This is a genomic window from Zavarzinia sp., assembly GCF_041650655.1.
Lineage (GTDB): Bacteria > Pseudomonadota > Alphaproteobacteria > Zavarziniales > Zavarziniaceae > Zavarzinia.
Window position 1 is genome coordinate 1 of sequence record NZ_JBAZKR010000011.1, and the last position, 56,728, is coordinate 56,728.

Annotated in this window: 52 protein-coding genes (1 of these 52 cut by a window edge); 35 read left to right on the forward strand and 17 right to left on the reverse strand. The window is 67.9% G+C overall.

The window, feature by feature from the left end; genetic code table 11:
* The 11 genes from WC493_RS03860 to WC493_RS03910 all read left to right on the forward strand — a co-directional run.
* Positions 1-274, forward strand: a 274-nt coding sequence (locus tag WC493_RS03860; RefSeq protein WP_373062703.1) for a malic enzyme-like NAD(P)-binding protein, incomplete at its 5' end; no start/stop codon positions are given.
* 41 nt (positions 275-315) lie between these two features.
* On the forward strand, positions 316-561 hold the full coding sequence (locus WC493_RS03865; RefSeq protein ID WP_373062705.1) for a type II toxin-antitoxin system ParD family antitoxin: 246 nt from the start codon (positions 316-318) through the stop codon (positions 559-561).
* A gap of 106 nt (positions 562-667) precedes the next feature.
* Positions 668-859, forward strand: coding sequence for a type II toxin-antitoxin system HicA family toxin (locus WC493_RS03870; protein WP_373062707.1), 192 nt, complete (start codon positions 668-670; stop codon positions 857-859).
* A gap of 4 nt (positions 860-863) precedes the next feature.
* On the forward strand, positions 864-1,262 hold the full coding sequence (locus WC493_RS03875; RefSeq protein WP_373062709.1) for a type II toxin-antitoxin system HicB family antitoxin: 399 nt from the start codon (positions 864-866) through the stop codon (positions 1,260-1,262).
* Positions 1,263-1,396: 134 nt separating this feature from the next.
* Positions 1,397-3,358, forward strand: a complete 1,962-nt coding sequence (locus tag WC493_RS03880; protein WP_373062711.1) for an APC family permease — start codon at positions 1,397-1,399, stop codon at positions 3,356-3,358.
* A 157-nt stretch (positions 3,359-3,515) separates the two neighbouring features.
* Positions 3,516-6,836 carry a DUF2126 domain-containing protein gene (locus WC493_RS03885; protein WP_373062713.1) on the forward strand — a complete coding sequence of 1,107 codons (3,321 nt, stop codon included), beginning with the start codon at positions 3,516-3,518 and terminating at the stop codon, positions 6,834-6,836.
* Between the two features lie 102 nt (positions 6,837-6,938).
* Positions 6,939-9,560: a circularly permuted type 2 ATP-grasp protein gene (locus tag WC493_RS03890; protein WP_373062715.1), complete on the forward strand. Its 2,622-nt coding sequence runs from the start codon at positions 6,939-6,941 to the stop codon at positions 9,558-9,560.
* On the forward strand, positions 9,557-10,453 hold the full coding sequence (locus WC493_RS03895) for a transglutaminase N-terminal domain-containing protein (RefSeq protein WP_373062717.1): 897 nt from the start codon (positions 9,557-9,559) through the stop codon (positions 10,451-10,453). The genes WC493_RS03890 and WC493_RS03895 overlap by 4 nt, the downstream gene beginning before the upstream one ends.
* A 77-nt stretch (positions 10,454-10,530) precedes the next feature.
* Entirely contained in the window at positions 10,531-11,970 is a 1,440-nt protein-coding gene (locus tag WC493_RS03900; RefSeq protein ID WP_373062719.1) for a circularly permuted type 2 ATP-grasp protein, read from the forward strand.
* The gene (locus WC493_RS03905) at positions 11,963-12,940 is read left to right on the forward strand and encodes an alpha-E domain-containing protein (protein ID WP_373062721.1); all 978 of its coding nucleotides are present in this window, start codon (positions 11,963-11,965) and stop codon (positions 12,938-12,940) included. Before WC493_RS03900 ends, WC493_RS03905 begins: the two co-directional genes overlap by 8 nt.
* Positions 12,941-13,005: 65 nt before the next feature.
* Positions 13,006-13,515 (forward strand): hypothetical protein, encoded by a 510-nt coding sequence (locus WC493_RS03910; protein WP_373062723.1) that lies wholly within the window; start codon positions 13,006-13,008, stop codon positions 13,513-13,515.
* 16 nt (positions 13,516-13,531) lie between these two features.
* On the opposite strand, the gene WC493_RS03915 is transcribed toward WC493_RS03910, so the two are convergent.
* Both WC493_RS03915 and WC493_RS03920 read right to left on the reverse strand, forming a co-directional pair.
* Complete coding sequence (locus tag WC493_RS03915; RefSeq protein ID WP_373062725.1) at positions 13,532-17,674, reverse strand: translocation/assembly module TamB domain-containing protein; 4,143 nt, start codon at positions 17,672-17,674, stop codon at positions 13,532-13,534.
* Complete coding sequence (locus WC493_RS03920) at positions 17,674-19,464, reverse strand: autotransporter assembly complex family protein (RefSeq protein WP_373062727.1); 1,791 nt, start codon at positions 19,462-19,464, stop codon at positions 17,674-17,676. The genes WC493_RS03915 and WC493_RS03920 overlap by 1 nt, the downstream gene beginning before the upstream one ends.
* A gap of 20 nt (positions 19,465-19,484) precedes the next feature.
* Here WC493_RS03920 and WC493_RS03925 point away from each other — a divergent pair, with 20 nt between their 5' ends.
* A complete protein-coding gene (locus WC493_RS03925; RefSeq protein WP_373062729.1) occupies positions 19,485-20,567 on the forward strand; it encodes a quinone-dependent dihydroorotate dehydrogenase in 1,083 nt (360 codons plus the stop codon).
* Here WC493_RS03925 and WC493_RS03930 read toward each other — a convergent pair.
* From WC493_RS03930 to WC493_RS03960, 7 genes are all read right to left on the reverse strand, one after another.
* Complete coding sequence (locus WC493_RS03930) at positions 20,554-21,753, reverse strand: branched-chain amino acid ABC transporter substrate-binding protein (RefSeq protein WP_373062731.1); 1,200 nt, start codon at positions 21,751-21,753, stop codon at positions 20,554-20,556. The genes WC493_RS03925 and WC493_RS03930 overlap by 14 nt on opposite strands.
* Before the next feature lie 181 nt (positions 21,754-21,934).
* Positions 21,935-23,077, reverse strand: a complete 1,143-nt coding sequence (locus tag WC493_RS03935) for a branched-chain amino acid ABC transporter substrate-binding protein (protein WP_373062733.1) — start codon at positions 23,075-23,077, stop codon at positions 21,935-21,937.
* 90 nt (positions 23,078-23,167) lie between these two features.
* On the reverse strand, positions 23,168-23,515 hold the full coding sequence (locus WC493_RS03940) for a DUF6867 family protein (RefSeq protein WP_373062735.1): 348 nt from the start codon (positions 23,513-23,515) through the stop codon (positions 23,168-23,170).
* Position 23,516: 1 nt separating this feature from the next.
* Positions 23,517-24,227, reverse strand: coding sequence for an ABC transporter ATP-binding protein (locus WC493_RS03945; protein ID WP_373062813.1), 711 nt, complete (start codon positions 24,225-24,227; stop codon positions 23,517-23,519).
* 8 nt (positions 24,228-24,235) lie between these two features.
* Positions 24,236-25,051, reverse strand: a complete 816-nt coding sequence (locus WC493_RS03950) for an ABC transporter ATP-binding protein (protein ID WP_373062737.1) — start codon at positions 25,049-25,051, stop codon at positions 24,236-24,238.
* Positions 25,048-26,523, reverse strand: coding sequence for a high-affinity branched-chain amino acid ABC transporter permease LivM (livM, locus tag WC493_RS03955; RefSeq protein ID WP_373062739.1), 1,476 nt, complete (start codon positions 26,521-26,523; stop codon positions 25,048-25,050). The genes WC493_RS03950 and livM overlap by 4 nt, the downstream gene beginning before the upstream one ends.
* A 2-nt stretch (positions 26,524-26,525) precedes the next feature.
* Complete coding sequence (locus WC493_RS03960) at positions 26,526-27,443, reverse strand: branched-chain amino acid ABC transporter permease LivH (protein ID WP_373062741.1); 918 nt, start codon at positions 27,441-27,443, stop codon at positions 26,526-26,528.
* Between the two features lie 389 nt (positions 27,444-27,832).
* On the opposite strand from WC493_RS03960, the gene WC493_RS03965 reads away from it, so the two are divergent.
* Positions 27,833-29,602 (forward strand): methyl-accepting chemotaxis protein, encoded by a 1,770-nt coding sequence (locus WC493_RS03965; protein ID WP_373062743.1) that lies wholly within the window; start codon positions 27,833-27,835, stop codon positions 29,600-29,602.
* Positions 29,603-29,649: 47 nt separating this feature from the next.
* On the opposite strand, the gene WC493_RS03970 is transcribed toward WC493_RS03965, so the two are convergent.
* The 4 genes from WC493_RS03970 to pdxH form a co-directional block, all read right to left on the reverse strand.
* Complete coding sequence (locus WC493_RS03970; protein WP_373062815.1) at positions 29,650-29,787, reverse strand: SEC-C metal-binding domain-containing protein; 138 nt, start codon at positions 29,785-29,787, stop codon at positions 29,650-29,652.
* A 252-nt stretch (positions 29,788-30,039) separates the two neighbouring features.
* Positions 30,040-30,786: an SDR family NAD(P)-dependent oxidoreductase gene (locus tag WC493_RS03975; protein WP_373062745.1), complete on the reverse strand. Its 747-nt coding sequence runs from the start codon at positions 30,784-30,786 to the stop codon at positions 30,040-30,042.
* 52 nt (positions 30,787-30,838) lie between these two features.
* On the reverse strand, positions 30,839-31,786 hold the full coding sequence (locus WC493_RS03980) for a cation diffusion facilitator family transporter (RefSeq protein WP_373062747.1): 948 nt from the start codon (positions 31,784-31,786) through the stop codon (positions 30,839-30,841).
* Positions 31,787-31,811: 25 nt separating this feature from the next.
* Positions 31,812-32,420 (reverse strand): pyridoxamine 5'-phosphate oxidase, encoded by a 609-nt coding sequence (gene pdxH, locus WC493_RS03985; protein ID WP_373062817.1) that lies wholly within the window; start codon positions 32,418-32,420, stop codon positions 31,812-31,814.
* A gap of 170 nt (positions 32,421-32,590) precedes the next feature.
* Here pdxH and fabI point away from each other — a divergent pair, with 170 nt between their 5' ends.
* The 3 genes from fabI to WC493_RS04000 all read left to right on the forward strand — a co-directional run bounded on the left by fabI (position 32,591) and on the right by WC493_RS04000 (position 36,489).
* A complete protein-coding gene (gene fabI, locus WC493_RS03990) occupies positions 32,591-33,409 on the forward strand; it encodes an enoyl-ACP reductase FabI (RefSeq protein ID WP_373062749.1) in 819 nt (272 codons plus the stop codon).
* Position 33,410: 1 nt separating this feature from the next.
* On the forward strand, positions 33,411-34,481 hold the full coding sequence (gene aroC / locus WC493_RS03995; RefSeq protein ID WP_373062751.1) for a chorismate synthase: 1,071 nt from the start codon (positions 33,411-33,413) through the stop codon (positions 34,479-34,481).
* Between the two features lie 115 nt (positions 34,482-34,596).
* Complete coding sequence (locus WC493_RS04000; RefSeq protein ID WP_373062753.1) at positions 34,597-36,489, forward strand: SIR2 family protein; 1,893 nt, start codon at positions 34,597-34,599, stop codon at positions 36,487-36,489.
* 54 nt (positions 36,490-36,543) lie between these two features.
* On the opposite strand, the gene WC493_RS04005 is transcribed toward WC493_RS04000, so the two are convergent.
* Complete coding sequence (locus WC493_RS04005) at positions 36,544-37,890, reverse strand: NAD(P)/FAD-dependent oxidoreductase (protein WP_373062755.1); 1,347 nt, start codon at positions 37,888-37,890, stop codon at positions 36,544-36,546.
* A 262-nt stretch (positions 37,891-38,152) separates the two neighbouring features.
* Between WC493_RS04005 and WC493_RS04010 the strand changes: the two genes are divergently transcribed.
* Positions 38,153-39,442, forward strand: coding sequence for an NAD(P)/FAD-dependent oxidoreductase (locus WC493_RS04010; protein WP_373062757.1), 1,290 nt, complete (start codon positions 38,153-38,155; stop codon positions 39,440-39,442).
* 4 nt (positions 39,443-39,446) lie between these two features.
* On the opposite strand, the gene WC493_RS04015 is transcribed toward WC493_RS04010, so the two are convergent.
* Positions 39,447-40,400, reverse strand: a complete 954-nt coding sequence (locus tag WC493_RS04015) for a PHB depolymerase family esterase (RefSeq protein WP_373062759.1) — start codon at positions 40,398-40,400, stop codon at positions 39,447-39,449.
* A gap of 179 nt (positions 40,401-40,579) precedes the next feature.
* Between WC493_RS04015 and WC493_RS04020 the strand changes: the two genes are divergently transcribed.
* Positions 40,580-40,936 (forward strand): hypothetical protein, encoded by a 357-nt coding sequence (locus WC493_RS04020; RefSeq protein WP_373062761.1) that lies wholly within the window; start codon positions 40,580-40,582, stop codon positions 40,934-40,936.
* Between the two features lie 4 nt (positions 40,937-40,940).
* Here the strand turns inward: WC493_RS04020 and WC493_RS04025 are convergent, their stop codons facing one another.
* A complete protein-coding gene (locus WC493_RS04025; RefSeq protein ID WP_373062763.1) occupies positions 40,941-41,609 on the reverse strand; it encodes a hypothetical protein in 669 nt (222 codons plus the stop codon).
* A gap of 194 nt (positions 41,610-41,803) precedes the next feature.
* Between WC493_RS04025 and ffh the strand changes: the two genes are divergently transcribed.
* From ffh to leuB, 8 genes are all read left to right on the forward strand, one after another.
* Complete coding sequence (ffh, locus tag WC493_RS04030) at positions 41,804-43,216, forward strand: signal recognition particle protein (protein ID WP_373062765.1); 1,413 nt, start codon at positions 41,804-41,806, stop codon at positions 43,214-43,216.
* A 53-nt stretch (positions 43,217-43,269) separates the two neighbouring features.
* Positions 43,270-43,629, forward strand: coding sequence for a 30S ribosomal protein S16 (rpsP, locus tag WC493_RS04035; RefSeq protein ID WP_373062767.1), 360 nt, complete (start codon positions 43,270-43,272; stop codon positions 43,627-43,629).
* 26 nt (positions 43,630-43,655) lie between these two features.
* Positions 43,656-44,243, forward strand: coding sequence for a ribosome maturation factor RimM (gene rimM, locus WC493_RS04040; protein ID WP_373062769.1), 588 nt, complete (start codon positions 43,656-43,658; stop codon positions 44,241-44,243).
* Entirely contained in the window at positions 44,240-44,995 is a 756-nt protein-coding gene (gene trmD / locus WC493_RS04045) for a tRNA (guanosine(37)-N1)-methyltransferase TrmD (protein WP_373062771.1), read from the forward strand. The genes rimM and trmD overlap by 4 nt, the downstream gene beginning before the upstream one ends.
* A gap of 4 nt (positions 44,996-44,999) precedes the next feature.
* Positions 45,000-45,386 (forward strand): 50S ribosomal protein L19, encoded by a 387-nt coding sequence (rplS, locus tag WC493_RS04050; RefSeq protein WP_373062773.1) that lies wholly within the window; start codon positions 45,000-45,002, stop codon positions 45,384-45,386.
* Positions 45,387-45,529: 143 nt separating this feature from the next.
* Complete coding sequence (gene leuC / locus WC493_RS04055) at positions 45,530-46,933, forward strand: 3-isopropylmalate dehydratase large subunit (RefSeq protein WP_373062775.1); 1,404 nt, start codon at positions 45,530-45,532, stop codon at positions 46,931-46,933.
* A gap of 10 nt (positions 46,934-46,943) precedes the next feature.
* Positions 46,944-47,555 (forward strand): 3-isopropylmalate dehydratase small subunit, encoded by a 612-nt coding sequence (leuD, locus tag WC493_RS04060; RefSeq protein WP_373062777.1) that lies wholly within the window; start codon positions 46,944-46,946, stop codon positions 47,553-47,555.
* 20 nt (positions 47,556-47,575) lie between these two features.
* The gene (gene leuB / locus WC493_RS04065) at positions 47,576-48,688 is read left to right on the forward strand and encodes a 3-isopropylmalate dehydrogenase (protein WP_373062779.1); all 1,113 of its coding nucleotides are present in this window, start codon (positions 47,576-47,578) and stop codon (positions 48,686-48,688) included.
* A gap of 44 nt (positions 48,689-48,732) precedes the next feature.
* Here leuB and cobT read toward each other — a convergent pair whose 3' ends face one another.
* On the reverse strand, positions 48,733-49,755 hold the full coding sequence (gene cobT / locus WC493_RS04070; protein WP_373062781.1) for a nicotinate-nucleotide--dimethylbenzimidazole phosphoribosyltransferase: 1,023 nt from the start codon (positions 49,753-49,755) through the stop codon (positions 48,733-48,735).
* Positions 49,756-49,824: 69 nt separating this feature from the next.
* Here cobT and cobS point away from each other — a divergent pair, with 69 nt between their 5' ends.
* From cobS to WC493_RS04115, 9 genes are all read left to right on the forward strand, one after another.
* On the forward strand, positions 49,825-50,592 hold the full coding sequence (gene cobS, locus WC493_RS04075) for an adenosylcobinamide-GDP ribazoletransferase (RefSeq protein ID WP_373062783.1): 768 nt from the start codon (positions 49,825-49,827) through the stop codon (positions 50,590-50,592).
* 7 nt (positions 50,593-50,599) lie between these two features.
* The gene (locus WC493_RS04080; protein WP_373062785.1) at positions 50,600-51,310 is read left to right on the forward strand and encodes a prepilin peptidase; all 711 of its coding nucleotides are present in this window, start codon (positions 50,600-50,602) and stop codon (positions 51,308-51,310) included.
* 5 nt (positions 51,311-51,315) lie between these two features.
* Positions 51,316-51,555 (forward strand): plasmid stabilization protein, encoded by a 240-nt coding sequence (locus WC493_RS04085; protein ID WP_373062787.1) that lies wholly within the window; start codon positions 51,316-51,318, stop codon positions 51,553-51,555.
* The gene (locus WC493_RS04090) at positions 51,552-51,980 is read left to right on the forward strand and encodes a type II toxin-antitoxin system VapC family toxin (protein WP_373062789.1); all 429 of its coding nucleotides are present in this window, start codon (positions 51,552-51,554) and stop codon (positions 51,978-51,980) included. Before WC493_RS04085 ends, WC493_RS04090 begins: the two co-directional genes overlap by 4 nt.
* A gap of 60 nt (positions 51,981-52,040) precedes the next feature.
* Positions 52,041-52,946: an MBL fold metallo-hydrolase gene (locus tag WC493_RS04095; RefSeq protein ID WP_373062791.1), complete on the forward strand. Its 906-nt coding sequence runs from the start codon at positions 52,041-52,043 to the stop codon at positions 52,944-52,946.
* Positions 52,947-52,949: 3 nt separating this feature from the next.
* Positions 52,950-54,704, forward strand: a complete 1,755-nt coding sequence (locus WC493_RS04100) for a patatin-like phospholipase family protein (protein WP_373062793.1) — start codon at positions 52,950-52,952, stop codon at positions 54,702-54,704.
* Positions 54,705-54,775: 71 nt separating this feature from the next.
* On the forward strand, positions 54,776-55,693 hold the full coding sequence (locus tag WC493_RS04105) for a folate-binding protein YgfZ (protein WP_373062795.1): 918 nt from the start codon (positions 54,776-54,778) through the stop codon (positions 55,691-55,693).
* Positions 55,694-55,695: 2 nt separating this feature from the next.
* Positions 55,696-56,280: a DNA-3-methyladenine glycosylase I gene (locus WC493_RS04110; protein ID WP_373062797.1), complete on the forward strand. Its 585-nt coding sequence runs from the start codon at positions 55,696-55,698 to the stop codon at positions 56,278-56,280.
* Positions 56,281-56,358: 78 nt separating this feature from the next.
* Positions 56,359-56,728: the 5' portion of a GNAT family N-acetyltransferase gene (locus WC493_RS04115; protein WP_373062799.1), read on the forward strand. The gene runs 110 nt beyond the window's last position; only the first 370 of its 480 coding nucleotides appear in the window; its start codon is at positions 56,359-56,361; its stop codon lies beyond the right edge, outside the window.

The following is a 56,728-nucleotide window of genomic DNA, read 5'->3' on the forward strand; positions in this document are numbered from 1 at the left end:
TCTCGCGGTCTATGCCACCGAGGCGAACCGGGTGACCGACGGCATGTTCATCACCGCGGCCCGCGCCGTCGCCGACCAGGTGACCCAGGCCGACCTCGACGCCGGCCTGATCTATCCCCCGCTCTCCGGCATCCTCGAAGCCTCGGTCCAGGTCGCGGTCAAGGTCGCGGCCGAGATCTTCAAGGAAGGCCAGGCCCGGGTGCCCGAACCCGAAGACCTGGAACTCTACATCCGCTCCCGCATGTGGCGGCCCAGCTACAAGAAGCTGCTCTGAGCCTGGGTGGTCCGGCGGACCGCTTAGGAGAGAGTTCCGTCATGGCGACGATCACGGTTTCGCGACCCGACGCCATGAAGGACTGGGGCGAGCGCCGAGCCGAAGCCGGCTTCGGCGGCGATGCGAGCCGCTATATTCGCGATCTGATCCGCAAGGATCAGGAACGGACGGCGGCGATCGCGGTCTTGCAGACCGCCATCACAGATGGCCTGGAGAGCGGTGAAGCACAGCCCTTCGACGCCACCGCCTTCAAGCACCGGATGCGGGAGAAACACGCCGTCCGGTGACGGGTGGCAAGACTGGGCTTTCAGACTGAAGGTGAGCGATCGGTAGTCGTTGGGCGGTGCGCCGGCACGGCTTGCGATCATGTCGCGACGATGTATACTAATACACATGGATAGCCGCGAGGTCATCCGCCGGCTGGAGGCCGCGGGGTGGCGGGAAGTGGCCCGCAAGGGCAGCCACGCCCAATTCAAGCACCCGTCTCGTCCCGGGCGGGTGACAGTGCCCCATCCCAAGCGCGACCTGCCGCGCGGCACCCTCGCCAGTATCGAGCGGCAGGCGGGCATGAAGTTTCAGGAGTGAGCCCATGGGCCCCTATATCGCCCTGATCCACAAGGAGGCGGAGAGTGACTTCGGCGTCTCGTTCCCGGACTTTCCGGGCTGCGTCACTGCCGGCAGCAGCCTGGACGAGGCGCGCGCCGAGGCGCAGGAAGCCCTGGCGCTCCATGTCGAGGGCATGATCGAGGACGGCGAGGCCTTGCCGGAGCCGAGCACGCTGGCCGCCGTCATGGCCGAGCGCGAGAACCGCGATGCGGTCGCCTTCATGGTCCAGCTTCCACAGAAGGCGTCGCGCACGGTGCGGGTGAACATCACCCTGCCCGAAGACCTGCTGGCTGAAATCGACCGCCATGCCGAAGCGCATGGCTATACCCGTTCGGGCTTCTTGGCCGCCGCTGCGCGCAAGGATATCGAGCGGGCGGCCTGACCGGCTTCTTGCCGCGGCTTCCTTCCTGCCGGGTTGAGGGGGCGTGCCCCGTCAGCCGCCCGAGCCCATCGCCCCTTCCACCGACGGCGTGCCCGTGTAAACTGCCGTCAGGGGTTGCTTGGGGTGAGCGCGAATTGATCAGGCGGTTCTATCGGGCCATCGTCGGCGCACCCAAGGACCCGCTGGCCCGCGAAACCCGTCAGCATATGGCGCTGGCGGCCTTTCTCGCCTGGGTCGGGCTCGGGGCGGACGGGTTGTCGTCCGCCAACTACGGGCCTGAAGAAGCCTTCCTGGCACTCGGCCAGCACACCCATCTCGCCCTCTATATCGCCTTGATGACGGCGCTCACCGTCTTCGTCATCTCGCTCGCCTACAACCAGGTGATCCGGCTCTTTCCCTCGGGCGGGGGCGGCTACAAGGTGGCGACCACGCTGCTCGGGCCCCATGCCGGGCTGGTCTCCGGCTCGGCCCTCATGGTCGACTATGTGCTGACCATCGCGATCTCGGTCGCCAGCGGGGTCGACGCCCTGTTCAGCCTGCTGCCGCCGGATTATCAGGCCGCCAAGCTGCCGCTCGAAGTCGTCGTCATCATGGTCTTGATGGCGCTGAACCTCCGCGGCATGAAGGAGCCGCTGGCGATCCTGGTGCCGATCTTCCTCGGCTTCGTGGCGACCCATCTGCTGCTCATCCTGGCCGGCATTGTCGCCCATGCCGAGCGGTTGCCCGACTTGGTGCCCGCGACCCTGCACGAGACCGGGTCGCTGACCGGCGAAATCGGCTGGATCGCCGTCGCCTCCATGATGCTGAAGGCCTATTCGCTGGGCGCCGGCACCTATACCGGGATCGAGGCGGTCTCCAACAACGTCCATATATTGCGCGAGCCCCGCGTCCGCACCGGGCAATGGACCATGGCCCTGATGGCCACCTCGCTGGCCGTCACCGCGGGCGGGCTCATCATGCTCTATCTGCTCTGGGACGTCGGCCATGTCCCGGGCGAGACGTTGAACGCCACCACCTTCGACGCCATCCTGGGCCACCTCTTCGGCGACGGCTCGATGGCGCAGAGCTTGATTCTGCTCGTCGTCATGGTGCTGGCCGCCGGCCTCCTCTTCGTCGCGGCCAATACGGGCTTCCTGGGTGGTCCCGCCGTGCTCGCCAATATGGCGGCCGACCGCTGGGTGCCCCATGCCTTCGCCTATCTCTCGATCCGCCTGGTCACCCAGAACGGCATCGTGCTGATGGGGGCGGCGGCGCTGGCGCTCCTGCTGATCACCAAGGGGCAGGTCTCGCTCCTCGTGGTGCTCTATTCGATCAACGTCTTTCTCACCTTCACCCTCTGCCTCGCCGGGCTGACGCGCCATTGGTGGCGCCAGCGCGGCACCCCGGAGGCGAGCGGCTGGAGCCTGTTCCAGGCCCTGTTCGCGCTCTTCGTCGCGGGCTCGATCCTGATCGTCACCCTGACCGAGAAATTCTTCGAGGGCGGCTGGCTCACCGTGATCATCACCAGCCTGGTGATCGCCCTCGGCCTCGTGATCCGCCGCCACTACGACCAGACGGCCAAGGAAATCGCCAAGATCGACGCTCTCTTCGCCACCACCACCCGCTCGACCGCAGACGAGGCCGAATTGGCGCTCGATCCCAAGCTGCCCACCGCCGTCTTCATGGTCGGGCGCAGCTTCGGCGCCGGCATGCACACGCTGCTCGCGGTGCGGCGCATGTTCCCGGGACACTTCAAGAATTACCTCTTCCTCTCGGTCGGCGAGGTCGATTCGGAATCCTTCCGCGGCAACGAGGAACTGGCCCGCTTGACCGGGGATGTCGAAGCCTCGCTCGGCAATTTCGTGCGCTATTGCCAGCGCCGCGGCCTGCCCGCCGCCAGTTTCGCGACCTATGGCACCGATACCGTCTATCAGCTCGCCAAACTGGCCGAAAAACTGGTGGAGGATTATCCGAACGCGGTCTTCTTCGCCTCGAAGCTGATTTTCGGCAACGACAACCTGCTGAGCCGCATGCTGCACAACCAGACGGCGCTGGCCGTGCAGCGCCGCCTGCACCTCAAGGGGATCCCCATGGTGATCCTGCCGATGAAAGTATGAGCAGCGGCCGGGGCCTCCGGGCGCGGCTGCCCAAAATGCGTTCACCCCTCGACGGCGCCCGCAACATCGGGTTCAATCGGGGCAACCAGAACAACAATCTCCCTTCCCCTTTGTCCTTTTGCGTCGGGGCTTCTGCCACCGCGTTTTCGGAGCGAGCATGACCATCAGGGTGGCCCTCAATCACAAGACGAGTTACCACTACGATCGGCTGGTCAACCTGGGGCCGCAGACCATCCGTCTGCGCCCGGCGCCGCATTGCCGGACGCCGGTGACCGGCTATTCCCTGCGCATCACGCCGGAAGTGCATTTCCTGAACTGGCAGCAGGATCCCCAGTCCAATTACCTCGCCCGCGTGGTCTTCCCCGAGAAGGCCCGGGAATTCGCGGTCGAAGTCGATCTGATCGCCGAAATGGCGATCATCAACCCCTTCGACTTCTTCCTGGAGAGCGTCGCGGAGCGCGCTCCCTTCCTTTATGACCCGAAGCTCGCCCACGAGCTGAAGCCCTATCTCGAAGTCTCGCCGCCGGGGCCGGAACTGGCCGCCCTGCTGGCCAAGGTCGACCGGCGCGAGCGCGGCACGGTCGATTTCCTGGTCGACCTCAACCGCCTGGTCCACAAGCACGTCTCCTATGTGATCCGCATGGAACCGGGCGTGCAGACGCCGGAAGAGACGCTGACGCTCCGCCGCGGTTCGTGCCGGGATTCGGCCTGGCTGCTCGTCCACCTGCTGCGCCACCTGAAGCTCGCGGCGCGCTTCGTCTCGGGCTACCTGATCCAGCTGGCGCCGGACGTCAAATCGCTCGACGGTCCCTCGGGCACGGAAGTCGATTTCACCGATCTCCATGCCTGGACCGAAGTCTATCTGCCGGGCGCCGGCTGGGTCGGCCTCGACCCCACCTCCGGCCTGTTCGCGGGCGAGGGGCACCTGCCGCTCGCCTGTTCGCCGGAACCGGGCAGTGCGGCGCCGATCAGCGGTGTGGTCGACGAGGCCGGGGTCGAATTCGACTTCTCGATGAAGATCACCCGCATCGTCGAGGCCGCCCGCGTCACCAAGCCCTATACCGAGGAACAGTGGGAGACCATCGTCGCCTCCGGCCGCGAGGTCGAGCAGAAGCTGGTTGCGGGCGACGTCCGCCTGACCATGGGCGGCGAGCCGACCTTCGTCTCGATCGACGATTTCGACGGCGGCGAATGGAATACCGAAGCGCTCGGCCCGACCAAGCGTGGTCTCGCCGGCACCCTGGTGCACAGGCTGAAGGACCGTTACGCCCCGGGCGGCGTGCTGCACTACGGCCAGGGCAAGTGGTACCCGGGCGAGAGCCTGCCGCGCTGGGCGCTCGGCTGCTACTGGCGGACCGACGGCGAGCCGCTGTGGCAGAACCCGAAATATCTGGGCGACGAGAATGCGAACTACGGTTTCAGCCTCGAACAGGGCGAGAATTTCCTGATCGCGCTGGCCGAGAACCTCAAGGTCTCGCCGGACAATACGCTCGCCGCCTTCGAGGACCCCTGGTACTGGATGTGGCGCGAACGCCGCCTGCCGGTCAATGTCGATCCGCTGGAGAACAAGATCGAGGACAAGGAAGAGCGCGAGCGCATGAGCCGCGTCTTCGACCAGGGCCTCGAAACGCCGACCGGCTTCGTCCTGCCGCTCGAATGCTGGATGACGGTGGAAGGCCCGCTGTGGCAGGCGAAACCCTGGAAGTTCCGCTCGAAGCGCGTCTTCCTGACCCCGGGCGATTCGCCGGTCGGCTACCGCCTGCCGCTGAACAGCCTGCCCTGGGTGCGCAAGGAGGATTACCCCTACCACTTCGAGGAGGATCCCTTCGCGCCGCGCCCGCCGCTGCCGACCGGGGCCACCGCGCCGATCGCCCAGGTGCCCGGCCGCCTGCCGGTGAGACCCCTGCCGCCGCCCGAGGCGAGCCGCCCGCCGGGCGACCTGCCGGGTAACATGGTCGGTTATTCGATGCCGGGCGTCATCCGGACCGCGGTCTCGGTCGAGGTCAGGAACGGCAAGCTCTATATCTTCCTGCCGCCGCAGTCCTATCTCGAAGCCTGGGTCGACCTGATCGCCAAGATCGAGGAGACCGCGATCCAGCTCGACATGCCGGTGATCCTGGAAGGTTACGGCCCGCCCAAGGACTGGCGCCTGAAGAACATCATGGTGACGCCCGACCCGGGCGTGATCGAGGTCAACATCCAGCCGGCCCGGAACTGGGACGAACTGGTCGAAATCACCACGACGCTTTACGAGGATGCGCGGCTGACCCGCCTCGCCTCCGAGAAATTCATGATCGACGGGCGCCATGTCGGCACCGGCGGCGGCAACCACATCGTGGTCGGCGGCGCCCGGCCGGAGGACAGCCCCTTCCTGCGCCGGCCGCACCTGCTGCGCAGCCTGCTCTGCTATTGGCAGAACCACCCGAGCCTGTCCTATCTGTTCTCGGGCATGTTCATCGGGCCGACCAGCCAGGCGCCCCGCATCGACGAGGCGCGGCACGACTCGCTCTATGAACTCGAGATCGCCTTCCGCCAGGTGCCGGACCATACCAATGTCCCGTCCTGGCTGGTCGACCGCCTGTTCCGTCACCTGCTGGCCGACGTCACGGGTAACACGCACCGTTCCGAATTCTGCATCGACAAGCTCTATTCGCCGGATTCCTCCTCCGGCCGTCTGGGCCTCCTCGAACTCCGCGCCTTCGAGATGCCGCCGCACGCCCGCATGTCCTGCGTGCAGCAGCTCATCCTGCGTGCCCTGATCGCGCATTTCTGGGACAATCCCTATCCGGCCCGCCTGGTCCGCTGGGGCACCGAACTGCACGACCGCTTCCTGCTGCCCCATTTCGTCGCCGAAGACCTCGACGACGTGGTGGCGGATCTCCAGCAATGGGGCATCACCTTCGAGCGCGAATGGCTCGATCCCCATTTCGAGTTCCGCTTCCCGCATTACGGCACGATCCACCAGCGCGGCCTGACGCTCGAATTGCGCCAGGCGATGGAACCCTGGCATGTGCTGGGCGAGGAAGGTTTCGCCGGCGGTACGGTGCGCTTCGTCGACAGTTCGGTCGAGCGTATCCAGGTCAAGGTGAACGGCATGACCGACGGCCGTCACGCGGTCGCCGTGAACGGCATTCGCGTGCCGCTGACCTCGACCGGGCGGGAGGGCGAATATGTCGCCGCCGTGCGCTTCCGCGCCTGGCAGCCCGCCTCCGCCCTGCATCCGACCATCCCGCCCCATGGGCCGCTGGTGTTCGACATCGTCGACGAATGGTCGAACCGCTCGATCGGCGGTTGCACCTATCACGTCTCGCATCCGGGCGGGCGCAACTATGTGACCGCCCCGGTCAACGCCTATGAAGCCGAGGGGCGCCGTCTGGCCCGCTTCTTCAGCTTCGGCCATACCCCGGGGCCGATGATCCTGGGACCGGCCGAAGTGACGAAGGAATTCCCACTCACCCTCGACCTCAGGCGTCAGTGACACCCGCGGGCGGGGCGGCCGATGCCGCTCCGCCCAGCGAATTGACTGCATGGGGGCCGGATTGTATGGACCCTATTCCTGGCAATATGATCGCGAAATTCCATGGCGGCCCCCGACCTGCCTGATACGATGGCCCGCGTGACTCTGGCGATCGACCCCCAAGCCCCCGACGTGGGCGAACAGATCCCCCTGCCTCTGCCCGGCGGTTCCGCGGTGGAGGGGCGGACGACGGCGCACGCCTATACGCCGGTGCCGGGGAATTTCGATGAATGCCTCGACGCCGACGGCAAGCTGCGTCCCCATTGGGCCGATTTCGTGCGCGCCCTGGGCGACCTGCCGCCCGGCGAATTCGCCGAACGCACTGCCCGTGCCCGCCAGCTCCTGCACGACAACGGCGTCACCTACAACGTCTATGGCGACCCGCGCAACGCGGCACGCGCGATCGAACTCGATCTCATCCCGCTCGTCATCTCGGAAGAGGAATGGGCGGGTATCGAGGAAGGGCTGATCCAACGCGGGCGCCTGATGAACGCCCTGCTGACCGATCTCTACGGCGCCCAGCGCTCCCTGAAGGAAGGCTGGATCCACCCCGCGGTGATCCAGACCAGCCCGGATTACCTGCGCCCGCTGGAAGGCTTCCGGGCGCCGGCCGACATGTGGCTGCACGTCTATGCGGTCGATCTGGTGCGTGGTCCCGACGGCCGCTGGCTGGTCGCGGGCGACCGCACCCGGACCCCGGCCGGTGCCGGCTACGCCCTGGAAAACCGCATCGTCACTTCGCGGGCACTGTCCGAAGCCTACCGCGCGATGGAAGTGAAGCGTCTCGCCGCCTGGTTCGACCGCCTGCGCCAGACGCTGCGCAACCTCGCCCCCTGGACGCGCTATCCGCGCATCGTCCTGCTGACCCCGGGGCCCTTCAACGAAACCTATTTCGAGCACGCCTATCTCGCCCGTTACCTCGGCTATACGCTGGTCGAAGGGGCGGACCTGACCGTGCGCGGCGACCGCGTCTTCCTGAAGACGCTGGGCGGGCTCGAACCGGTCGACATCATCCTGCGCCGGGTCGACGACGACTTCTGCGATCCCCTGGAACTCAGGGGCGATTCCTCTCTCGGCGTCGCCGGCCTGGTGCAGGCGGTGCTGGCGGGCAATGTCGTGGTCGCCAATGCGCTCGGCTCCGGCGTCGCCGAGACGCCGGCCCTGGTGCCCTTCCTGCCCGACCTCGCGCGGCGCCTGCTGGGCGAGGACCTCGCCCTGGCCAATCTCGAGACGGTCTGGGCCGGCGAGCCCCAGGGCCGCGCCCGGTTGACCGCGGCGGCGAACCCCTATGCGCTGCGCCCGGCCTTTCCCAGAGTCGGCGTCAATGCGCCCGAAAATGCCGCGGGCTGGGCACGCCACCTGCGCAATCACCCCTATGACGGGGTCGGCCAGGCGCCGATCCGCCTGTCGACCGCACCCTGTTTCACCGACGAGGGGCTGAAGCCCCGCCCCGTCGTGCTGCGCGCCTTCCTGACCGCGACCGAGAAGGGTTTCTCGGTCATGCCGGGCGGCCTCGTCCGCATCGCGCCCAAAGCGGACCGTCCGCTCGTCCGCCTGCAACAGGGCGGCCTCTCCAAGGACGCCTGGGTGCTGTCGTCGAGCCCGGTCGAGCAGTTCAGCCTCCTGCGGCCGCCGGATACCGCGGTCGAAGTGCGTCGCCAGGGCAACAATCTGCCGAGCCGCGTGGCCGACGACCTCTATTGGGTCGGCCGCTATGCCGAGCGGGCCGAATTCGGTATCCGCGCGCTGCGCGCCATGGTCCAGCGCCTGTCGGATGGCGCCGGTCCGGGCGCCCAGGTGGACATCGGTCCGGGTGCCGTCTTCCTCGCCATGATCGGCGAGATCACGCCGGAACTGGCCGAACTCGCGGTCGCCGACCGGGCCAAATTCGACGCCCGCCTGCTCGCCGTGCTGGGCGACGACGGCCGGGCCACCGGCTTCGCCTCGGCGGTGCGCCGGCTCAACATCAACACCGGCATGGTGCGCGACCGCCTGTCGGTCGACATGACCCGCGTGCTGCTGCAGATGCACGGCCAGATCGAACAGGTGCGCAAGGCGGTGCCGGGCGACTATGTCGGCCTGCTCGCCTCGCTCGATGCGATCGTCGCCTCGATGGCGGCGCTCTCGGGTCTCGGCATGGAGAATATGACGCGCGGCCAGGCCTGGCGCTTCATGGACCTCGGCCGCCGCATCGAACGCGCCCTGAACGCCGTCGCCCTGACCCGCGAGCTGGTGATGGGCGGCGAATCGGGCGAGAACCGGGCCCTCGACCTGGCGCTCGAAATCGCCGACAGCTTCATGACCTATCGCGCGCGCTATTTCACCGGGGCGCAATTCGCCCCCGTGCTCGACCTCCTGCTGCTCGACGAAGCCAATCCCCGTTCGCTCGCCCGCCAGATGTTCGCCTTGACCGACCATGTCGACAACCTGCCGCGCGAGCGGGGCCAGGGCGCCCAGGGCTCGGCCCGCCTGCTCGCCCAGACCGCCCTCTCGGAACTCCGCGCGGCCGAGATTCTCCGCCTCGCCGGGACCAGCGCCAGCGGTCGCAACACCGAGCTCGAAGCCCTGCTCGACGCGGTCAGCGTGACCCTGCCCGAGCTCTCCGACATCATCTCGCAAACCTATTTCAGCCACGCCCTGGCGGTCCGCCCGGGTGGCCCGATCCGCATCGTGAGCGCGCCATGATCCGCTATCAGGCCCGCCACAACACGGTCTACGACTATGGCGAGCCGGTCACGCTCGCCCATCACCTGGCCCATCTGCGGCCGCGCGACAGCGATCGCCAGAAGCTCCTGCGCCACGAACTCCGGGTCGATCCGGAGCCGACCACCTGGAACGAGCGGATCGACGGTTTCGACAATCCGATCGTCCAATTCGCCGTGCAGGAGCCGCACCACCGCCTGATCGTCGAATCGCTGATCGAGATCGAACTGGAACCCTTCGAAGTGCCCGAGGCCGCGGCCTATCCCGCCTGGGACGCGTTGCGTGCCAGGCTGGACGAGGGCGGGCCGGACACGGTCGAGGCCTATGCCTTCCGCCAGGATTCGACCCTGATCGAGGTCGACGACGCCTTCGCCGCCTATGCGGCGCCGGATTTCTCGCCCGGCCGCCCGGTGGTCGAGGCGCTGCTCGCCTTCAACGCCCGTATCAACGGCGAATTCGCCTTCGATCCCCAGGCCACCACGGTGACCACGCCGCCGCGCGAGGTGCTTCGGGTCAAACGCGGCGTCTGTCAGGATTTCGCCCATCTGATGATCGCCTGCCTGCGCTCGATCGGCCTGCCGGCACGCTATGTCTCGGGCTATCTGCGCACGACGCCGCCGCCGGGCCGGCCGCGCCTCGTCGGCGCCGACCAGTCGCACGCGTGGGTCGCCGTCTGGATCGGTCCCGATCGCTGGCTCGAACTCGACCCGACCAATGATTGCGTGCCTTCGCTCGATCACATTACAGTCGCCCATGGCCGCGACTACGATGATGTGGCACCCTTGCGGGGCATCATCGTCGGTGGTGGTCCGCACCGGCTACAGGTCGGCGTCGATGTGGTCCCGCTCAAGAATTGGGCAGAGAAGAAGGTCTAATTCCGATCTGCCGATTTTTGATGCGGCGCGTCAGAATAGTTTGCTAGGCTCGAATCCAGGTTGCTGCGAGGGCTCGAATGAGCGGCGTTCTGTCCCGATACGATCACGGCGAATTCTACTGCGAGATCATGGGGCAGTCCGGCACCCCGCCCCTCGAATATACGGCGGCCATCCGCGAGCGACTGGCCACCCTGGACCTCGAAGCCCTGCAACGCCGGGCCGAGGATGCGGAACGCGAACTCTACAATCTGGGCATCACCTTCACCGTCTATTCGGAAAAGGACGCGATCGACCGCATCCTGCCGTTCGATGTGATCCCCCGCGTGCTGACCCGCGACGACTGGGCCCATCTCGAAGCGGGCGTGATCCAGCGGGTTACCGCGATCAACCTGTTCCTGGCCGATGTCTATGGGCCCCAGCACGCGCTCAAGGACGGCATCATCCCGGCCGAATTGGTGCTGGGCAACAGCAACTACCAGCCGGCCATGATCGGCCTCAAGGTCGCCCACGGCGCCTATGCCAATATCTGCGGCATCGACGTGGTGCGCAACGAGGCCGGCAAGTTCATGGTGCTCGAGGACAATGCGCGGACGCCGTCGGGCGTCTCCTATGTGCTCGAGAACCGCAACATGATGCTGCGGGCCTTCCCGGACCTGACGACGGACATCTCGATCCGCCCGGTCGACAATTACGGGCCGAAGCTGCAGGAGGCGATGGTCGAGATCGCCCCCGCCGACGTGGCCGACCCGCAGGTCGTGCTGCTCTCGCCCGGCACCTATAATTCCGCCTATTTCGAGCACATCTTCCTGGCCCGCGAGATGGGCGTGCCCCTGGTCGAGGGCCGCGACCTCGTCGTGGAGAACGACCGCGTCTACATGAAGACGACGGGCGGCCTCGAACGGGTGCACACGATCTATCGCCGGCTCAACGACGATTTCCTGGATCCCGAAGTGTTCCGCCCGGAATCGACCCTGGGCGTGCCCGGGCTGATGCGCGCGGTCAGGGCCGGCAATGTGGCGCTGGCCAATTCGGTCGGCACCGGCGTCGCCGACGACAAGGCGGTCTATGCCTATATGCCGCGGCTGATCAAATACTACATGTCGGAAGAGCCGATCCTGGACAATGTGCTGACCCACATCTGCCGGGAGCCTGATGCGCTCGCCTATACGCTCGACCATCTGGCCGAACTGGTGGTGAAGCCGGTCGCCGAATCCGGCGGCTACGGCATCACGGTCGGTCCCAAGGCCAGCAAGGAAGAGCTGGAAGTCTGCCGGGCCAACCTGCTGAAGGACCCGAACAATTACATCAGCCAGCCGACCATCAAGCTGTCGGTCTGCCCGACCCTGGTCGAAGGCGAGGTCGAGCCGCGCCACGTCGACCTTCGGCCCTTCGCCATCACCGGCAAATCCACCTGGGTTCTGCCCGGCGGTCTCACCCGGGTCGCGCTGCGGCGCGGCTCGCTCGTCGTCAACTCCTCCCAGGGAGGCGGGTCGAAAGACACGTGGGTGCTTGGCTAGACTTCTCGCCCGTTTCGCCGAAGACATGTTCTGGCTCGCCCGCTATATGGAGCGGGCGGAGAACTTGGCGCGTATTCTCGACGTCAACGAGACTTTCAGCCGCGACGCCCGCGGCTCGCAGAACTGGCTGTCGATCGTGCATCTGCACGCCGACGCCGAGGCCTTCTTCAAGAAGCATCAGGCGGCGACCGCCAACAACGTGATCCACTATTACATGCTGGATCCGGAAAACCACAGCTCGATCCACGCCAGCGTCAAGGCCGCGCGCGAGAATGCCCGCACGCTGCGCCCGCTGATCTCGACCGAGCTCTGGACCCAGCTCAACATGTATTACAGCTGGGTGCGCAGCCTGACCCCGGCGGACGCCGGGAGGGCCGACCTGTCGCGCCTCTGTTCCAAGATCAAGGAAGCCTGCCAGACCCATACGGGCATCCTGGAAGGCACGCTCTACCGCGACGAGGGCTGGTATTTCTACCAGCTCGGCAAGCTGATCGAACGGGCGGACCAGACCACCCGCTTGCTGGACATCAAGTATCACATGCTGCTGCCGACCGCGGCCGAGGTGGGTTCGCCCCTCGACGTCTCGCAGTGGAACGCCCTGCTGCGCTCGGCCGCCGGCTATCACGCCTTTCGCCGGGTCCAGCCCCGTGGCATGAGTCCGGCTTCGGTCGCCGGCTTCCTGATCTTCAACAACGCCTTCCCGCGCTCGCTCGCGGTCGGCGTCGCGGCGATCGACGAGATCGTGATCCGGCTGCGCCAGCGCTATGGCCTGCGCACCGGCAACCGCACGCTGGAGATCCTGGACGGCCTGCGCGGCACCCTCGCCAACCGCTCGATCGAGATGGTGCTGGGTGGCGGGCTGCACGAATTCCTGGATTGGGTGCAGCTCCAGCTCATCGCCATCACCGACGATCTCGGCCGTTCCTTCTTCGGCCACCTGGCGGTGCAGGAACAGTCTCAGGTCGCCTGACGGGTCGCCTCGTCCTCCCTCGAATGTTATCCTCTCCACGGGGATGACATTCTGGGGGTTAGACGATGCGTCTCATCGCTTTCATCGCCGCTTTGCTGATGGTCGCGACGCCGGCCTTCGCGGGCAAGCGGATCGACGAATATGTCTCGGGCTATTGGACCACCTACGCCTATCAGCAGGACGACGGTTCATTCGGCCATTGCGGCATGGAAACCAAGTTCGACGACGGCATGTATCTCTCGATCCTGCTCGGCGACCAGGGCGTGATCATCGCCTTCTGGAAGGACGACTGGAAACTGAACGTGGGCACCACGTCGGGGATGCAGGTCTCGATCGACAGCCGCTACGACAATTTCGCCAGCATCACCTACGACGACCCGCACGGAATGACCTCGGTCCTGGGCTTCGATTCGGGTTTCTGGCAGGCCTTCAAGGCGGGCAGCCGGATGTTCGTCAGTCTGGCCGACGGGCGCAGCTGGACGGTGAACCTGAAGGGTTCCAGCAAGGCGACCAAGGCACTCGGCGTGTGCTACGACCTCTATGCCCCGAACGGGCGGAAGAGCATGTTCCACTGATCCTGCCGCAGCGCCCTCAATAGTCGAACTTGTAGTTGAGGCCCACGGAACTGTCGTTGGTCTGGCCGACAGTGCCTTCGACAGTGACGCGGGGATAGATTTCGACCTCGATCGAGACCGAGCTCGAATCCGGCGTCAGTCCCTGCTCGAAGCCGAGATAGACGCCGTCCGCGATATAGCGCCCGGCCGACAGGCTGGAGCCCGCCAACGCGCCCGCGGCACCGCCTTTGGTGCTGCCGGTGTTCTCGCTCGTCGAATCCGACGAGCCGAAGTCGAGCCGGTCGAGACCGAGGGCGTTGCGCACCCCACCCAACACGCTGCCACCGCCCTTGCCCGCGAGTTCGAGCGCGGTCTGGCCCAGTTTCACCGCCTGGGTCGCCGAGAGATTGGCGACCGAGCGGCCGAACAGCACCCGGCTCAGCACTTCGTCGCTGGGCAGCGCCGGATCGGACGAAAGGGCGATCTTCAGGGCGGTGGCCGGCCCGGTGATCGAGACCTTGGCCTCGACGTCGTCGGCCGGCGCGCTCGCCACGACAGCGAGCTGGGGCGGCGCCGCCAGGCCGGACGGGAAGGTGAGGGAGCCCTCTGAAATTTTGAACGGCCGTCCCGCCAGCGTATAGGTGCCGCGCACCACCTCGAAGCCGCCGGCGATGTCCGGCCCGTTGATCGGCCCTTTCAGGGTCAGCGTGCCGCGCCATTCGGAATCGAGGCCGCGGCCGCGCACGAAGAACTGGCCGGGCGCTTCCACCACCATGTCGATATGGCCGACCTTGGGCAGGCCCGCGGATGCCGGCACCGGCGGCGCCTGGTCCTTGGCCGGGTCGCGCACCTCGACCACGGGGACCGAGGGCGGCACCGTCGCCGAAATCTCGACCCGTCCTTCGCGGATGGTGAGCTTGCCCGTCACTTCGGGCGCCGTCGCGGTGCCGGCGACCGCGAGATCGAGGTCGCCCGAGGTGGTGGCGAGGTCGAGGCGGGTGAAGCGGAAACCCGTTGCCTTGATCGCGGCATCGATGGCGAAATCGCCGTCCGCCAACTGGCTCGCCCGGCCGGTGCCGCTCAGCCTTCCGCCGTTGCCGTCGGTCCCGCTCAGGCTCTCCAGCGTCGCCGTGCGTCCGGCGAAAGCGACCGCGAGGGCGAGGTCGCGCAGCTCGAAGCCGCTCTGCCCGTTGACGAAGAGGCCCTTGGTCAGGGTCAGCTTGCCCGAGGGTTCGGGGGCGCTCAGCGGCCCGCGCACCTGGGCTTCGAGGTCGAGATTGCCGGCGATCCGGTTCTGGCCGAGCGGCAACAAGGGAGCGAGGCGGCGGAGGTCGGCCTCCACGGTGACGGCGATGTCCATCTCGCCCCGGCTCGCCGGCACGGGCAGGCCGGAGACGAGATCGACCGGCAGCGTGCCGCGCGCCGTCACGGTGGCGTCGCGGATGCCGCTCAGGCCGAGGTCGAGCGTGGCGCTGCGGCCCTTCCAGTCGAGCGTCGCGTCGAGGCCGACATGGGGAATGTCGGCGGCGGCGACATCGATCGTGCCCTTGGGCGGCACCAGGTCGCGCCCGGCCAGGACCAGCCGCCCGGCCCCGCCCCTCAGCTCGAGGTCGAGGTCGACGGTGCCGCCGGGCAGGGCGACGCCGGGCGCCAGCGGGGCGACATCGGCGAAATCGAACCCCTTCACGCTGGCCTTGCCGGCGAGCGCCTGGCCGAGCGTGAGGTCGGCCGCGACCCGCGCCTTACCGAAGCCGAGCGCCAGGCCCTTGAGTTCGACCGCGGGGCCGAGGCGGACGTCGAGCGGCTTCTCGAGGTGCAGCGGCGTGGTGCCGAGCGCGCCGTCCAGCGACGCCAGGGTGACCACGGATGGCGCGCCGCCCCGGTAGCGGCCCTTGGCCTCGATCCTTGCCGCCGCCGGCAGCTTGCCCTGGGCCTGCAGGATGAAGGCGACATCGGCGAAGGAGGCGAGCGTCGCCGTGGCTTTCACATCGTCCAGCGTGGCGCCGCCCGCGACCATGCCGGAGGCACCAATTTCCGCCTTGCCACGGCCGGCGCCCAGGAGGTCGTCCAGCGTCGCCTTGACATCGAGCCGGGCAAGGCTGGTACCGGCGGCGGCGATGCCGCGGCCTGAAACGCTCAGATCAGCGCCCTGGCCGCCCTGCCGGGGCAGCAGGGCGAGATCGGCGGTCAGCCGTCCGGCGAGCTTCTGTCCGGCCAGGGTGGAGAGAGCGGCCAGGCTCTCCGCATCGAGATGCAGCTTGCCCGTGGCGAGCCCGTCCTCCAGGCCATAGGCGAGGTCGCCCGCCAGCTTGACGCCCAGCACGCTCCCCGTGAGGCCGGAAGCGCTGGCCCGCGCGCCATCGAAGGCGAGATAGGCGCCGAGCGTCGCCGGATAGGCGCCGCCCACGGCGAGATCGAGCCGGCCGGTCGAGGTCCCGGCAGCATCCGGCGCCGCTTTGAGGGCGACATGGGGGTCGCCGAAGCCCTGGCCGCCGAAGGAAACGCCGCTGCCGTCCAGGGTGAGGTCGAGCAGCGGCACGGCGACAGTGCCGGAGACCTTGCCCTGCGCCGCCAGGCTGCCGGCCAGGCCGGCGACGCCGAGACGGCCCAGATCCTCTGCCTTGGCCGCGAGCGTCGCCTCGACGGTTCCATCCGCCAGGCCGTAGCGGCCGGAAGCTTCCGCTGTCGCCGCCGCTGTCGCCAGGGTCAGGCGGTCGAGCACCAGGGAGCCGGTCTCGCCATAGCGCCCGGCCAGGGTCAGCGCCGGGCTCGGTCCCAGCAGGCGGGGCAGGGCCGTGTCACCCGCGACATCCTTGCCGTTCAGGGCGACATCGAAGACGAGGTCCAGGGGGGCCAGCCCGCCGGACACCTTCACCCGGGCATTGCCGGCACCCTGGAGGCCGGCGCCGGGCAGGGCCGCGAGGTCGGGCAGGGTGGCATCGAGACTGGCGTCGAGGCGGCCGAAGCCATCGGCCAGCTCGGCCGTGCCGGTCACCGTGGCGGCGGGCGCCGTGACCGCGATCCGCTCCACATGGACGCTGCCGGCGGCGAGATCGGCCCGAGCCGCGAGTTCGACGCTGGCGGGACGGAAACCCGGCGGCACGGGGCCGAGCGGCGCGAGGTCGAGGGCCGGGTCCAGGGTCATCCGGGCGGTCAGGGCGGCATCCTTGCCGCCCACCAGCGCACCCTGGGCCGCCAGCGTCAGCCCCTTGGCCCCGGCATCGAGCTTCTGGACGGTGATGGTCTCGCCCGCGACCGAGAGGGCGAGGTCGAAGGCGATGCCGTCCGTGGCGAGCGGGGCGAGGTCCGGCGGCAGGAAGGGACCGGGGTCGGCCTTGGCGGCGAGGGCGGCGGTCAGCACGCCGCCGTCGCCCCGGCCGAGGGTCAGGCGGCCGTTCAGGGCGGCGCCGGCCGCCGCGGCGTCGAGATCGGCGGCGAAGGCCGAGACAGGGCCTTCGCCCGCGAGGGAGAGGTGAATCGGCTGCCCGCCCGCGAGCCCCGCCAGATGGGCGATCGGCCCGCCCGGCGGCTCGTCCAGGGCGAGCTTCAGGTTCAGGTGGTCGTCCGCCGGGCGGTGGCGGGCGTCGAGCACGAGGCGGGTCGAGGCCTGCCCGGCCAGCGGGTCGAGCGAGAGGACGAGGCTGGCCTCGCCCGCGGCATCGACGCCGAGGTGTCCGCTCAGTACGAATTGCGCCGCTCGGCCCGCGACGGCGGCGCCGAGCTCGATCTCCTGCACCGAGAGCCGGTCGAGCGCCAGGCCGCGCGGCAGTTCCGGCAGGGCGAAGGAGGCCGGCTCGGCCGGGGCCGGTTCGGGCGCCGGGCTTCCGGCAGGCAGGCGCTCCACCGCCAGGCGTTTCGCCTCGATCCGCTCGACATGGATGCGGCCGCGGATCAGCGCCCAGGGATCGACCGCGACGGCGGCGTCTTCGAGCGTCAGCCAGGCGCCCTGGCCATCCCCGAGTTCCAGCCGGGCGATGCGCGGGCCGAAGGGCAGGCCGCCCGACAGGCCGTCGATCTTCAGGGCGAAATCCGGGCCGGAGACGGTCTCGGAGACATAGTCGGCCAGGCGCTGCTGCATCGCCGGGATCTGGAGCGCGGCCAGCACCCCGCCGATCAGGGCGAGCGGGGTGGCCGCCGCGATGCCGGCCCATTTCAGCGTGCGGGAAAGGGCGGGGCGCATCAGAAAGCCTGTCCGATCGAAATATAGACCTGGACGATGTCGTCGCTCGCCCGCTTGCCGGCGATCGGGGTCGCCACGTCGAGGCGCAAGGGACCGATCGGCGAGCGGTAGCGGAGCCCGAGGCCGGCACCCATGAAGAGGTCGGCGCCGAAATCCGGCACCGCGCTGTCGAACACCGAACCGAAATCGACGAAGGGCACGATGCCGATCGTCTCGGTGATGCGCCAGCGCAGCTCGACCGCCCCGGTCAGCAGCGATTTGCCGCCCAGCGCCTTGTCGTCCGTGCCGAGCGGGCCGGCCACCTGATAGGCGAAGCCGCGGATCGAATCGCCGCCGCCCGCATAGAAGCGCTTGTCTGCCGGCAGCGACTGTGTACCGCCGCCCAACGTAGCGCCGAGCCCACCACGGAGCGCCAGCACATAGTCCTCGAGGTCGTCGAGCGGCAGATAGACCGCGGCATTGGCCTGGCCGGTCAGGAAAGCGCCGGCGGTGCCCGCGACGTCGTAATAGGGCGTCAGGGAGAAGGTGAAGCGGTGGCCCCGGGTCGGGTCCAGCACGTCGTTCGAGGTGTCCTGTCGCGCTACCAGGGGGAAGCCGACCAGGGAATAGTCCTCGACCACGCCGGAATCGTCGATATGGCTCTGTTCGAAGGTCATGCCGCCGGAAAAGAACCAGCGCGGCGAATAGCGCCATTCGAGGCCGCCGCCCACCAGCACCCGGTCGAGGTCATAGGCTTCGAGCGACTGCTTGTCGGCCTCGGCCTGGAACACGAGGTCGACGCCGCGCCATTCGAAATCCGGCCTCTTCGCCTTGGCGACCAGGCTGTAGCCGGTCTCGGCCACGTCGGCTGTGATGCGGAGCGACTCGCGTCCGCCCAGCAGGTTGCGATGTTCCCAGAAGACGCGGGCACCGGCCCCGTCGCTGGTCGAATAGCGAAGCCCGCCGCCGATGGTGCGCGGCTTGCCCTCTTCGAGCTTCACCAGGACGGGGGCGGCACCATCCGGCCCGGGCGGTTCCACCGTGACCGCGACGGTGCGGAACAGGCCGGTGTCGACGAAGGCGCGGCGCGTCTCCTCGATCTCGTCGACATTCGCTTGGGCGCCCGGCTGGAAGCGCAGCAATTCGCGCGCTGCCTTGGGTTTCAGGCGGTCCAACCCCTCGAAACGGGTCTCGCCGTAATGGGCGAGGGGGCCGTAGTCGATCGCCCAGGTGGCGTTCACCGTGCCCGCCGCCCGGTCCAGCACCACGTCCCGGTGGGCGACCTTGGCGAAGGGCCGGCCGCGGCGGCCGAGTTCGGCCAGGATCACGGATTCCGTGTCGATCACCGCCTGCGCGGCATAGGGCTCGCCCGGCTTGAGCGCGATGCGGCCTTCTGGCGGCGACAGGCCGGGGCCCAGCGGCACGCCGCCAGGGTCGGTCAGGCGCAGCTGGCCGACCCGATAGCGCTTGCCGGCGGTCACCTTGATGGTCACCGGCACCGGGGTCTGATCCTCCGGCGCGGTCACGTCGATCGTCGCGTCGAAATAGCCGAAGGCGTCGAGCACTTGGCGGATCTTGTCGAGGTCGCCGCGAATCCGGTTGCGCAGGGCGGTGACGCCGGGCGGCGGACGGTCGGCCATGGTGACCAACTCGCTGGTCTGCTCGACCAGGGATTTCGCCTCGTCCGGCAGGCCGCTCATGTCCAGGCGATAGTCGGTCGCGGCCGCGGCCCCGCGGGCGGCGGCAAAAAGGCACAGCAGGGCCAGAATCGGTCCCGCCCATCCCGGCCGGACTTCAAAGCCGCGCCGCATTCCGCTAGCGTCCACCCATCATGACGGCCCCTTCCTCGTCCTCACCCGTCGGCTGGTACCGCATGGCCTGGCCGGCGCTCCGCCATCTCGACCCGGAAACCGCCCACGGCCTGGCGCTCCGCCTGCTTCGCCTCGGCTTGGTGCCACCCGCGGGCGGGCCGGACCTGCCGTCGCTCCACGTCACGGCCATGGGGCTGTCCTTCGCCAATCCGATCGGCGTCGCCGCCGGATTCGACAAGAACGCCCTGGTCGCCCACCGCCTGCACTGGCTCGGCTTCGGCTTCGGCGAAGTCGGCGGCGTCACGCCCAAGCCGCAGTCCGGCAATCCTCGGCCCAGACTGTTTCGCCTCGATGGCGATTTTGCGGCGATCAACCGCATGGGCTTCAACAACGAGGGCGAGGCGGCGGTGGCGGCCCGCGTGCGCGCGGCCCGGCGGCCCGATTTCCCGCTCGGCGTCAATCTGGCCAGCAATACCGATTCGGATCAGCCGGCCGAGGATTTCGTGCGTCTGGTGCAGTGTTTCGCCCCCATTGCCGACTATCTGACGATCGACGTCTCCTGTCCGAATACCAAGAACGGGCGAATGTTCCAGGATCCGCTGCGCCTGGACGACCTGCTGCGCCGCTTGCTCGCCGCGCGCGACCGGCTGCGCACGCCGATGCTGGTGAAGCTCGCCTCCGACCTTTCGGAAGCCGAGGCGCTGGCGATCGCCGAGGTCACCCTGCGCCACGGCTTTGCCGGCCTCGTCGTCGCCAATACGAGCGCCGCCCGGCCGTCGAGCCTGACTTCGGCCACACAGGCGGAACGGGGCGGTCTCTCCGGCCGGCCGATCTTCGTCGCCTCGACCGCCCTGCTGGCGGCGATCCGCCGCGCGGTCGGGCCGGCGCCCACCCTGGTCGGGGTCGGCGGCGTGTTCAACGGGGCCGATGCCTACGGCAAGATCCGGGCCGGCGCCAATCTGGTGCAGCTCTATACGGCGCTCGTCTTCCGCGGGCCGCCCGTGGTCGGCGCGATCAAGCAGGAACTGGCGGCGCTGCTGGCGCAAGACGGTTTCGCCTCGGTCCAGGATGCGGTCGGCGACGGCCGCCTCACATCGGATTGAGCTTGCCGCCCTTCCACAGGTAATAGACGACGCCCGGCTTGGTCAGGTCGCCGCGGGAATCGAAGGCCAGTTCGCCGAGCACGGTCGAGAAGCGGTTGACCCGAATGGTCGAGGCCAGGCGCTTGCCGTCGATCGCGCCCGCGGGATCGGGCTTCACCACTGGCCCCAGGGCGGCGGAAAGGATCTGTGCCGCCGCGAAGGCGTCGAGCACATAGCCCGAGGGGTCCTGACCCCGCTCGGTCAATTTCTCGATCGCCTTGGCCGCGGTCGGATAGTCGAGCGGGTTCCGCGCGAAGGTGACGATGGTGCCGTCCGCCGCCTTGCCCGCCGCCTTGGCGTAGTCGGGGCTGGCCAGCGCGTCCGGCCCGATGATGGAGGCGGTAACGCCCGCCTCGCGCAGGGCCTTGGCGAGGCCGCCCGCGGTTGCCGGTGTCGCCACCACGAAGACCGCGCCAACGCCGGCCGATTTCAGCTTGGCCGCCGCCTGTTTGGCCGAGAGCGAGGGGCCGAGCTCGAGGTCGGCTGCCGGGGCCGCCAGTTCGAGCTTGGCCAGGGCCGCCTTGAAGACGTCGGTCAACTGCTGGCCGTAGAGCGAGCCGTCACGCACGACGCCGATCTTCTTCGAGGCCAGGGTCTGCTTCACCAGGGCGGCCGCGACCAGGCCCTGGAAATCGTCGCGCCAGACGGTGCGGAAGACGAAGCCAGCGCCCGGCGCCCCTTCCATGGTGAGGCGCGGGTCGGTCGAGGCCGGGGTGATCATGACGACATCGCCCGCGGCATAGACCGGAGCCGCCGCGAGGCTGGCGCTCGAGCAGAAATGGCCGATCACGGCGACCGCCTTGGCGGCCACCAGCTCGCCCGCGACAGTCTTCGCCCTGTCGGCGTCACAGCCGTCATCGCGCTGGACCAGCACGACCTTGCGGCCTTCGATACCACCATTGGCATTGATCGCCTCGACCGCGAATTCGACCCCGGCCTTGAGCTGGGCGCCGAAGCCGGCCTGCGGCCCGCTCAGGGGGGCAGCCAGGCCGAAGACGATGTCGGGCAGGGCGGCCGTCGCTGCCGGCGTGGCGGCCACGGGCACCGGGGCCTGTCCGCCGCGGTGCAGGCCGTAGACGACCAGGAGCCAGGCGAGCAGCGCGCAAACGGCCATCACGCCGACGAATCCCAGCACCCACTTGCGCATCACTCTGCCCCCTCGCGAGCAACTCTTGTGGCGACGCTAGAGGTGTGCACGATTCGACGCAACCGTAACGGCGAACGCCGGGCAATTTGAGCCGATCTGTCGCCCCCTCCTTGTCCCTTGGGGCCAAAGAAAAAGGCCCGGCGGGTGACCGCCGGGCCTTGTCCCATTCGTGATCAGGCGATCACTTCTTTTCGGCGTACTGGCCCTTCGACCATTCGTACATGACGTATTCCGGATCCTTCACGTCGCCCTTGGCGTCGAAGCCGAGGGTGCCGAGCACGGTCGGGAACGAGCCGGCGCGGATCGCGGCGGCGACCTTGGCGGTATCCGTGCCGCCGACGGCCTTCACTGCCTCGGCCCAGACCTGGACCGCGGCATAGGTGTAGAGGGTGTAGCCCTCGGGGTCGTAGCCGGCCTTCTTGAACGCGTCGACCACCTGGGCCGCGGTGGGCTTCAGGCGCGGGTCGGGGGCGAAGGTGAAGAGGAAGCCCTCGCCGGCGTCGCCGGTGATCGACCACAGCTCGGCGGTGTTCTGGGCGTCGCCCGAGATGAAGGTGGCCGCCAAGCCCTGCTCCTTCGACTGCCGGATGATCAGGCCGGCTTCCGAATGATAGCCGCCGATATAGACGACTTCGATACCGGCCGCCTTCATTTTGGAGATCAGGGCGGAGAAGTCCTTGTCGCCCTGGGTATAGGCTTCTTCCATCGCCGGCGCGGCGCCCTTGGCGGTCAGGCCCTTCGCGGTCTCGTCGGCCAGGCCCTTGCCATAGGCGGACTTGTCGTTCAGGACGGCGACCTTCTTGCCCGGGAAGTGGTCGACGATGTACTTCGAGGCGGTGGCGCCCTGGTAGTCGTCACGGCCGCAGGTGCGGAAGATGTTGGTCCAACCCTTCTGTGCCGCCTCGTCGGTCAGCTTCGGGTTGGTCGAAGCGGGCGACATCTGCAGGATGTTGTTCTCGTTGTAGACCGCCGAGGCCGGGATCGACGACGACGAGCAGAAGTGGCCGGCCACGAAGACCACGCCCTTGTTCACGAGGTCGTTGGCGACCGCGACCGCCTGCTTCGGGTCGCAGGCGTCGTCCCCGACTTCGAGCTTCAGCTTGCGGCCGTTGATGCCACCGGCGGCGTTGATGTCGGCGACAGCCTGTTCGGCGCCGCGCTTCATCTGCTCGCCGAAGGCCGCATATTGGCCAGTCATCGGGCCAGCGGTCGCGATGGTGATGTCTGCGGCGACGGGCGGTGCCGGCGGCTTCTTGATGAACAGGAAGTAGACGCCTACGGCGATAACGACGATTGCGACCAAGGCCGCTATCAGCTTTTTCATGACTTGCCCCGCTTCCGATTGGGATGGACTAGTTCACTCTAAGTAGCACGCCGAAATGATCAAGCCCGGCTTGTTCACGACGAAGTCCGCTCATTCCGGCGTGCGCGCACGCCAAGTGAGGGGACCCGCCGCTTCGTAGAGCCAGGGGTACTGGCGGACCATTTTGGCGGCGAGGGTCAGCCGATGCCCGAGCAGGGCATAGGCCGAGAGGATCGCCCCGTCGAGCAGGTAGCCCTGCAGCGACCAGAGGTGGGAGCCGAACAGGCCCCAATGCAGGAAACGGTCGAACAGGGCGACGCCGAAACCGGCCAGCACCGCGGCCCAGGCCGGGCGCCAGCCCTCGGCGATGCCCTGGCCGGCCAGGAAGCTGCACAGGCCGAAGAGCCCGAGCGTGAGCCCGATGAAGGGGCCGAGGGTGGTATCGAAGATCTCTTCCATCTCAGTGGCCCCCCTCGAGGTAGGCGGCACGCACTTCCTCGTTGCCGAGCAGTTCGGCCGAGGTGCCGCTCATCTGCACCCTGCCGCCCGCCAGCACGTAACCCCGGTGGGCCAGCTTGAGCGCGTGGAAGGCGTTCTGCTCGACCAGGAACACGGTAACGCCTTGGGTTGCGTTTATCTCGCGGATGACCTGGAAGATCTGGCGCACGATGATGGGGGCGAGGCCGAGCGAGGGCTCGTCCAGGAGAAGCAGGCGCGGCCGGCTCATCAGCGCGCGGGCGATCGCCAGCATCTGCTGCTCGCCGCCGGAGAGCGTGCCGCCGCGCTGGCTCTGGCGCTCTTTGAGGCGCGGGAACATGCGGAAGGCACGGTCCAGGTCCTCGTCGAAATAGGCCGGGTCGGTCACCACGGCGCCCATGCGCAGGTTCTCGAGCACCGTCATGCGCGGGAAGATGCGCCGCCCTTCCGGGCTCTGGGCGATGCCGAGGCGCATGATCCGATGGGTCGGCAGGCCGGTGATGTCGCGGCCCTCGAAGGTGATCTTGCCCCGGCTCGGCCGCGGTTTGCCACACATCGACATCAGCAGGGTCGACTTGCCGGCGCCGTTCGCCCCGATCAGGGTGACGATCTCGCCCTGGTGGATCTCGACGTCGACCCCCTTCAGGGCCTCGATCACGCCATAGGCGGCGCGCAGCCCCTCGATCTTCAGCATGGGGGCGCTCATGCCGCACTCCCTTCCATGTCGTCCTCGCCGAGATAGGCGCGGATGACGTCCGGGTTGGCGCGGATCTCGGCCGGCGTGCCTTCGGCGATCTTGCGGCCGTAGTCGAGCACCACGATGTGGTCGGAAATGCCCATCACCACGCTCATGTCGTGTTCGATCAGCAGGATGCCCGCGCCATATTCGTTGCGGATCATCAGCAGGAGTTCGTTCAGCTCGGCGGATTCGCGCGGGTTCAGGCCCGCCGCCGGCTCGTCGAGACAGAGCAGGGCGGGATCGGTGCACATGGCGCGGGCGATCTCCAGCCGGCGCTGATCGCCGTAAGGGAGCGAGCCGGCCGGCTCGTCCGCCCGCGGCATCAGGCGGGTCCGCTCGAGCCAGAAGCGCGCCTTTTCGACCGCCTCTCGCTCGGCCGCACGGTAGCCGGGCCAGCCGACCAGGCCGAGCAGGCTCATGCCGCTCGCCCGCATCAGTGCATTGTGCTGGGCGACCAGCAGATTCTCCAGGACCGACATGCCGGCGAACAGGCGGATGTTCTGGAAGGTACGCGCGACGCCCGCGGTCTTGGTGATGCGGAAATCGTCGAGCCGTTCCAGCAGGAAGGACTTGCCGTCCTTCCGGGTCAGGGTCAGGCGGCCGACGGTCGGCTTGTAGAAGCCGGTCAGGCAGTTGAAGACCGTGGTCTTGCCGGCGCCGTTCGGCCCGATCACCGCGGTGATGCGGCCTGCCCGGGCTTCGAAGGAGACATCGTTGATGGCGACCAGGCCGCCGAAGCGCATGGTCAGATGTTCGACCAGGAGCAGGGGCGTGGTCATGCGCGCGCCCCCTTCCGGCGGTTGATGAAGATCGTCGGATCGCGGTGGGAGAGGAGGCCGCGCGGGCGCCACACCATGATCAGCACCATGCCGAGGCCGAACACCAGCATCCGGTATTCGGCCAGGCTGCGGAAGGCTTCGGTCAGGCCGATCACCAAGATCGCCGCCATGGCGACGCCCAATTGGCTGCCCATGCCGCCCAGCACGACGATGGCCAGGATCATGGCCGATTCCAGGAAGGTGAAGCTCTCGGGCGAGACGAAGCTCTGGGTCGTGGCGAAGAAGGAGCCGGCGAAGCCGGCGAACATGGCGCCGATGGCGAAGGCCGTGAGCTTGGTATTCGTCGGGTTGATGCCCAGCGCCCGGCAAGCGATTTCGTCCTCGCGCAGCGCTTCCCAGGCGCGGCCGACCGGCAGGCGTCTGATCCTGATGGTGAAGACGTTGACGACGAGGGCCAGCACCAGGATCAGGTAGAAGAAGAAGATCGAGCGGTGCAGGGGCGAGAAGTCGAGCCCGAAGAGTTGATGAAATGCCGTCACCCCTTCCGGCGGATTGCGCACGAAGGGATGGCCGAAGAAGGTGAGCCGCGGGATCGAGCCGATACCGTTCGGTCCGCCCGAGAAGCTGGCCCAGTTGAGCAGCACGATGCGGATGATCTCGCCGAAGCCGAGCGTCACGATGGCGAGATAGTCACCGCGCAGCCGCAGCACCGGAAAGCCCAGCATGATCCCGAAGGAGGCGGCCAGCATGCCCGAGATCGGCAGCGCCTCCCAGAAGTCGAAGCCGTGCTCCTTCGAGAGAATGGCGTAGGTATAGGCGCCGACGGCATAGAAGGCGACATAGCCGAGGTCGAGCAGGCCGGCGAGCCCGACCACGATGTTGAGGCCCCAGGCCAGCATCATGTAGGTCAGCACCCGGATCGCCGTATCCATGATGTAGGAATTGGCGAAAGGCATCATGGGCAGCAGCACGGCCGCGGCGAGCAGCAGGAAGCCGAGGCCCCTCGTGATCAGGCGGCGCAGGCGCTCGCTCTTCTCGTCGTCGCTCTCGGCCACGGCGGCGGCCAGGGCGGCCTTGTGGCGCCGGGCGCCGTAGACCGAGACCAGGCCGCGCAGCACCAGGCCGACGCCGGCGGCGATGGCCAGGACCTGGAGCAGCCCGGTCGGCCAGGGCAGGGCGATGCCGGCGACGATCAGCAGGGCGCCGACGCCGAAGGCGGCCGGTTGCAGCCCGCGCTCGGCCAGCGCCAGGCCCAGCCGGCCGAAGAACACCACGACGATGCCGATGGCGACTTCGGAAAAGCGCATGTTCAGCGAGAGCTGGCCGCCGCTGTCGTAGGTCTGCAGGCCGACGATGGGGCCGGCCAGGATCATGGCGATCAGGGCGACCAGGGCGGCGTCCTTGAGGGCCGCCAGCACCGGCGTGGCCGGGCTCGCGGTCGACGGGGTCAGGGCCGGGGCAGCGACGCTCATGCTCAGACCTTCTCGATTTCAGGCCGGCCCAAGAGCCCGGTCGGCCGAAAGATCAGCACGAAGACCAGGATGGTGAAGGCGGCCACATCCTTGTATTCGACCGAGAAATAGGCCGACCACAGGGCCTCGATCAGGCCGATCAGCAAGCCCCCCAGCACGGCCCCCGGGAGCGAGCCGATGCCGCCGAGAACCGCCGCGGTGAAGGCTTTGATCCCGGCCAGGAAGCCGATGTAGAAATCGATCACGCCATAATAGAGCGTGACCATCATGCCGGCCACGGCGGCCAGCGCCGCGCCGATGACGAAGGTGGTCGAGATCGTGCGGTCGACGTCGACCCCGATCAGCGAGGCCATGGTGCGGTCCTGCTCGCAGGCGCGCTGGGCCCGGCCCAGCGAGGTCCGGGTGATCAGATAGGTGAAGCCGACCATGAGGGCGATGGTCATGGCCACGATGAAGACCTGGAGATAGGACAGGGTCACGGTGAAGCCGTCGACTGACGTCATCAGCTCGAAGCCGCCGCGGATCACCGGCGGGATCGGCTTCGGCCGGGCGCCTTGCGACAATTGGACGTAGTTCTGCAGGAAGATCGAGACGCCGATCGCCGAGATCAGCGGCGCCAGGCGGAACGAGCCGCGCAGGGGCCGATAGGCGATCCGTTCGATCGACCAGCCGTAGAGTGCGGTGATCGCCATGGCGCAGACCAGCACGATCAGAAGGGCGAGCGGCACCCAGGTGATGCCGATGACGCCCATCAGCAGGATGCCGATCATGGAGAGGAAGGCGCCCAGCATATAGACTTCGCCATGGGCGAAATTGATCATGCCGATGATGCCGTAGACCATCGTATAGCCGAGGGCGATGAGGGCGTAGACCGCGCCGAGCGTGATGCCGTTGATGAGCTGCTGAACCAGATATTCCAAGGCTCAGCCCTCCGGGTGCGACGCGTGAAGACAACAGGAACGAAACGCGTGGCCCTGCCCCGCCGCCGTGCAATTCCCCAACTGCAAACCCCCAGCCGTCTGATTTTCTTCGCGGCCTGCACCGCGTCTGTCCTTCAACGTTAACCTCCAATCCCGGCAGCCGCAATCCGCCTGCGACGATTGGATCGGGACAATTTCGGGCCCCGGTCGCAGATCGCGAAATGGCTTGTCGCAGGGGGAAAAGGCCGGGGCTCCGGCCCGTCACGTCTTCGACCAAGGGCGAAGGTGCCGGCCCGGCCGCCGTTTACCGGGTCTTAGCCAGTTTCGGCGCATGAATTTTCGTGGGTCGGCAATTTCGGCGTCGGGAGCGCTCCTGCGCGGAGGGAAAAATGCGTGTTCGTGCAAAGATCTTCGCCATCGTGGCCATTATGGGCGTGGTGGCAGCCGTTATTGCGGGCATGTCCCTCAATGCCCTCAACAGTGTCGCCGAACGCGACGAATTGCTCGTCGCCGCCGGGCAGCGCGCCCTCAATGCCGAACGGTTGAACCGTCTGATCGCCGAAGTGGTCATGGAGTCGCGGGGTATCTACGCCGCTGCCGACCGCGACGCGGCGAAACCTTTCGCCGCCAATCTGACCAAGGATCTCGACGCCATCGACGCCCTGTTCGCCGAATGGGCGCCGCTGGTGCCGCCCGCGAAGCGGTCGGTGCTCGACGCCTTGATGAAGCAGGCCGCGGAATTCCGTGAGTTCCGCCTGGCCCTGGCCAAGGCCGGCGTCGAAGCGGGGCCGGCCGCTGCCAATGCACTCGGCAACAACGAGGCGAACCGGGCCAACCGCAAGGCCTTCCAGGCCGTGGTCGACGGCGCCCTGAAGGAGATTTTGGAAGACCTCGCGCGGCACCGGGTCGAGGCCAAGGAATTCGGCCGCACCATGGACATGGTCGTGATCCTGACCACCGTGGTCGGCCTGATCGTCGGCGTTGGCGTTGCGGCCTATATCGGCACCCGCCAGCTCGCCCGCCCGCTCGGCGAAGTGACGGCGACGGTCACGGCGATCGCCGGGGACCGGCTGGACGTCACCGTCCCGGCCCAGAAATCGAACGACGAAGTGGGCGAGATCTGGCGGGCCGTCGACACCCTGGTGAAGCAGCTCCGCGAGGCGCGTGACACCCGTGCCCGCGAAGCTGAGAACCGCCGCCGCCAGCAGGAGGCGGAGGAAGCCCGCCAGGAAGCCGAACGCAAGGCCGCCCAGATCGAACAGGCGCGCATGGCCGAAGACCTGCGCCGGGCCGACGAACAGGCCCGCCGCGCCCGCGAACTGGCCGATGCCGTCGCCGGCTTCGAAGGCACCATCGCCGAGGTGGTCGCCACCCTGTCGTCGGCCGCCAACGAATTGCGCAGCAATGCCGAAGTGCTGACCGGCACCGCCCGCGACACCACCGACCGGGCGACCTCCGTCGCCGCCGCCGCCGAACAGGCCTCGACCAATGTCCAGACCGTGGCCAGCGCCACCGAGGAACTGACCTCGTCCTCGCGAGAGATCGGGCGCCAGGTCCAGCAGTCGGCCGAACTGTCCAACAAGGCGGTAACCGACGCCGAAGCGGCCAACGGCATCATGCAGCTCCTGGAGCGCGGCTCGGACGCGATCGGCAATGTGGTGAAGCTGATCCAGGACATCGCGGGCCAGACCAATCTCCTGGCACTCAACGCGACGATCGAGGCGGCGCGCGCCGGCGAGGCCGGCAAGGGTTTTGCGGTCGTCGCCTCCGAGGTGAAGAGCCTGGCCAATCAGACCGCCAAGGCGACCGAGGACATCACGGCCCAGATCGCCGAGATCCAGGCCTCCACGGCCAAGGCGGTCGAGGCGATCGCTCGTGTGTCGCATCAGATCAGCGATATGAGCATGGTCTCGAACACGATCGCCAGCGCGGTCGAGGAACAGATCGCGGCAACCGCCGAGATCGCCCGCAACGTCGAACAGGCGGCGCTCGGTACCAACGAGGTCTCGAGTTCGATCCAGGGCGTTCAGGTGGTGGCGAGCGAAGCCGGCGGCGCTTCGGCCCAGGTGCTCACCTCGGCCGGTGACCTGTCGCAGCAGGCCGAACGCCTGCGCCGCGAAGTCGACCGTTTCCTGTCGACGGTGAAACACGCGGCCTGACGCGGCGGGCGAGACGGGCGGAACGAAGCTCCGTTCCGCCCTTCCGGCTACCCCCGCGACGGCGTGGCATTACCGCCGGTAATAGGCCCGGTCGAGGAAAGCAGTGGGTTTCGAGGCAGCACAGCTTGAAACCGGCGGCCCGAGCCGCAGGGGCAGGGGTCGTTGCGGCCCAGTTTCTCGATCAGTTCCTTGCCGCCGTGGACCGTCCGGTCGCCGCGCTTGACCCGGGCTTCAGAATTGAAACCCCCTCCGGCGCTTGCTCATGGTCTCGGTCGAGAACGATTGGTGCTTGCGCGCCATGGCACACCTCCTCCGGCCCGTCCGGCCTTCCCGCCTGTCGTGAACGAGGGCAGATGCCGGCGGATCGGCCTGCCGGTCAAGCGCCGTCGGCCGGGCCTTTGCCGAATCCGCGGCGCTGTCGCCCGCGGGCCACGGGGTCAGACGTGCTGGCCGCCGTTGATATGGAGTTCGGCGCCCGAAATGTAGGACGAATCGTCCGTGCACAGGAAATAGATCGCCTTGGCCACCTCGTCCGGGCTGCCCAGGCGGCGGAGCGGGATCTGATCGACCAGCTTCTCGGTCCCGGGGGAGAGGATGGCGGTCTCGATCTCGCCCGGGGAAATGGCATTGACCCGGATGCCGAGCGGGCCGAAATCCGCCGCCATCTCGCGCGTCAGCGCGGCCAGTGCCGCCTTCGAAGTAGCATAGGCGGAACCGGCGAAGGGATGCACCCGCACGCCCGCAATCGAGGTCACATTGACCACGGCGCCCTGGGCCGTGCGCAATTCCTGCATCAGGCCGCGGGCGAGCAGCACGGGGGCGAAGAAATTGACCCGGAACACGGTGTCCCAGGTCTCGTATTCCGTCTCGATCGTGCCGAGCCGGCTGCCGCCTTCGCCCTTGGGCGAAATGCCGGCATTGTTGACCAGGGCGTCGAGCCTTCCGTCGACCAGGCGGCTCCGCATGTCCTCGATCACTTGGGGCAGGGAAGCGACGTCGGCGAGGTCGACCTGGACGTGGTCTTCAGGCCCCTCCGCCCAGGGGCAATTCTCGGGGAAGGGCTGGCGCGAACAGGTGATGACCCGCCAGCCGGCGGAGGAGAAGCGCTTTACGGTGGCATGGCCGATGCCCCGGCTGGCGCCGGTCAGGATCAGGGTACGGCCGGAATTTTCGGTCACGGACATGGTTCAACGACTCGTCCCGGCTGCGCGCGGGAAGCGACGATCCTTCGATCGCTCAGACAGCCGTGCGCAGGGCATGGCCGTCACCCTCTTCGACCCCGTCCGGGTCTTCGTGGATGATGACTTCGGCGCCGGGGAAGGCGGTGATCAGCTTCTGTTCGACCCCCTCGACGATGGCATGGGCCTGGTGCAGGGGCATGTCGCCGTCCAGCACCAGGTGAAGCTGGATGAAGGTGGCGAGGCCGGAACGCCGCGTGCGCAGGTCGTGCAGGGCCAGCACCAGGGGTTCCTGCTTCACGATCTCGACGATCTGGGCGCGCTCGTGGTCCGGCAGTTCGCGGTCCATCAGCACGTCGTAGGCGCCGCGCAGGATGCCGAAGGCACCCCACAGCATGACGGCCGCGATGGCGAGGGCGATCAGCCCGTCCGCCAGCAGGAAGCCGAACTGGGTCGCCGCGATCAGGGCGACCACGACACCGGCGTTCGACAGCAGGTCGGAGAGATAGTGCAGCCGGTCGCCGGCGACGGCGAGCGAGCCCGTCTTGGCCATCACCCGGTGCTGATAGGTGACCAGGGCGAGGGTCAGCGCCATCGAGGCGATCATCACGGCGATACCGATCACGCCGTTGGAGACCGCTTCCGGCGCCAGGATGCGGCGGATCGATTCGAACAGCAGGAAGACGCCGGAACCGGCCACGATGGCGGCCTGCAGCAGGCCCGCCAGCGCCTCGGCCTTGCCGTGGCCGAAGCGGTGCTCGCGGTCGGCCGGCGCCGTCGCGTGGCGCACCGCCAGCATGGTGGCGAGGGAAGCGAGGGCGTCGAGCGTCGAATCGATCAAGCTCGACATCATGGCGACCGAGCCCGACATGAAGAAGGCGACGGTCTTGATGATGATCAGGGTGATCGCGACCCCGACCGAAGCGACGGTCGCCCGGTGCATCAGCCGGGCGGCTTCCGCCAGGTCGCCGTTGAAGGCCCGTTTCGTCGTGGTTTCTGCCGTCATCGCTTCCGCCTGCTCCGGTCCGCCGTCAGGGGAACAACCTGTGCACGGCCCAGCCGCCCGCAGCGGTAGGTTCGAACACGACACGATCATGCAGCCGGAAGGGGCGGTCTTGCCAGAACTCGATTCGCGTCGGCGTGACGCGGAAGCCGGACCAATGCGGCGGGCGCGGCACCTCGGCCCCGGCGAATCGGGCGGCGTTATGGGCGATCGCCGCTTCCAGCGTGGCCCGCGAATCGAGCGGGCGGGACTGGTCGCTGGACCAGGCGCCGATCTGCGAGTCCCGCGGCCGGCTGGCGAAATAGGCATCCGCCTCCTCGGTCGAGACGGGGGCGACCGTGCCATTCACGCGGACCTGGCGGCGCAGGCCCTTCCAGTGGAAATTGAGCCCGGCGCGCGGCTGGCCGAGCAGGGCGCGGCCCTTGTCGCTCTCGAAATTGGTATAAAAGACGAAGCCTTGCGCGTCATAATCCTTCATCAGGACGACTCGGACCGAAGGCTGGCCGTCCGAATCGACGGTCGCCAGCGCCATGGCGTTGGCATCGTTCACCTCGGTCGCTTCGGCCTCGGCGAACCAGACGGCGAAGAGGTCGTAAGGCCCGCGCGCGGCGAGCGCCGCATCGTCCAGGGACGACAGAAGATCGGACATGGCATGTACCTCGGGGTTTGGGCGACAACGGAACACAGGCCCCCCGGCCTTGGCAAGCGCGGCCTGCCGATGGGCCGTCGCGAAGCCGCCGCTTGAGGGTCGGATCGAGACGTCTATAATCCGCGCGCTTCGAAGGACGCCTTGAGGGAGATCAGCCTATGTCGACCGGCGCCGGCCTGATGGCTGGAAAACGTGGACTTATCATGGGTGTCGCCAACGACCGGTCGATCGCCTGGGGAATTGCCAAGGCGGTGCACGCCCAAGGCGGCCAATGCGCTTTCACCTATCTGGGTGAGGCTTTGGAAAAGCGCGTGCGCCCGCTGGCGGCCGAGGTCGGCACGCCGGATTCCCTGATTCTGCCCTGCGACGTCTCCGAACTGGCGTCGATCGACGCGCTTTTCGCGGCGGTGAAGCAGGAATGGGAGACGATCGACTTCGTCGTGCACGCCATCGCCTATTCCGACAAGGAAGAGCTGAAGGGCCGCTACGTCGACACCAGCCCCGAAAACTTCAACCAGAGCCTGTTCATCTCCTGCTATTCCTTCACCGCGATCGCGCAGCGCGCGGAAGCGATGATGCCGAACGGCGGCTCGCTGATCACGCTGACCTATTACGGCGCGGAAAAGGTCATGCCCCATTACAATGTGATGGGGGTCGCCAAGGCGGCGCTGGAGGCTTCGGTCCGCTATCTCGCGGCCGACCTCGGCAAGCAGGACATCCGCGTCAACGCCATTTCGGCCGGTCCGATCAAGACCCTGGCGGCCTCGGCCATCGGCGACTTCCGCCTGATCCTGAAGTGGAACGAATACAATGCGCCCCTGAAGCGCAATGTGACCATCGAGGATGTCGGCGGCGCCGGGCTCTATCTGCTGTCCGACCTGTCGCGCGGGGTGACCGGCGAGGTCCATCACGTCGATTCGGGCTATCACGTCGTCGGCATGAAGGCGCCGGACGCCCCGGATATCTCGGTGGTCTGACTTGTCGCACAACAGCTTCGGCCATCTGTTCCGCGTCACCACCTGGGGCGAGAGCCACGGACCGGCGCTCGGCTGCGTGGTCGACGGCATGCCGTCGCGGATCCCCCTGACCGAAGCCGAGATCCAGGTCTTCCTGGACAAGCGGAAACCCGGGCAGAGCCGCTTCACCACCCAGCGCCGCGAGGCGGATGCGGTGAAGATCCTCTCCGGCGTCTACGAGGGCCTGACCACCGGCACCCCGATCAGCCTGATGATCGAGAATACCGACCAGCGCTCCAAGGATTATTCCGAGATCGCCAAGAGCTTCCGCCCGGGCCATGCCGATTACACCTATCAGGTGAAATACGGCATTCGCGACCCCCGCGGCGGCGGCCGTTCCTCGGCCCGCGAGACCGCGGCCCGGGTCGCCGCCGGCGCCTTGGCCCGCAAGGTGCTGGGCGAGGGCGTGCAGGTCCGCGGCGCCCTGGTGCAGATCGGCAAGCGCGCGATCGATCGCAGCCGCTGGGACTGGGCGGAAGTGGACAACAACCCCTTCTTCTGCCCGGATGCGGAAACCGCCAAGCTCTGGGAAGAGGACCTCGACCGCATCCGCAAGGCCGGCTCCTCGATCGGCGCGGTGATCGAACTGGTCGCCACCGGCGTGCCCGCCGGCCTGGGCGCCCCGCTCTACGGCAAGCTCGATTCCGACCTCGCGGCGGCGCTGATGTCGATCAACGCGGTGAAAGGCGTCGAAATCGGCGCCGGTTTCGCCGCCGCCGAACTGACCGGCGAAGAAAACGCCGACGAGATGCATATGGAGAACGGCCAGGTGGCCTTCTCATCGAACAAGGCCGGCGGCATCCTGGGCGGCATCGCCACCGGCCAGGACGTGGTGGCCCGCTTCGCGGTCAAACCCACCTCCTCGATCCTGACGCCCCGCCACAGCGTGACCCTCGACGGCCAAGACACCGAAATCCTCACCAAAGGCCGCCACGACCCCTGCGTCGGCATCCGCGCCGTGCCGGTGGGCGAAGCGATGATGGCCTGTGTGCTGGCGGACCATCTGCTTCGGCACCGGGGGCAGGTGGGTTAGGGGCGGCAGTTTTCTGGGCGCCTCGCTCTGTAGGCCGGAAGGCATGGGCCATCGGCGCGCAGTCCGACCCGGAGATCGGAGTTTCGGGACCGCACCGCCCTTCTGATCGGGGCGGATGAAGGGCACCGCAGATCAGCCCTTGCGGCTGGCGGGGTCAAAGATTGCAATTTGTGGCGTGCTCATGCTGCACTTGTGCAACTGGCGACTCGCCCCAACCGACAGAAAAATTTGCGGTCGTAAGATGATCGATCCCGCCCACGCCCTCGCCTTCTCGGTCTTCGAGAATAGGGGCGTTTACGCTTTATTGCTCGGGAGCGGTCTGTCCCGCGCGGCGCAAATCCCGACCGGTTGGGACATTACAATGGATCTGACGCGCAGGGTTGCGGCGTTGGAAGGGGTTACTGGCGAAACTGACTGGGAGGCTTGGCACCAGAGTCGATTCGGCGAGCCCCCGAGTTATTCGAAGCTCCTCGATCGTTTGTCATCGACCGCGGCGGAACGCCGATCGATCCTCCATAGCTATATCGAGCCTTCCGCGGAGGACCTGGAATCCGGCGCGCGTCAACCGACCAAAGCGCATCACGCCATCGCCCGGATGGTCCGGGATGGCTACATTCGGGTTCTGATCACCACGAATTTCGATCGCTTGATCGAGAATGCCCTGCGTGAAGCTGGGGTCGAGCCGACCGTGATCAAGTCCGAGGACGACCTTGCTGGTGCCATCCCCTTAGCCCACGCGCGTTGCTTCGTGCTGAAGGTCCATGGCGACTATCTCGATACCCGGTTGCTCAACACGGACTCGGAGTTGGACCAGTACGGCGAGACGCAGAACAGACTGCTCGACCGCATCTTTGACGAGCATGGCCTGATCGTCTGCGGTTGGTCCGGCGACTGGGATGCCGCACTGAGGGGGGCTATTGCCCGCGCGCCGAGCCGCCGTTATCCCGTGTACTGGGCCAGTCGCGGCGTACCGAGCGCGATTGCACAAGATTTGATCAACAATCGTCGAGCCCAACTGATCGCTATCGAAGATGCCGACAGTTTCTTCTTCGGGCTGCAACAGAGCCTGGAGACATTGGAGACCGCTGCTCGTCCCAATCCGCTCACCGCCGATCTGCTCGTAGGAACGGCCAAGCGCTTTCTAGCAAAGAACGAGTGCCGAATTCAGCTCGCCGATCTCGTCATTGCAGAGGTCGCGCGAGCGCGCAGACTTAGTGATGAACGCGGACTGGCGACGGGTGGGCATTACACAAATGAGGAATTCGTCAATTGGGTATCTATTTGTGAAAACGTGCACGAAGTTTTGTGCCGGATCGGGTACGCAATGGGGCGATGGGGCTCCGAGAATGAATTCAATCTCGCCCGAGATGTCCTCCGGACACTGTCGCGAGTAGTTGGCCGAGGTAGGACCGTCTTTTGGTCTGAACTTATGACCTATCCTGCATCTCTATTTTTTACAGCCTTCGCCCTAGGGCTTACGAAATCTCGACAATTTGGCAGCCTGCACAAATGGTTTCATGCCTATGTTCCGCGTGAATCAAGAAATGAGAGGGAGGCTCTTGTCGTTTTGTTTGGGGAAATGTGGTCACAAAATAGCAGTGACCAGTGGAATTCATTTTTCTCTCCACAAAAACGGCGGACGCCGTATAATGATCATATAATAGAAATATTAAAATCATGGTTATCGCTTGATTTTCTTGACGATAATGAATTTGAAATTAATTTTGAATTTGTTGAGCTCTTAGCTGGCGTCGCTGATTTATGTCTCCATCACGGCAAAGGTGATCTGTCATTATACCTCTCAAATCAGTTTTCGGGAGGCAATTGTGTCAGGAGCGCCATTGGCAGGGTAGGTTGGCATTCTGCCAATCAAGAAATTCTCTTAGACCGCCTGACTGAGGGTGAAACTGCCTCAATGTTACTCGTTGCGGGTTTCGCTGACGGAGATAGAGAGTTCCTCGATTTGATCCGCACAAACTTCATGCGGTTAATCCAATTGTTGCGCTGAGATCAACTGAGTGGAGCCAAGAGGATGCTGTACCGATAGGCCGCCGTAAATCGCTCACCTCCCGCTCTCCACCCTCCCATCCATCCGCCGATCGATCCCGTTCACCACGCCGAGTACCGCCTTCACCGCCGGATAGCGGAGCCATTTGGGGGGCATGAAGGCGGGTTTGCGGCAGATCACCTCGGTCCAGGGGTTGGGGCGGCCGAGGATGAGGTCGGTGAGGAGGGGGCCCATGGCGGTCGCCTGGGCGATGCCGTGGCCGTTGTAGGCGATGGCGTGGAAGAGGTTGTCGTGGGCGGGGTGGCGGCCCACGAGGGGCAGGAAGTTCAGGGTGAAGCCGCACCAGCCGGCCCAGCAGTGGGCGATGGGAAGGTCCCGGAGTTCGGGGAAGCGGGCACGGAAGGCGGCGATCACGCTGGCGGGACGGGCGTCTTCGGGGCCGCCGTGGTTGTGGGGCGCGCAGTCGTAGAAATACTGCACGTCCTTGGAGCCGCCGATGATGGTGCCCTGGGCGGTCAGGCGGTAGCTCTCCATGCTCTCATGCGCGGTATAGATGCCTTCGCGGCCGGGCCAGCCGCCGAGGGCGGCGCGCTGTTCGGCCGAGAGCGGTGCTGTCTCGAACAGGGTGATGTAGAGCGGGGCCTGGCGGTCGCCGGGCGGGGCGATCTCGCCCGCATAGGCATTGGCGGCCAGCACCACGCGCCCGGCGCTCACCGTGCCGGCGGCGGTGCGGACGAGGGCCGGGCGGCCGGGCTCGATCGCCTGCACGGCCGTGCCCTCGAAGATCCGGACGCCGCGGGCGAGTGCCGCGGCACGGAGGCCGGAGACGAATTTGCCCGTGTGCAGGGTGCCGCCCGCTTCCTCCAAAGCACCTGAGAGGAAGGCGGCGGGCAGGCCGCGCGCCCGCATCTCGCCGGCTTCGAGATAGTGCATGCGGGCACCGATCGACCGTGCCGTCTCGGCTGCCTGGCGGAGCCGCTTCTCCTGGGCCGGATGGACCACGGCCATGATGTTGCCGCTGGCGTTGTAATCGCAGTCGATCCCGAGATCGCGGATCGTCGCCTCCGCCGTCTCGACGCAATGATCGGCGAAGCGGGCGAGGCGGCCGGCCGTCTCCGCGCCGAACAGCATGCGGGCGGTGGGCAGGTCCTTGCAGATGGTCGGCGTCAGGTGGCCGGCGTTCCGCCCGCTGGCGCCGTAACCGCAGAAATCCCGCTCCAGCACCACGGCCTCGACGCCCTGCGCCTGGAGCGCCAGGGCGGTGGAGAGGCCGGTATAGCCGCCGCCCACGATGGCGACCTCGGTCCGCAGGTCGGCCGCCAGGGCCGGGCAGGGCGCGGCCGGCGGCCGCACATAGGGGCTGATCTCCAGGAATGGAGCCGGCCGGTCGTCGCGCGCCATGTTTCCTCCTGCCCGCTTCTTGTCGGCGGTTTCGAGCGTGGACGAGTTTAGCTTTGGCCGGCACCTGCGGCCAGGGGGTGCGCGAGACTTCTCGATTGCGTTGATCGTGAAGTGACGGTGGCGCGCCGGGTGTGGAAGACGCGGCGTTCGCCCTAAGTCTTGTTGATTCGCTCGCCGTTTCATTCTACGTTTGCATAAATCATTAATTAATAGAGCCGGCGGGGCGGTCCTCCGCGCCACGGCGCCAAAAGGGAGGATCACCATGGCCCATATCGTCATCCTGGGCGCCGGATTGGGCGGCGTCATCATGGCCTACGAGATGAAGGCGCGGCTTCGCAAGGAAGACAGCCTGACCGTGGTCAACCTCGGCTCCACCTATACTTTCGTGCCGTCGAACCCCTGGGTCGCGGTCGGCTGGCGCAAGGCGGAGGAGGTTTCGGTCGAACTCGCCCCGGTCTTCGCCAAGCGGGGCATCGCGCTCCGGCCCGAGGGCGCGCGCCGCCTCTATCCCCAGGAAAAGCGCCTGGAGCTGAACAGCGGCGACAGCCTGACCTATGACTATCTGGTGATCGCGACCGGGCCGGACCTCGCCTTCGACGAAGTGCCGGGTCTCGGCCCCGCGGGCCATACCCAGTCGGTCTGCCAGCTCGAGCATGCGCTCGAGGCGAGCGAAGCCTTCGAGCGGCTGAAGGCGGCGCCGGGGCCGATCATCGTCGGCGCGGCCGCCGGCGCCTCCTGCTTCGGGCCGGCCTATGAATTCGCCTTCGTCCTGGATGCGGCGCTGCGCAAGGCCAAGATGCGCGACCAGGTGCCCATGACCTTCGTCACGCCCGAGCCCTATATCGGCCACCTCGGCCTCGACGGGGTGGGCGATACCAAGGGCATGCTGGAGAGCGCGCTGCGCCACCGCCACATCAAATGGCTGACCAATGCCAAGGTGACCGGGGTCGAGGCGGGCCGCATGACGGCCGAGGAATATGCCGAGGACGGCACGGTGAAGGCCAATCACGAGCTGCCCTTCGCCTATTCGATGATCCTGCCGGCCTTCCGCGGTGTGGCGGCGATCCGCGGCATCGAGGGCCTGGTCAACCCGCGCGGCTTCGTGCTGATCGACAAGCACCAGCGCAATCCCGCCTTCCCGGAAATCTTCGCCATCGGCGTCTGCGTCGCCATCCCGCCCATGGGCAAGACCGCGGTGCCGGTCGGCGTGCCCAAGACCGGTTTCATGATCGAATCCATGTCGACGGCGGTGGCCGAGAACATCGAGGCCCTGCTGAAGGGCAAGGCCCCTGATGCAGTGGCGACCTGGAACGCCGTCTGCCTGGCCGATTTCGGCGATGGAGGCATCGCCTTCGTGGCCCAGCCGCAATTGCCGCCGCGCAACGTCAACTGGTCGTCCAAGGGCGCCTGGGTGCACACCGCGAAAGTGGGCTTCGAGAAGTACTTCCTGCACAAGGTCCGCGCCGGCCGGGCCGAGACCTTCTACGAGAAATTCACCCTCGACATCCTCGGCATCCGCAAGCTGAAGGCGGTGCACCACGAGCCGTCATGACGGCTTAGAAGCCGTCGTGGCCGGGGTCGAGGAAGAAGCGGACGATCGCCTCGGTCGCATTCAGGTTCCGGCTCGGATGGCCGCCCCGCCTCTCGCCCAATTGGCCGGGCATGGGCGGCCAGGCATGGCCGGCGCCGTGCAGCCAATAGGCGCCGACACGGGTGCCCGGGGCGCAGCTCGGGTAGGACAGTTTCTCGACCGTGGTGCCGTCCGCCACCTTGGGCGGCAGCATGATGCGGCTCGGCGCCGGCGCGCAGCCGGCGGCGCGGGCGAAACGGGCGAGCGAGTCTTCCGCCCCGATGACCTCGCCCCGCTCGCAGAAGGCGGGCCGCGTGTCGCGGCACACGGTGCCGCCGGCAAAGGGCATGATCGGATCGTCGACGCCATTGATGGCCAGGACCGAAAGGGGCCGGCTCGGCTTGCAGCCGGGCGCCACCGAGACGGCGACATCGCCGATCACCGGGGCGATGCCGGCCACCAGGTCGGCCGCCTCGCAGCCGATCCGATAGGCCATGATGCCGCCGTTGGAGGCCCCGGCGATGAAGACGCGGCGGCGGTCCAGGTTCACGCGCCGGCCGATGTCGTCGACCAGGTGGCGCATGAAGGAAACGTCGTCCACGCCCTTTTTCGAGGATTCGAGGGTGCCGCGCCCGTCGTTCCAGCGCCAGGTGCGGCGGCTGTGCGGCGGGCCGGCGGCATCGGGATAGGCGACGGCGAAGCGATAGCGCTCCACCAGGTCATTGAAGCCGACCAGTTCCATCTTGGCGCCGGTGCCATAGGTGCCGTGCAGGACGATGATCAGGGGCAGGGGCTCCGGCCCCGGCCGCTCGGGCGTCACCAGGATGTAGTGGCGGGGGAGGCCGTCGGCGGTGAAATCGACGTCGGCCGCAGCGGCAGGGGTGAAGGCAAGGGGCAGGGCGAGCAGAGCCAAGAGAAACGCCAGAACCGACCCACGCATCGCCATCTCCCGAAAAGCCACGCCCGAAAGGCAACCGGGGCCCGAAGGCCCCTGGCGACTTTATCATGCCGGCGTCCGTTCAGCTCGACTTCCGGCATGGCCGTTCGTCATGCCGGCGCCATCGCCTTGATCTCGCCGGGATTCGGCTGAGACCGTGTGCGGCCGGAGGGAGGTCGTCAATGAGACTGGGGATTTTCGTCGTCGGACTCGGCGCCATACTGGCCGTGCCGCCCGGCGCCTTGGCGGTGGAGCCGAGCAACGGCGGCCCGCTCAAGCTCGGCGCCTATGAATGCTGGCATTTCTCGACCGCCCGGCTCGGCCTCAACTTCCACCTGGACGACCCGAGCCACTACACCGATGCCGACGGCAAGGCCGGCACCTTCCTCTACGACCCCGACAGCGGCAAACTGAGCTTTTCCGGCGCCGGCCTGGACGGCCAGACGGTGATGTTCCAGCGCTGGCCCAACGGCGGCGCCAAGGTGAGCTTCCGCAACGCCGCGGGCGACGAGACCGACTTCTGCGATTTCACGCCCTGAGCCGTCAGAAGCCGCAGCGCCCCATCTGGCGGTAAGTGTTCAGGCTGTCGGGCAGATAGTCGAGCTGCGAAATGTCGAGCCAGCCGATCACCGTGCGGTCGCCGTCGGACGGCTTGGCGCCGTCGGCGTCGCTGATCCGCACCGGGGTCGCCGGCTTCACCTCTCCTGTGGGGGCGAAGAGCATGCGGAACTTGAACTTCGAATCCGTGCCACCCTCCTGGCCGGATTCGGCGGTGGCCCAGCGCCCGCCCGCCTGTTCCTCCAGGAAGACGAAGACATGTTCCTTGTTCTGCGGCCCGAAGGTGCGGTCGTCGTTGAACTTGTGGATGAAGACGATGTCGCCGCAGGCGGGCCGGATGCCCCGCAGCAACGGGTTCGAGGGGCCGATGCAATTGACGAAGGGCGCCATGCCCTTGTGATGGATGCGGCTGATGTTGGCGCCGCCGAGGTATTTCAGGCCGCGCGCGGCATCGGTCCAATTGACGATGTCGGGATTCTTGGCTCCCAGGTTATAGAGCATCCAATGGCACAGGCAGCCGCAGGTCGTGCCATAGCCCTTCTGGTAGTATTTGCAGACTTCGTTGAAATGGGCGTCCCCATAGGTATAGGGCACCACCGATTCCACCAGTTCCCGCGCCTTCATGCGCAGGCCCTCGCTCTGCAGGCCGTCCATCGCCGCCTCTCCCCCCGCGCGCGTGGCGGCCCCCCGGCCTGCTCCATGCGCATTGACAATAGTGCCTCCTTCGATCATGTTCCGCCATCTTCGACGGATTTCATCATCCGCCGCGCCTACGGGCGTCCGCCGGTCAGCGAGTGTTCGCCCGCCGGCGCCCTTGGTGTTTGTCAAAGGGTCAACCGGTCCAGAGCATGTTCGAGAGCCTTTCCGATCGCCTGTCCGACGTCTTCAGCCGCCTCACGAAAAAGGGCGCGCTGACCGATTCCGACGTCGCGGAGGCCATGCGCGAAGTCCGCCTCGCCCTGCTCGAGGCCGACGTCGCCCTGCCCGTGGTCAAGGACTTCGTCGCCGCGGTCAAGGAAAAGGCGATCGGCCAGGACGTCGTCCGCTCGGTCACCCCCGGGCAGATGGTCATCAAGATCGTCCACGACCATCTGGTCGACGTGCTGGGCGGCGAGCAGGACCCCGAGATCGACCTGAATGCCCCCGCGCCCGTGCCGATCATGATGGTCGGCCTGCAGGGCTCGGGCAAGACCACCACCACGGCCAAGATCGCCTATCGGCTGACCAACCGGGACAAGAAGAAAGTCCTGATGGCCTCGCTCGACACCCGCCGTCCGGCGGCGCAAGAGCAGCTGAAGGTCCTGGGCGAGCAGGCGGGGGTGGCCACCCTGCCGATCATCGTGGGGCAGACTCCGGTCGACATCGCCAAGCGGGCGATGACCGCGGCCCGCCTCCAGGGTTACGACGTCGTCCTGCTCGACACCGCCGGCCGCCTGCACATCGACGAAGCGTTGATGCAGGAGAACGAGGCGGTCAAGCGCGAGGCCGGCCCGCATGAGATCATCCTGGTGGCCGACAGTCTGACCGGCCAGGACGCGGTCACCGTCGCCAAGCAGTTCAACGACCGGATCGGCCTGACTTCGATCGCACTGACCCGTATCGACGGCGACGGCCGCGGCGGTGCGGCGCTGTCGATGCGCGCGGTCACCGGCGTTCCCATCAAGCTGATGGGTACGGGCGAAAAGCTGGAGGCGCTGGAACTCTTCCACGCCGACCGTATCGCCAACCGCATCCTCGGCATGGGCGACATCGTCTCGCTGGTCGAAAAGGCGGCCGAGACGATCGACCAGCGCGAAGCCGAGAAGATGGCGGCGAAGCTGGCCAAGGGCAGTTTCGACCTGGACGACCTGTCGCAGCAGCTGAAGCAGATGCGCAAGATGGGCGGCATGCAGGGCATGTTGGCCATGCTGCCCGGCGTCGCCAAGATGAAGGACCAGCTCTCCAAGGCCAATATCGACGACAAGGCGATCAAGCGCCAGGAAGCGATCATCTCCTCGATGACGCCGAAGGAGCGCAAGAACCCCCAGATCATCCAGGCGAAGCGCAAGGTCCGCATCGCCAAGGGTTCCGGCACCACGGTGCAGGAAGTGAACAAGCTGCTCAAACAGCATCAGCAGATGGCCGACATGATGAAGCGCATGGCCAAGCTCGGGAAGAAGGGCTTGATGCGCGGCGGCCTCGGCGCGCTTTTCGGCGGCGCTATGCCGCCCGGCGGTTTCGGCGGTCCTGGCGGTGGTTTCCCGCCCGGCGGCCTGAAGTAATCCCAACCATATCAACCATCACACCCATCGAATACGACGAAGAGGAACAGTTCATGTCGATCTCCATTCGCCTGTCGCGCGGCGGCGCCAAGAAGCGGCCCTACTACCGGATCGTGGTCGCCAATTCCCGCTCGCCCCGCGACGGCCGCTTCATCGAGCGCCTCGGCACCTACAACCCCCTGCTGCCGGTCGACCACGCCGAGCGCATCACGATCGACGCGGAACGCGTGAAGTACTGGCTCGCCCAGGGCGCCCAGCCGTCCGACCGCGTCGCCAAGTTCCTCGGCTACAAGGGCATCGCCCCGATGCCGGCGGTTTCCGAGACCCCGAAGAAGTCGACCCCCAAGGCCAAGGCCCAGGAGCGCGCCAAGGCCGCCGCCGAAGCCGCCGCGGCTGCGGCTGCCGAGGCTTGATCTAGCGTAACGACCTGGGTTCCGTCATGGTTTCCCCCGCGAAGACCCCCGCTGCCGGCACCGCGACCCCCGTCGCGGTGGAAGGGCGGGATTTTGTCTGCGTGGGTGCCATCGCCGGGGCCCATGGCATCCGGGGCGAGGTGAAGGTGAAACCCTTCACCGAAGACCCGATGGCGGTCGGCGCCTATGGCCCGCTGACGACCGAGAAGGGGCGGCTCCTGAAGCTGACCCCGATCCGCGTCCAGGGCGGGGCGGTGATCGCCAGGATCGAAGGTGTCGCCGACCGCAATGCGGCCGAAGCATTGCGCGGCTCCCGCCTCCATGTGCCGCGCGCCAACCTGCCGGCGACCGAGGACGAGGACGAATTCTATCACGCCGACCTGATCGGTCTCGCCGTGGTGGATGCGGCCGGCCAGGCGATCGGCAAAATCGTGGCGATCCAGGATTTCGGCGCCGGTGACATGCTCGACGTCGCCCTGGCAGAGGGCGGTTTCGCCTATCTGCCCTTCACCCGCGAGGTCGTGCCGACGGTCGACCTCAAGGCGGGCAAAGTGGTCGCGGTGCCGCCCGAAGGTTGGCTCGAAGAGCCCGAGGCAGAAGGGGGCGCCGAATGACCGCGCCCTGGACTGCCCGCGTGCTCACCCTCTTCCCGGAGATGTTCCCGGGCCCGCTCGGCCATTCCCTGGCCGGCAGGGCCTTGGAACGCGGTCTCTGGCGGATCGAGGCGACCGATATCCGCAGCTTCGCCGAGGATCGCCACCGCATGGTCGACGATACCCCGGCCGGCGGCGGGCCGGGCATGGTGATGAAACCCGATGTCCTGGGCCGGGCCATCGATGCCGTGCGCCAGGGCTTCGAGGGGGCCCCCTGTCTCTATCTCTCGCCGCGCGGCAAACCGCTCGACCAGGCGCGAGTACGCGACCTGGCCGAGGGGCCGGGTGCCGTCCTCCTGTGTGGGCGCTTCGAAGGCGTCGACCAGCGGGTGATCGACGGCCGTGGCCTCGAAGAAGTGTCGATCGGCGATTTCGTCCTCTCGGGCGGGGAGCCGGCGGCGCTCTGCCTGATCGACGCCGTGGTCAGGCTGCTGCCCGGTGTCATGGGCGCGGCCGAGACCCTGGCGGAGGAGAGCTTCACCGGCGACCTCCTCGAATATCCGCATTACACGCGGCCGACCGAATGGGAGGGCCGGCGCGTGCCGGACGTCCTCCTCTCCGGGCATCACGGCCGCATCGATTCCTGGCGCCGCGAGCAGGCCGAAGAGCTCACGCGCGAGCGCCGTCCCGACCTCTGGTCGCGCTACCTGGCCGGGGGCCGGGGATTGCGACCGAACCAACAGAACCCCATTTCCGTTTCTCGAAAGGACTGAACCCATGGCCAACATCATCGACCAGCTCGAAGCCGAGCAGATCGCGGCGGTCACCGAAGGCAAGACCATCCCGGTCTTCCGCCCCGGCGACACCGTGAAGGTCAACGTGAAGGTTGTCGAAGGTACCCGCGAGCGTATCCAGGCCTTCGAAGGCGTCGTCATCGCCCGCAACAACAAGGGCGCCAACGCTTCCTTCACCGTGCGCAAGATCTCCTACGGCGAAGGCGTGGAGCGCGTGTTCCCGCTGTTCTCCCCGCGCCTCGACTCGATCGAAGTCGTGCGCCGCGGCAAGGTCCGCCGTGCGAAGCTCTACTATCTGCGTGATCGTCGCGGCAAGTCGGCCCGTATCGTCGAGAAGGTCGACCGTCGCGAAGGCGCCAAGGGCGAGTAATCGCCCGCGTTATAAAAGGTCCGTCGTCCCGGCGGCCGCATCGGCGGCCGTGCGGGATCGCATGCCGCGAGGCCCTGTCCTCGTGGCGGCGGATTCCGGTCCCCGGCCCGGAATGACGCAGCATTGTCAGAGGAAAAGGTCCGATGTCCGCTCCGCGCACGCTCTATGACAAGATCTGGGACAGCCACCTGGTCGACATGGCGGAGGACGGCACCGGCCTCCTCTACATCGACCGGCATCTCGTGCACGAGGTGACGAGCCCCCAGGCCTTCGAGGGCCTGCGCATGACGCACCGCAAGGTCCACCGCCCGGAAGCCACCCTGGCGGTGCCCGACCATAACGTGCCGACGACCGACCGTTCCAAGGGCATCGCCGATCCCGAGAGCGCGCTGCAGGTCTCGACGCTGGAAGCCAACTGCAAGGAATTCGGCGTCGAATATCTGGCCATGGACGACATCCGCCAGGGCATCGTCCATATCGTCGGGCCGGAACAGGGCCTGACCCAGCCGGGCCAGACCATCGTCTGCGGCGACAGCCACACCGCGACCCATGGCGCCTTTGGCTCGCTCGCCTTCGGCATCGGCACCTCCGAGGTCGAGCACGTGCTGGCGACCCAGACCCTGATCCAGAAGCGTTCCAAGAACATGCGGATCACGGTCGACGGCCCGCTCGGCGCCGGTGTGACGGCGAAGGACATCGTGCTCGCCATCATCGGCAAGATCGGCACCGCGGGCGCCACGGGTTACGTCGTGGAATTCGCCGGCTCGGCGATCCGCGGCCTCTCGATGGAAGGCCGCATGACCGTCTGCAACATGACGATCGAGGCGGGCGGCCGCGCCGGCCTGATCGCGCCGGACGAGACGACCTTCGCCTATGTCGCCGGCAAGCCGCGCGCGCCCAAGGCCGGGGCCTTCGAGCAGGCGGTGCTCTATTGGAAGACGCTGGCGACCGATCCGGGCGCCCATTTCGACAAGGAAATCTTCCTCGACGCCGCCGAGATCGTGCCGCAGGTGACCTGGGGCACCAGCCCCGAAGACGTGCTGCCGATCACGGCCAGCGTGCCGAACCCGGCCGATGTCGCCGACGAGGGCAAGCGGGTCGCGATCGAACGCTCGCTCGCCTACATGGGCCTGACCCCGGGCACGCCGCTCGAGCAGGTGAAGATCGACCGCGTCTTCATCGGCTCCTGCACCAACGGGCGGATCGAGGACCTGCGTGCCGCCGCCGCCGTCGCCAAGGGCCGCAAGGTCGCCGCCCATGTCGGCGCCATGGTGGTGCCGGGCTCGGGCCTGGTGAAGGAACAGGCCGAAGCCGAGGGCCTGGACAAGATCTTCCTCGAAGCCGGCTTCGAGTGGCGGGAACCGGGTTGTTCCATGTGCCTCGCCATGAATGCCGACCGGCTGGAGCCGGGCGAGCGCTGCGCCTCGACCTCGAACCGCAATTTCGAGGGCCGTCAGGGCCGCGGTGGCCGTACCCATCTGGTGAGCCCGGCCATGGCCGTCGCCGCCGCCGTCACCGGCCATCTGGCCGACATCCGCAAGCTCTGAGGAGGCAGCCATGCAACCCTTCAAGAAGCTCACCGGCGTCGCCGCACCGCTGCCGCTGATCAATATCGACACCGATATGATCATCCCCAAGCAGTTCCTGAAGACGATCAAGCGCACCGGCCTCGGGGTGAATCTCTTCGCCGAGATGCGCTATGACGACAAGGGTGCCGAAAACCCGGATTTCGTGCTGAACCAGCCGGCTTGGCGGAAGGCGCAGATCCTGGTCGCGGGCGCCAATTTCGGCTGCGGATCGAGCCGCGAGCACGCCCCCTGGGCGATCCTCGATTTCGGCATCCGCTGCGTCATCGCGCCGAGCTATGCCGACATTTTCTACAACAACTGCTTCAAAAACGGCATCCTGCCGATCATCCTGCCGCAGGAGCAGGTCGATCTCCTGATGGACGACGCCAAGCGCGGCTCGAACGCCATCGTCACCGTCGACCTCGAAGCCCAGGAAATCACCGGGCCGGACGGCGGCAAGATCCATTTCGACATCGATCCCTTCCGCAAGCATTGCCTGCTGAACGGCCTCGACGACATCGGCCTGACGCTCGTGAAGAAGCCGAAGATCGACGATTTCGAGGCTCGCCAGAAGCTCTCGCAGCCCTGGCTCTACGCATAATCCGTTCAAGGAAAGACAGAATGGCCACCATCGGCAAGCTCCTGATTCTGCCGGGCGACGGCATCGGCCCCGAAGTGATGCGCGAAGTCCGCCGCGTCATCGACTGGCTGGCCAAGCGCCGCGGCATCGAATTCGCGATCGAGGAAGCCCTCGTGGGCGGCGCCTCGATCGACGATTGCGGCAAGCCGATCACCGACGAGACCATGAAGCTGGCGCTCGACGCCGACGCCGTGCTGCTGGCTGCCGTGGGCGGGCCGAAGTGGGACAGCCTGCCCTTCGAGGTGAAGCCGGAACGCGGCCTGCTTCGCCTGCGCAAGGACCTCGGCCTGTTCGCCAACCTGCGCCCGGCGATGTGCTTCGACGCTCTGGTCGAAGCCTCGACCCTGAAGCCGGACGTGGTGCGCGGCCTCGACATCATGATCGTGCGGGAACTCACCGGCGGCGTCTATTTCGGCACGCCGCGCGGCATCGAGACCCTGCCCGACGGTTCGCGCCGGGGCGTGAACACCCAGGTCTACACGACCGAAGAAATCCGCCGCGTCGCCCGCGTCGCCTTCGACATCGCGACCAAGCGCAACAACAAGGTGACGTCGTCCGAAAAGGCCAACGTCATGGAATCGGGCATCCTGTGGCGTGAGGAAGTGACCTTCGTGCACGACCACGAATTCCCGGGCGTCGAGCTTTCGCACATGTATGCCGACAACTGCGCCATGCAGCTGGTGCGCAATCCGAAGCAGTTCGACGTCATCGTGACCGACAACCTGTTCGGCGACATCCTGTCGGACTGCGCCGCCATGCTGACCGGCTCCCTCGGCATGCTGCCCTCGGCCTCGCTCGGCGCGGCCGACGCCAACGGCAAGCGGAAGGCAATGTACGAGCCGGTGCACGGCTCGGCCCCGGATATCGCGGGCAAGGAAATGGCCAATCCGATCGCCACCCTGCTGTCGTTCGGCATGGCGCTCCGCTATTCGTTCAACCTCGGGACCGAGGCCGACCTCCTCGAAAAGGCGGTCGAGAACGTGCTGGCCGGCGGCCTTCGCACCGGCGACATCATGCAGCCCGGCATGGCCAAGGTTTCGACCGGCGTGATGGGCGAATCGATCGTCCGCGCCCTGGACAAGCTCGCGGCCTGATCTGTCGCGACCGCGGCCGGGGTGGACCCGGCCGCGGTACGATCCTATTCCTTCCCGTCGACGCCGGCTTCGGCGAAGCTCGCCATCTCGTCATGGGTGCGCGCCGCGGCCTTGACCACCGCGGCGGCCAAGGCGGCACCCGAGGCTTCGCCGAGCCTCATGCCGAGGTCGAGCAGGGGCGCCAGGCTCAGGCGTTCGAGCAGCCGGCGATGCGCCGGCTCGGCCGAGCAGTGACCCGCCACCACATGGTCGAGGCCACCCGGGGTCACCAGGGCGAGCGGGGCGACCGCCGCCGTCGTGACGTAACCGTCAAGCACCACAGGTATCCGGGCGAGGCGCGCGGCCAGGCAGGCGCCCAGCATGGCGGCCAATTCCCGCCCGCCCAGCCGGCGCGCAAGGTCGAGCGGATCGCGCGTCGCTGCCCGGTGGAAGGCGGCGGCGGTTTCGACCGCGGCGATCTTGGCTGCCAGCACCGGGCCGGTCGCACCCGTGCCGGGGCCGACCCAGCCGGCGGCATCGCCGCCGAACAGGCCGGCGCAGAGGGCGGCGGCGGCCGTCGTATTGCCGATTCCCATCTCGCCGATGCAGAGAAGGTCGATCCCCTCGGTCACCACGGCGAAGCCGGCGGCGACGGCGGCGATGAATTCGCCCTCGTCCAGCGCCGGGCGGTCGCGGAAATCGGCCGTCGGCCGGTCGAGCTCCAGGGGCACGACGGTGAGTTCGGCGCCGATGCCGCGCGCCAGCGCATTGATGGCGGCGCCCCCGGCAGCGAAATTGGCCACCATCTGGGCCGTCACCGTGGCCGGAAAGGGCGAGACGCCGGCTGCGGCGATGCCGTGGTTGCCGGCGAAGACTGCGACCTTCACCGATTCCGCCCGGGGCCGAGCCCGGCCCTGCCAGCGCGCCAGCCAGACCGCAAGTGATTCGAGCCGGCCGAGGGCGCCCGGCGGCTTGGTCAGCACCGCGTCGCGGGCGGTCGCGGCGGCTGCCGCCGCCTCGTCACCGGCAGGAAGGCTCGCCACCAGGCGGTGGAAATCGGCGAAATCGACGGGTGGTTTGATCGTCATGGCCAAAACTGTCAGGGTCGGGAAGGGCCCCAGCAGTAGCCAATGACGGCCCGGCGAAGAAGCGTGAAAATGCAGGACCCTCTCCCGACCCGACCGCTCGACGATTTCCGCCTGGTGCTCGGCCTGTTCAGCCGGCTGCCGGTCGGCACCCTGCCGGCGATGGCGCCGGGCGCCCTCGGCCGCGCGGTCTGGGCCTTTCCCCTGGCGGGCGCCACTGTCGGTCTGGTCGCCGTCGCGGTGGCGGCCGTCGGCACGTTGTTCGGCTTCGGCCCCTATGGCCTCGCCCTCCTGGTGATCCTGGCCGAAGTGGCAACGACCGGCGGCTTCCACGAGGACGGGCTGGCCGATCTGGCCGATGGGCTCGGCGGCCGCGACCGCGAGACGCGCCTCGCCATCATGCGGGACAGCCGGATCGGCTCCTTCGGTGCGATCGCCCTCTGGGCCTCTCTGACCGCCCGCCTCTTCGCCCTGGCGAGCCTGGCGGAAGCCGGCTTCTGGACCCTGGCCGGGGCAGTGATCGCGGCCGATGCGGCGGCTCGGGTGGCGCTGCTGATCCCCCTCGCCCTGCTGGAGCCGGCGCGGAAGGACGGGCTCGGCGCCAGCCTCGGCCCGCTTTCGGCCGACCGGGGCTGGAGCGCGGTGGTGATCGCCCTCGGCATCGGCATCGTCGGCCTCGGCTTCGGCGTGATCGCGGCGACGGCGGCGGCCGCGGCGGCCGGCCTCGCCGTGGCGGCGGTGGCGCGGGAGAAGTTGGGCGGCTATACCGGCGACGTGCTGGGCGCCGCGGCCAGCATCGCCCTGGTCGCGGTCCTGGCCGCGGCGGCGGGCCACGTCTGATACGACCATGTCCGATATTCCGCTCTTTCCCCTGGAGCCCTTCTATCCCTGGTTCGGGGCCTGCCTCGGCCTGCTCGCCGGCTTCGTCGCCTGGCGGGTGACCCTGGCGCTGGCCAGGGCGCGGGAGCTTCCCGTGCCGCCGCTCGGCCCTGTCTGGATCCTGGCGGCGGGCGGCTTCGGGGCGGCGGCGCTCTGGCGTTTCGGGGTCGAGCCTCACGGTGCCGCCCTGGTGGTCTTCGGGGCGATCGCCTGTTCGACCATCGCCTTCGACTTCACCCATCGCCGCATTCCCAACGAATGGTCGCTGGCGATCGGCCTGCTCGGAATCGCGGATGCCGCGGCCGGCGGACGGTTGATCGAGGGGGCGGCGACCGGGGCCGGCGGTGCCGCCCTGCTCTGGGGCTTCGGCGCCCTCTACGGCCTGGTGCGCGGGCGGGCGGGCCTCGGCCTCGGCGACGTCAAGCTGGTCGCCGGCCTCGGCATCTGGCTCGGCCCGATCGGCCTGATCTGGTGCTTCCTGGCCGCCAGCATCGTCACCGCGCTCGCCGGTGCCGCCGCCCTGGTGCTGCGCCGCCTGGCCGACGACCCGCCCTTCGGGCCGGGCCTGCTGGCGGGGGCGATGCTCTTGCTGATCCTGGGGTCGCCGGGGTCGAAACCGGTTGAGGCGCTGTCGGAATCCGCTATCCTGCCTGCAATGACAGCATTTTTCTTCGGATGACAGCATTGCCCACCTTGACCATCCGCAATCTCTCGGAAGAGACGCATCGGGCACTCAAGGTGCGGGCGGCGCGTCACGGCCGCAGCACCGAGGCCGAGGTCCGCGACATTCTCGAAACCGCTGTGAGACCGGCCGAGCGGGTCCGCCTGGGTTCGCTTCTGGCGGCGATCGGGCGCGAGGTCGGCGGCGTCGACCTCGAGATCGAACGGCGGGTCGAGGCGAGCGAGCCGATCGACCTTCGATGATCCTGCTCGACACCAATGTCGTCTCGGAGCCGCTGCGGCGCGATCCGGATCCGGCCGTCCTCGCCTGGCTCGACGCCCAGGCGATCGACACGCTGTATCTGTCGACGATCAGCCTGGCCGAGCTGCAGTCCGGCATCGCCGCGCTGGCGGACGGCCGGCGCAAGGAATTCCTGCGCCGCAGCCTCGACGAGCAGATCGTGCCGCTGTTCCAGGATCGGCTGCTCGCCTTCGACAGTGCCGCGGCGGCGGCCTACGGCGCCATCAGGGCGCGCGCCCGGGCCGCAGGCAAGGCGATCGCGACCGCGGACGGCTATATCGCCGCCATCGCCGCCGCCCATGGCCTGATGGTGGCGACACGGGATGCCGCCCCCTTCGAGGCGGCCGGGCTGACGGTCGTCGACCCCTGGCGCGCTTCGCTGCCGTGAGAGCGGCAGATGGCACGGCGCCGCCAGCGATATAGAATGGTTCGAGGGAGGAGAGAGACGATGGCGGTGGAAATCCCCTACCGGCGCGACATGAGCTTCGAATACGGCAGGCTGGAGCCGGTGGCGCCCGGCCTGCGCCGGATCGTGGCGCGCAATCCCTCGTCCTTCACCTTCCATGGCACCGGCACCTATGTCGTGGGGGAGGGACGGGTCGCGGTGATCGATCCCGGGCCGGACGATGCCGCCCATATCGAGGCCCTGCTGGCCGGCCTCTCCGGCGAGACGGTGAGCCATATCCTGGTCACCCACACCCATACCGACCATTCGCCCGGCGCCGCGCCCCTGAAGGCGGCCACCGGCGCTCCAACCCACGGCTACGGCCCCCATGGCTCCGGCCGGCGGGAAGCGGCGGGCGAGGCGGCGGTGCAGGACGGCGACCGGGCCTTCGTGCCCGATGTGAAGCTCGGCGACGGCGACGTGGTGGCCGGTCCCGGCTGGACGATCGAGGCGGTGCATACGCCGGGCCATACCTCGAACCATCTCTGCTTCGCCTGGCGCGAGGCGCGGGCGCTGTTCTCCGGCGACCACGTCATGGGCTGGTCGACCAGCGTGATCATGCCGCCCGACGGCGACATGCGCGACTATATGGCGAGCCTGGACAAGCTCCTGGCACGCGACGACGCGGTCTATTGGCCGACCCACGGCCCCGCCATCACCGCGCCGAAGCCCCATGTCGCCGCCTTCATCGCCCACCGGCGCGAACGCGAGGGGCAGATCACCGGCCTCCTGGCCAAGGGGCCGGCGACCATCGCCGAACTGGTGCCGGTGATCTATGCCGCGGTCGACCCCGGGCTCTACCCGGCCGCCGCGCGCTCGACCTTCGCCCATCTCCTGGATCTTCTCGACCGTGGCTTGGTCGGGACCGAGGAAGGCGCCTCCATCGCCGCCCGCTGGCACCTGAGGTAGGGGATGGACGCGCCCGCCGAGACTGAAACCCTGCTCGACGGCGTGCCCCTCTTCGCCGGCCTCTCGCCCGGGGAGCGGGCGGCGGTGGTCGAGCATGGCGAATGGTTCAGCCTGCCCGGCGGCCATGTCCTGTTCGCCCAGGGCGAGGTGGGCGACGCCCTCTATGTCGTGCTGCGCGGCTCGCTCTCGGTGCTGCGCGTCGCGGCCGACGGGGTGAAACGGCGCATCGCCCGCATCCGTGCCGACGAAGTGGTGGGCGAAATGGCCCTGATCACCGGGCGGCCGCGTTCCGCCTCGGTCGTCGCCGAGCGGGACTGCGAAGTGCTGCGCCTCGACCGCGACGGTTTCGAGGAATTGGTGCGGCGCCACCCGGGCGCCATGCTGGGTCTGACCCGGCAGATCGTCACCCGTCTCGAAACCATGCAGGACCGCCCGGCGGACGATCCGCCGCCCCGGCCCCGCACCGTCGCCCTGCTGCCCCTCGGCGGCCTGCGCGACTGCACGGCGCTGCGCCGCGACCTGGCGCGGGCCATGCGGCTGTTCGGCTCGGTCGCTGAGATCGGTGAGGGCGAAGGCGGCGGGCATCAGACCGAATGGTTCCACGACGTCGAGGCGGGCCATGATTTCGTGCTCTATCAGGCCGACGAGACGGCCGGGCCGTGGAGCCGCCTGTGCCTCCGCCAAGCCGATCTCGCCATCGTCGTGGTCGAGGCGGACGATACCGCCGACGCCCGCCTGCGCCATCCGCTGGAAGCGGTCGCGGGCGAACGCGGCCTCGCCCTCGAACTGGTGCTGCTGCATCCGGCCGACCGTATCTCGCCCGGCGGCACCGCGGCCTTCCTGGGCGGGCGCCATGTCGGGCTGCACCACCATGTCCGGGTCGGGGTCTGGGCCGATGCCGCGCGCCTGGCCCGGCAGTTGACCGGCCATGCGGTCGGTCTCGTGCTGTCGGGCGGCGGGGCGCGGGGCTTCGCCCATCTTGGCGCGCTTCGGGCCTTTTCCAAGGCCGGCGTGCCGATCGACATGGTGGGCGGCTGTTCCATGGGCGCGATCGTGGGCGCCGGCGCCGCCATGAAATGGGAAGCCTTCGAGGCCGAGCCCCGGCTTCGCCGCGCCTTCGTCGACTCGAATCCGGTCAACGACTTCACCCTGCCCCTGGTCGCTTTGACCGCCGGGCGGAAGGTCAGCCGCCGGCTCCAGGAAGCCTTTGGCGAGCGCCGCATCGAAGACCTGTGGCTGCCCTATTTCTGCGTCTCGACCAATCTGACCCGGGGCACGCTGGCGGTGCATCGGCGTGGGCTTCTCTGGCAGTGGCTGCGCGCCAGCGTGGCGATCCCCGGCGTCATGCCGCCTTGGGTGAACGGCGACGGCGAAGTCTTCGCCGACGGCGGTGTGCTCGACAATCTGCCGGTCACGCCCATGCGCGGCCTGGGCCGGGGGCCGGTGATCGCGATCGATGTGGGCGAGGCGCCGGCCTTCGCCGCCCCGGGCGCCCTGCCGGAGGAGACGCTGTTCGAGCGCCTGTTCCGTCGCCGCCGGCCCCGGATGCCCTCGATCCTGCAGATCCTGCTGCGTGCCGGCACGGTGAAGGCGCCGGCCAGCCGGCTGAAACAAGCGGGCGCCGACCTCTTGCTGAAGCCGCCGGTCGCCGGGGTCGATTTCCTGGATTGGGAAGCCTTCGACCGTGCCGCGGCGATCGGCGAATCTCATGTCACTGCCGAATTGGCGCGGGCGCCCGCCACCGTCTTCGGGCGATGAGGGATCCGCGGGGGTGGGGGTTGCCAGGGGCGCACTTGACTTGAGGCGTCGCCCTGCGGGACGCTCGTGAGATGACAGATTCCAGCGAAACCGTGGCCTCGCTGCTGCCGCACCGTGCCGTGCTGGCGCTCGCCGGGGCCGATACCGAGAGCTTCCTCCAGGGCCTCGTCTCCAACGACGTGCAGAAGCTGACGGCGGAGCACGCGCTCTATGCCGCCCTGCTGACACCCCAAGGCAAGTTCCTGCACGAATTGATCATGGTGCGCCGGGGCGATGCCGTGCTGGTCGATTGCGAGGCGGCCCGCCGGGCCGACCTGCAGCGCCGGCTGACCGTCTACCGCCTGCGCGCCAAGGTGACCATCGCGCCGGCCGACGACCTCGTGGTCGCCGTCGCCTTCGGGCCTGGCGTGGCCGAAACCTTCGGCCTGGCCCCGGTCGCCGGTACCACCAAGGTGCTGGACTCGGGCGTCGCGGTTTTCGTCGATCCCAGGCTGGCCGAGCTCGGGCTCCGCCTGATCGGCCCGCGCGAGGCGGTGGTGGCGGCCCTCGCCGGCGCCGGCCTGACCCTGAGCGAGGGGGGCGAGGCCTATGACCGCCACCGCCTGCTGCTCGGCGTGCCGGACGGTTCGCGCGACATCGCGGTCGACCGCGGCTTCCTGCTCGAAAACAATTTCGAGGAGCTGAACGGCGTCTCCTTCACCAAGGGCTGCTATGTCGGCCAGGAGCTGACGGCGCGCACCAAACACCGGGCCAATATCAGGAAGCGCCTCTATACCGTGCATTTCGACCCTGCAGCCGAGCCGCCGGCACCCGACACGCCGATCCTGCTGGGCGGCAAGGAAGTGGGCGCGATGCGTTCCGCCGTGGCGGGCATCGGCCTCGCCGTGCTGCGCCTCGACGACCTGAAGGAACGCGAAGGCGACGCCCATGTCTTCACCGCCGGCGAGCTGGTGGTGGAGCCGGTGCGCCCGTCTTTCCTGGCGGGCTGAGCATGGCCGGTCTGACCCTTCACGCCGACGGCCTGGCGCGCTGTCCCTGGTGCGGCACGTCGCCCGACTATGTCGCCTATCACGACCAGGAATGGGGACGGGCGGAGCGGGATTCCCGCGCCCTGTTCGAGAAGCTGATCCTGGACGGTTTCCAGGCCGGCCTCGCCTGGATCACTATCCTGCGCAAGCGCGACGGCTTCCGCAGCCGCTTCGAGGGTTTCGCGCCCGAGCGCCTGGCCTGCTGGGGCGAGGCGGAGATCCAGGCCGCCCTGGCCGATCCCGGCATTGTGCGCCACCGCGGCAAGATCGAGGCGACGATCGGCAATGCCCGCGCCTTCCTCGAAATCGAGAAGAAGGAAGGCGATTTCAGCCGCTTCTTGTGGTCCTTCGTGGGTGACAAACCGCTGGTCAGCCGCTGGTCCTCGACCGCCCAGGTGCCGACTGAGACCCGGGAAGCACAGTTGCTCTCAAAGGCACTGAAGGCTTACGGCTTCCGTTTCGTCGGGCCGACGATCGTGTATGCTTTCATGCAGGCGGTCGGCATGGTTGACGATCATCTGGCAGGCTGCGCCTTCGCGCCGAACTGACAGGGTCGTACCGGATAACCGGGCCGCCGACGAAGGGATGGAATACGGCCCCAGGGCCTTCTTTCGACGGGGGTTAGGATGGCGGAGACCGACGAACTCCGCCTGCGGGCAGTGGAGCCGGGCGACGAAGCCGCCTGTGCCGAGATTTTCGTGACTGCCCGGAGGCGTGCGCGGCCCGATCTGCCGGCCGAGCGCTTCTCCCTCGAGGACTATTCCGTCGCCACCGCGGATCTCGATCTGATCGTGGCTGAACGGGGCGGGCGGGTGCATGGCTTCGTCGCCTTCAGCCGCCTGGAGCGCGAGGTCGAGCTGCTCTTCGTTGCCCCCGAGGCCCAGGGCTGCGGTACCGGCGCCCTGCTGCTGGCCGCGGCGGCGCGGCGGCTCGGTTCCGGCGCCCATCTCCTGTGCGACCTGAACAATGTCGGTGGCCGCGCCTTCTACCGCGCCC

What these genes read in the sequence shown, in the direction of transcription:
- WC493_RS03865 (WP_373062705.1), top strand. Translation starts at nt 316, where the DNA reads ATGGCGACGATCACGGTTTCGCGACCCGACGCCATGAAGGACTGGGGC.
- WC493_RS03870 (WP_373062707.1), top strand. Translation starts at nt 668, where the DNA reads ATGGATAGCCGCGAGGTCATCCGCCGGCTGGAGGCCGCGGGGTGGCGG.
- WC493_RS03875 (WP_373062709.1), top strand. Translation starts at nt 864, where the DNA reads ATGGGCCCCTATATCGCCCTGATCCACAAGGAGGCGGAGAGTGACTTC.
- WC493_RS03885 (WP_373062713.1), top strand. Translation starts at nt 3,516, where the DNA reads ATGACCATCAGGGTGGCCCTCAATCACAAGACGAGTTACCACTACGAT.
- WC493_RS03890 (WP_373062715.1), top strand. Translation starts at nt 6,939, where the DNA reads ATGGCGGCCCCCGACCTGCCTGATACGATGGCCCGCGTGACTCTGGCG.
- WC493_RS03895 (WP_373062717.1), top strand. Translation starts at nt 9,557, where the DNA reads ATGATCCGCTATCAGGCCCGCCACAACACGGTCTACGACTATGGCGAG.
- WC493_RS03900 (WP_373062719.1), top strand. Translation starts at nt 10,531, where the DNA reads ATGAGCGGCGTTCTGTCCCGATACGATCACGGCGAATTCTACTGCGAG.
- WC493_RS03910 (WP_373062723.1), top strand. Translation starts at nt 13,006, where the DNA reads ATGCGTCTCATCGCTTTCATCGCCGCTTTGCTGATGGTCGCGACGCCG.
- WC493_RS03915 (WP_373062725.1), bottom strand. Translation starts at nt 17,674, where the DNA reads ATGCGCCCCGCCCTTTCCCGCACGCTGAAATGGGCCGGCATCGCGGCG.
- WC493_RS03920 (WP_373062727.1), bottom strand. Translation starts at nt 19,464, where the DNA reads ATGCGGCGCGGCTTTGAAGTCCGGCCGGGATGGGCGGGACCGATTCTG.
- WC493_RS03925 (WP_373062729.1), top strand. Translation starts at nt 19,485, where the DNA reads ATGACGGCCCCTTCCTCGTCCTCACCCGTCGGCTGGTACCGCATGGCC.
- WC493_RS03930 (WP_373062731.1), bottom strand. Translation starts at nt 21,753, where the DNA reads ATGCGCAAGTGGGTGCTGGGATTCGTCGGCGTGATGGCCGTTTGCGCG.
- WC493_RS03935 (WP_373062733.1), bottom strand. Translation starts at nt 23,077, where the DNA reads ATGAAAAAGCTGATAGCGGCCTTGGTCGCAATCGTCGTTATCGCCGTA.
- WC493_RS03940 (WP_373062735.1), bottom strand. Translation starts at nt 23,515, where the DNA reads ATGGAAGAGATCTTCGATACCACCCTCGGCCCCTTCATCGGGCTCACG.
- WC493_RS03945 (WP_373062813.1), bottom strand. Translation starts at nt 24,227, where the DNA reads ATGCTGAAGATCGAGGGGCTGCGCGCCGCCTATGGCGTGATCGAGGCC.
- WC493_RS03950 (WP_373062737.1), bottom strand. Translation starts at nt 25,051, where the DNA reads ATGACCACGCCCCTGCTCCTGGTCGAACATCTGACCATGCGCTTCGGC.
- livM (WP_373062739.1), bottom strand. Translation starts at nt 26,523, where the DNA reads ATGAGCGTCGCTGCCCCGGCCCTGACCCCGTCGACCGCGAGCCCGGCC.
- WC493_RS03965 (WP_373062743.1), top strand. Translation starts at nt 27,833, where the DNA reads ATGCGTGTTCGTGCAAAGATCTTCGCCATCGTGGCCATTATGGGCGTG.
- WC493_RS03975 (WP_373062745.1), bottom strand. Translation starts at nt 30,786, where the DNA reads ATGTCCGTGACCGAAAATTCCGGCCGTACCCTGATCCTGACCGGCGCC.
- WC493_RS03980 (WP_373062747.1), bottom strand. Translation starts at nt 31,786, where the DNA reads ATGACGGCAGAAACCACGACGAAACGGGCCTTCAACGGCGACCTGGCG.
- fabI (WP_373062749.1), top strand. Translation starts at nt 32,591, where the DNA reads ATGTCGACCGGCGCCGGCCTGATGGCTGGAAAACGTGGACTTATCATG.
- WC493_RS04000 (WP_373062753.1), top strand. Translation starts at nt 34,597, where the DNA reads ATGAAGGGCACCGCAGATCAGCCCTTGCGGCTGGCGGGGTCAAAGATT.
- WC493_RS04005 (WP_373062755.1), bottom strand. Translation starts at nt 37,890, where the DNA reads ATGGCGCGCGACGACCGGCCGGCTCCATTCCTGGAGATCAGCCCCTAT.
- WC493_RS04010 (WP_373062757.1), top strand. Translation starts at nt 38,153, where the DNA reads ATGGCCCATATCGTCATCCTGGGCGCCGGATTGGGCGGCGTCATCATG.
- WC493_RS04015 (WP_373062759.1), bottom strand. Translation starts at nt 40,400, where the DNA reads ATGCGTGGGTCGGTTCTGGCGTTTCTCTTGGCTCTGCTCGCCCTGCCC.
- WC493_RS04020 (WP_373062761.1), top strand. Translation starts at nt 40,580, where the DNA reads ATGAGACTGGGGATTTTCGTCGTCGGACTCGGCGCCATACTGGCCGTG.
- WC493_RS04025 (WP_373062763.1), bottom strand. Translation starts at nt 41,609, where the DNA reads ATGGACGGCCTGCAGAGCGAGGGCCTGCGCATGAAGGCGCGGGAACTG.
- ffh (WP_373062765.1), top strand. Translation starts at nt 41,804, where the DNA reads ATGTTCGAGAGCCTTTCCGATCGCCTGTCCGACGTCTTCAGCCGCCTC.
- rpsP (WP_373062767.1), top strand. Translation starts at nt 43,270, where the DNA reads ATGTCGATCTCCATTCGCCTGTCGCGCGGCGGCGCCAAGAAGCGGCCC.
- rimM (WP_373062769.1), top strand. Translation starts at nt 43,656, where the DNA reads ATGGTTTCCCCCGCGAAGACCCCCGCTGCCGGCACCGCGACCCCCGTC.
- trmD (WP_373062771.1), top strand. Translation starts at nt 44,240, where the DNA reads ATGACCGCGCCCTGGACTGCCCGCGTGCTCACCCTCTTCCCGGAGATG.
- rplS (WP_373062773.1), top strand. Translation starts at nt 45,000, where the DNA reads ATGGCCAACATCATCGACCAGCTCGAAGCCGAGCAGATCGCGGCGGTC.
- leuC (WP_373062775.1), top strand. Translation starts at nt 45,530, where the DNA reads ATGTCCGCTCCGCGCACGCTCTATGACAAGATCTGGGACAGCCACCTG.
- leuD (WP_373062777.1), top strand. Translation starts at nt 46,944, where the DNA reads ATGCAACCCTTCAAGAAGCTCACCGGCGTCGCCGCACCGCTGCCGCTG.
- leuB (WP_373062779.1), top strand. Translation starts at nt 47,576, where the DNA reads ATGGCCACCATCGGCAAGCTCCTGATTCTGCCGGGCGACGGCATCGGC.
- cobT (WP_373062781.1), bottom strand. Translation starts at nt 49,755, where the DNA reads ATGACGATCAAACCACCCGTCGATTTCGCCGATTTCCACCGCCTGGTG.
- cobS (WP_373062783.1), top strand. Translation starts at nt 49,825, where the DNA reads ATGCAGGACCCTCTCCCGACCCGACCGCTCGACGATTTCCGCCTGGTG.
- WC493_RS04080 (WP_373062785.1), top strand. Translation starts at nt 50,600, where the DNA reads ATGTCCGATATTCCGCTCTTTCCCCTGGAGCCCTTCTATCCCTGGTTC.
- WC493_RS04090 (WP_373062789.1), top strand. Translation starts at nt 51,552, where the DNA reads ATGATCCTGCTCGACACCAATGTCGTCTCGGAGCCGCTGCGGCGCGAT.
- WC493_RS04095 (WP_373062791.1), top strand. Translation starts at nt 52,041, where the DNA reads ATGGCGGTGGAAATCCCCTACCGGCGCGACATGAGCTTCGAATACGGC.
- WC493_RS04100 (WP_373062793.1), top strand. Translation starts at nt 52,950, where the DNA reads ATGGACGCGCCCGCCGAGACTGAAACCCTGCTCGACGGCGTGCCCCTC.
- WC493_RS04105 (WP_373062795.1), top strand. Translation starts at nt 54,776, where the DNA reads ATGACAGATTCCAGCGAAACCGTGGCCTCGCTGCTGCCGCACCGTGCC.
- WC493_RS04110 (WP_373062797.1), top strand. Translation starts at nt 55,696, where the DNA reads ATGGCCGGTCTGACCCTTCACGCCGACGGCCTGGCGCGCTGTCCCTGG.